The organism is Novosphingobium sp. AAP1, from assembly GCF_001295765.1.
In the GTDB taxonomy this organism is placed as follows: domain Bacteria; phylum Pseudomonadota; class Alphaproteobacteria; order Sphingomonadales; family Sphingomonadaceae; genus Novosphingobium; species Novosphingobium capsulatum.
Genome location: NZ_LJHO01000005.1, coordinates 55744 through 112760, shown reverse-complemented (window position 1 = coordinate 112760; position 57017 = coordinate 55744). Strand labels below are relative to the sequence as shown.

Here is a 57017-nt window from a genome sequence, read left to right as displayed (position 1 = left end):
CCAGCTCTTGCGCCGCCCCAGCCGCTCAAGCCCGGGCAATGCCAACCGGTCCACTAGCGGTGACCACAGGAACTTGAACGAATAGGTCAGCCCGATCCACGACAGCACGCCGATCGTCGCCAGATCGATCTTCACCTCACCCAGCCAGGCGTTGAGCGTGCCGATCAGCAGCGCAAAAGGCAGGCCCGAGGAAAACCCGAAACCCAGCATCGTGGCCGACTTGCGCGTTTGCAATGCCAGCTTGAACAGCTGCCAGCCCTTTGGTTTTTGTGGCGCTGGGGCCGATGCCATTGTGGTCTCCTGGTTGCTCGATCGGCACCCTAGGCGCGGGGAATGCCCTTCGACAAGCTCAGGGCGTACGGAATTCCTTGCCCGCCCGTTCGGGCTGAGCCTGTCGAAGCCCCATGCCTGAACTTCAAAGCCCCCCGCTTTGACGCAAAGCCGGCGATGGTCTATGGGCCGGCGATGACACTTCCCCCAAAAGGCAGGAGCGGCCGCCCGGGACGGCCCGCCGCTTCCAACAAGGCCGCAAGTACACGCCGTCCCGATGGCAAGCCCGCGCCGCGCGCAGACCGCGCCGCGCCCCGTGACGGCGCCAAGCCGGCCGGCAAGCCAGCCGCCCGGCCGGGCACCAAGATCGAAGGCAAGCTGAGCCCCAAGCCGGCCTCCCCCAAGCCCGCCGCGCGCCGCGACGATCGCCCCAGCGGCATGGCCCAGGCCCGCTCGCTCACCCAGCCCCGCGTCGGCGAGCGTCCCAAGGGGGACCGTCCGTTCAAGATCGCCAATCGCACCCCCACTGGCAAGCCGGCGGCGCGCCCCGCGCCCACCCCTGCCCAGCCGCGCGAAGATGGCCGCGAGGGCGAACGCATTGCCAAGCTGCTCGCGCGCGCCGGCGTTGCCTCGCGCCGCGAAGTGGAGCGCCTGATCACCGAAGGGCGCGTGCGCCTCAACGATGAACTGGTCACCACGCCCGCCACGATCCTCAAGAACCTCAAGGGCGTGAGTGTCGATGGCCGGCTGATCGCAGCCGCCGCCCCCACCCGCGTTTTCCGCTTTCACAAGCCGGCCGGCCTGATCACGGCCGAGCGCGACCCGTCCGGGCGGCCCACGATCTACAACGCGCTGCGCAACGCGCTGCCCCCCGAAACCCCGCGCGTGATGCCGGTGGGCCGGCTCGACCTCAATACCGAAGGCCTGCTGCTGCTGACCAACGATGGCGAATTGAAGCGCGCGCTGGAACTGCCTGCGACCGGCATCCCGCGCACCTACCGCGCCCGCACCTTTGGCGATATCTCGCAAGACCGCCTGGAAGAGCTGATCGAGGGCATCGAGATCGAAGGCGTGCGCTATGGCCAGATCGACGCCAACATGGAGCGGCGCACCGGCCGCAACCAGTGGATCGAAATGACCCTGACCGAAGGCAAGAACCGCGAAGTGCGCCGCGTGCTCGAGCATCTGGGCCTTCAGGTCTCGCGCCTGCTGCGCATCGCCTATGGCCCGTTCGAGCTGGCCGACCTGCCGCGCGGCGGAGCCGAGGAAGTGCCGCAGGTTCTGGTCGAGCGCTTCCGCAAGACGCTCAAGACCAGCCCTGCCCCGACCAACTTCGCCCAGCCCAAATCGGAAAATTGAACGAATGCGTATCATTGCTGGGCAATGGCGCGGGCGCAAGCTGAACGCACCCGCCGGAGACACCACCCGCCCCACGTCTGACCGCACGCGCGAAACGCTGTTTTCGATGCTGGCCAGCCGGCTGGGCGATTTTGAAGGCCTCAAAGTGGCCGATCTGTTCGCCGGATCGGGCGCCCTGGGGCTGGAAGCGCTGTCACGCGGGGCGGCCCACTGCCTGTTCGTGGAACAGGACGCCGCGGCGATCCGCGCGATCCGCGCCAACCTCGCCGCCTTTCGCGTGCAGGGCCAGGCCGACGTGCGCGCTTCGTCCGTGCTGTCGCTCGGCCCGGTCAAGGAGCCGCTCGACCTGATCCTGCTCGATCCGCCCTATGGCACCGGTGCCGGCGCCGTGGCGGTGGACAAGCTGGTGCGGCTGGGCTGGATCGGCGAAGGCACCTGGGTTTCCCTCGAAACCCACGCCGACGAAGTGCCGCAGATCAAGGCCTGCGAAGTGGAAAGCGAACGCAAGGTGGGCAAGGCCCGCCTGACACTGCTGCGCCTGAAAACCAAGGACTGACGGTCAGCGCTTTGCGCCCTTCGACAAGCTAAGGGCGAACGGGTCACGTTGTTGAAATCCGTTCGGGCTGAGCCTGTCGAAGCCCTTTATCGCGCCGGCTTGGGCGCAAACACCACACCGGCCAGCGTCACCGCCCCGGCCACCGTCAGGAACAGGCCAACGCTGGCCGTGCCGCCGCGCTGGGCCAGCGCCTGGGCGGCAAAGGGCGCCAGCGCCCCGCCGATGATCCCGCCAACGTTGAACGCGATCGAAATCCCGGTGTAGCGCACTGGCACGGCATAGAGCGTGGGCAACCAGGCGCCGAGCGGGCCATAGACCAGCCCCATCACGAACAGCGCGAGTGCCAGCGTGGCGAATACCAGCGGCAGATGGCCCGAGCCCAGCCCCACCCCGAAAACCAGGCCGACCAGCGCGGTCAACCCGGCGCCGACGCGCAGCACGGCTGCCGGCCCGCGCTTGTCCGCCCACCAGCCGGCGAGCGCGATGCCCGCCGCCAGGAAGAAATTGGCCGCCAGCTGCACCGCCAGAAATTCCTGCTTGGCATAGCCCAGCTTGGTCGTGGCGAACGACAGGGCAAAGGTGGTGGCCAGATAGAAGATGGCAAAGCAGGCGACCACGCCGGCAATCCCGGCCAGCACCGCGCCGGGATGATCGGCCATCAGGCGGCCCACCGGCACCTTGGGCGGCGGCGCGGCTTCCTGCGCGGCGCGAAACGCGGCGGTTTCCCCGATCTTGAGCCGCACCCACAGGCCCAGGAGCACGAGCACCGCGCTGGCCAGGAACGGCACGCGCCAGCCCCAGCTGGCAAAGGCGGCTTCGGGCAAGGTCATGCCCAGGATCAGGAACAGCCCGTTGGCAAAGAGGAAGCCCAGCGGCGCCCCCAATTGCGGCGCGGCACCAAAGCGTGCCTCCCATCCCTTTGGCGCGTTTTCCACCGCCAGCAGCGAAGCGCCGCCCCATTCCCCGCCCAGGCCAAAGCCCTGGCCAAAGCGCAGCAGGCACAAGAGCGCCGGCGCCACTGGCCCGGCCATGGCATAGGTAGGCAGGAACGCGATGAGCATCGTCGAGCCGCCCATCAGCATCAGGCTGGCCACCAGCGTGGACTTGCGCCCGACCCGATCGCCGAAATGGCCGAACGCGATGGCCCCAACCGGCCGGGCAAAAAATGCCAGGCCAAAGGTCATGAACGAGAGCAGCACTTGCGCTTCGGGTGCCTGCGCCGGAAAGAACAATTGCCCGATGACCAGCGCCGCCGCCGTCGCGTAGATATAGAAATCATAGAATTCCACCGCCGTGCCAACCAGGCTGGCGGCAAGGATGCGGGCGTTCTGGCGAAGCGGATGGGAGGGCGCGGTCATGATCTGCGCGACGTTCCCGCCGGCCCCTTCCTTGTCAAGCGCGCAATCGATTTGGCGGCCTGACACGCGGCGCTGACGCGAAAAGGGGCGCCGGTTTCCCGGCGCCCCCTCCCCGTTGCCAAGGCAACAGATTTGCGACCCTTCAGGGCTTGTTTGGTTCAGACACCGCCACGGTTGCGGCAGCTATCCGTCACCGTGCGCGAGCACACGGGATACTTCTTGGGCGTGGCGTCAGCGTTGGACGCATACTGGCTGCTGCTGCTGGCCGTCGCTGCGCTGTCCATGCCGGTATCGCCGCTCGGGGCCGGGGCAGGCGCTGCGGCGGTGTTGGCCGCCATGCCGCCCGACATGCCACTGCTGTTCGAGTCAGCGGTGGGAGCCGGCGGGGTGCTGCCCGCTGCCGAAGCGGATGCCGAAGCCGACGCCCGGCCCTGAACCTGGGCCACAATCGACGGCCAGATCTGGGCGCGCTGGTCAGGCGTCATGGCATAGACTTGGCCGCGCTGGGTGTCATTCATCGCCCACCAGCCCTTCTGCTGGTCCGCATTCAGCGACCAGAAGTATTCCTGCTGGGCAGACGGCCATGCATCATACTTGGCCTTGAGATCGGCCGGCCAGCCGTCGTACTGGCCCTTCTGTTCCGTCGTCATCGAGAACGGACCAGCCGGGGTTGCGGCAGCCGGCGGGCTGGCTGCTGCCTGAGCATGGAGAGCAACGGGCAGCGAAGCGGTCGAGAGCGCCAGAGCGCTGATGAAAATCATCTTTCGCATGGAGATCTTCTCCTGTTCCAAAGATCCGAATTGCCCAAGTTACGCCCGATCCTGTCATTTCGTTTCCGCGCATTCGGCCAGACGTGATATTGTGTCGATCAGACGCTCGACTTGCCCCGTGTGTGCGGCAAGCGGTGATTTTTGTTGATGTATGACAGATGAATGGGCTGCTTTGGCCGAGGCGTTGGGCGGTAGCGAATGGGCAAATCCGCCTTGCGCCTGCGCACCCGGTTCCCTACTTGTTCCACCGTGACGAGCTTTGCCCCCCCTTCTCCCCACTCTCCCTCCGGCCCCCTTGCAGGCAACGAGCCCGATTGGCTGTCAGGCCTGAACCCGCCGCAGCGCGAGGCGGTGTTGACCACCGATGGCCCGGTGCTGATGCTGGCGGGTGCCGGCACCGGCAAGACCGCCGCGCTCACCGCGCGCCTGGCCAATCTGCTGCGCCAGCGCCTGGCTTATCCGTCGCAGATCCTGTGCGTGACTTTTACCAACAAAGCCGCGCGCGAGATGCGCGAGCGCGTGGGGCACCTGATCGGGCCGGCAGTGGAAGGGATGCCGTGGCTCGGCACGTTCCATTCGATCGCGGCCAAGATGCTGCGCCGCCATGCCGAACTCGTCGGGCTGACCAGCTCTTTCACGATCATCGACACCGATGACCAGTTGCGCCTGCTCAAGCAGCTGATCCAGGCCGAAGGCGTGGATGACAAGCGCTGGCCGGCCAAGCAGCTCGCCGGGCTGATCGATCGCTGGAAGAACCGTGGGCTGGGACCGGATGATCTCGATGCCGGGGAAAACGAAGCCTATGCCAATGGCCGTGGCGCGCATTTCTACAGGCTCTATCAAGACCGGCTGCGCACCATCAACGCCTGCGATTTCGGCGATCTGCTGCTGCATATCCTGGTGATCTTCCGCCAGCACCGCGATGTGCTGGAAAGCTGGCAGGACCGCTTCCGCTATATCATGGTGGACGAATACCAGGACACCAACGCGGTGCAGTACCTGTGGCTTCGGCTCTTGGCGCAAGTGCGCAAGAATATCTGCGTGGTGGGCGACGATGACCAGTCGATCTATTCCTGGCGCGGCGCGGAAGTGGCGAACATCCTGCGCTTTGAAAAGGATTTTCCCGGCGCCAAGGTGATCCGGCTGGAGCAGAACTATCGCTCCACCCCGCATATCCTGGGCGCGGCATCGGGCCTGATCGCCGAAAACGCGCAACGGCTGGGCAAGCAGCTGTGGACCGAGCGCGACGGCGGCGACAAGCTGCGCGTGATCGGCGTGTGGGACGCGCCCGAGGAAGCGCGCCGCGTGGGCGAGGAGATCGAGCGGCTCGAGCGCGAGGGCTGCCCGCTCGATCGCGTGGCGATCCTGGTGCGCGCGCAGTTCCAGACGCGCGAGTTCGAAGACCGCTTCATCCAGATCGGCCTCGCCTATCGCATCGTTGGCGGCTTCCGCTTTTACGAGCGCGCCGAAATCCGCGATGCGCTGGCCTATCTGCGCCTGGTGGGGCAGCCATCAGACGATCTGGCGTTCGAGCGGATCTATAATACGCCCAAGCGCGGCCTGGGCGACAAGACGCTGGAAAAGCTGTTCCGCTTTGCCCGCGCCAACCAGGTGCCGCTGCTGCGCGCCGCCTATGACATTACCGATACCGACGAACTGCCGGCCCGCGCGCGCAACACGCTGGCGGCGCTGGTGCGCGATTTCCTGCGCTGGCGCGAACAGGTCGCCACGCTGTCGCCGGCCGAACTGGCGCGCACGATCCTGGATGAAAGCGGTTATACCGCCGCGCTTCAGGCCGAAAAGACCGCCGAGGCCAATGGCCGGCTGGAAAACCTGTCGGAACTCGTCCGCGCCATGGAAGAGTATGAGACGCTGGGCGATTTCCTGGAACACGTAAGCCTGGTGATGGACAACGAGGCCCAGGCCAACGAGGACAAGGTCACGATCATGACCATCCACGCCGCCAAGGGCCTGGAGTTTGACCAGGTGTTCCTGCCGGGCTGGGAAGAAGGGGTGTTCCCCTCGCAGCGCGCGCTCGACGAAGGCGGCCTTGCCAGCCTGGAGGAAGAGCGCCGCTTGGCCTATGTGGCGATCACCCGCGCGCGGCGGCGCTGCACCATCCTGAATGCCGCCAACCGCCGCATCTATGGCCAGTGGACCAGCGCCATCCCCTCGCGCTTTATCGAGGAACTGCCCGAGGACCATATCGAGCAGGAAACCACCCTGTCGGGCGGGGCATCGATGTGGCGGGCCAACTGGAGCGAGGCGAGCGATCCCTTTGCCGACGTGGCGCGCAATCACCCCGCCAAGGCCAGCACGCGCGGCCCCGGCTGGCAGCGCGCCGCGGCGCAGATGTTCGATCCCAAGCCCCGCAAGATTGCCGAAAACACGCGCAGCGCCGCCAGCTTTGCCAGCAAGCCACGCGCCGATCTGGCGGTGGGCGCGCGGGTGTTTCACGACAAATTCGGGTATGGCACCATTTCCAGCCAGGAAGGCAACAAGCTGGAAATTCAGTTCGACAGCGCCGGTGAAAAGCGCGTGCTCGACAGCTTCGTGAAACCAGCCTGAGATCGGGCCACAGGGGGATAGAGATGCGGGCATGGCAGCGTGGCGCGGCGTGGGTGGCGGCCTTGGCCGGGGCGAGCGGCCTTGCGGCAACGGTTGCCTGGGCCTGCGCGGATAGCTCGTGCTCGCCGGTCTGGCGGCTCGATTCGCCAGACTATGCCTGCGAAGGCCGCGCGATGCTCAATCCCGGCAACGATACGCGGATCAACCTGCTGCTGCTGATCCGCAGCCTCGCCCCGGCGAGCGAGGCGGGTCTGGCCTATGCCAAGCCGGAATGGGATGACCAGCAGCTTGGCCACGTGTTCTTCAGCTGGCGGGGCCTGCGCGAAACACTGTGGCCGCAAGCGCCCGAGCCGGAGCCGGCCGCCAGCGACACGACCGCCGCCCAACGCGCCCCGCCCAAGACGGCGCAGGATGCCTTTGCGGCGGCCATGGCGGCCGACGATATACCGCAGGGCTATCGTGACACCTTGATGGCAATGCGCGCCAAGGTCGGCTGCACCGACCCCTTGCCCGCAACGGCGTTTCCCGATGTTCTGGCCGGCAAGTACCTGGAGTATCTGGCTGCCGCCGACGATTTCTATCGCGGGAATTATCCAAGCGCGCGCAGCCGCTTTGCTGCCCTGGAAACCAGCGCCTCCCCTTGGCTGCGTGAAACCGCCAGCTACATGAAGATCCGTGTCGCGCTGCGCAGCGCGGTGGCCGGCGCGATCGACAAGTACGGCGATTTTGCCGGCCTGGACAAAGTCGACAAGGCGCAGGCCCAGGCGGCGGGCGCGGCGATTGACGCCTATCTCAAGGCCTATCCGCAAGGGCGCTATGCCGCATCGGCACAAGGCTTGCGCCGCCGGGTGCTGTGGCTGACCGGGCAGGACGCCGCACTCGCCGCCCGCTATGAAGCCATGCTGCGGGCTACGCCGGGCAGCAGCGAGGCGGCCGCCGATCTTGCCGAGGAAATCGACAACGCCCTGTTGCAGCGTGACGAGGGCGTCCAGGCGATCATGGCCGCGAAAAAGACGCCGCTGCTCATGGCGATCGCCGATCTCAAGGCGATGCGGCCCAGCGATCCGGCCAAGCCGATGCCGCTTGCCGCCACCACCCTCGCGGCGCAGGCACCAGCCTTTGCCGGGGACGGCGATCTCTATGGCCTGCTCGATGCCACGCGCAGCTATTATGACGGCGAGGCGCCGCGCACGATCCTGGCGCGGCTGCCCGATGCCGCGCGCGCGCCCTCCTATACCCCGCTGGCGTTCAGCCGCCAGGTCTTGCGCGGCATGGCCCTGGCCAAGGCGCACGACGCCAACGAGGCTGGCTTCTGGCGGGAGTTGCTGGGTGGCGCCAAGGGGCTGTGGCAGGGCCAGCTGGCACAGCTCGGCCTGGCGCTGCGCTGGCAGCGCGACGGGCGGATCGACCAGGCCCTGGCCAGCGCCTCTCCGGTATCGGACACTACGCTGCGCCAGTTGATGCTGCAAACCATGGCGGCGCCGTCCATGCTGCGCGCCACTGCCACCGATGCCACGCGGCCCGATGAAGAGCGCAACGTTGCCCGCTTCACCCTGCTCTACAAGGGCTTGACGCGCGGCGCCTATGGCGATGTGGACCGCGATCTGGCGCTAGTGCCATCGGCGCCCAAGGCAGACCTGACCTCGTGGTATGGCAGCGGCCTCGGCACACCGCCGGCGCAGCGGTTCACCATGGGGCAATGGAGCAATGGCTGGCCCTGCCCACCGCTGGCGCAGACCGTCGCCACGCTGGCGCGCACGCCGGCGAACGCGGCAGCGCGGGTGTGCCTGGGCGAATTCTATCGCCTCAATGGCTTTGACGGCTTTGCGCTTTATGCCCCGTCGGATCAGGTGGACCAGCTTGGCCGTGGCCGCGATCTGTTCCCCGGCACGCCGCTGTGGCGCGATGCGATCTACACCGCGATCATTGCCGACAAGGCCGCCGCGCCAGACCTGCGCGCCTACGCGCTCTATCGCGCGGTAATGTGCTATTCGCCATCGGGCTATAACGGCTGCGCCGGGCCAGCCACCAGTTATGACGCGATGCAGGCGCAGGAAGTACCCAAGGCGCAGCGCAAGGCCTGGTACGATGAACTCAAGGCCCGCTATCCACAAAGCCGCTGGGCCAAGTCCCTGCGCTATTACTGGTGAAGCGCCAGGCCATCATCCTGGCCGGCTTGGCCCTGCTATCGGCTTGCAACCGGCAGCAGCCCGCCCCGGCGGCCACCGACGCCACCCAGGCAGCCAAGGCGCAAGGCCCGGCGGTCGATCCCCATGGCTTTGACGCGTTCTATGTCTGGCCGGGTGTGCGGCCCGCCGCAGACCTGACCGCGCACACGCTCTACCTGCTCGATGGCGAAGTGCGCCGCCGGCCCGGCCCGGCGCGGTTCACCCGGCTGCGCGCCGGCTTGCCACGCCTGCCCGATGCCCAGCTGTGGCTGGTGGTGCGGATCGATCGGCTCGACCTTTCACCACGCACCTGGGCGGTGATCGTGGCCGACATGGAGCGCTGGCAGGCCGCCGGCAACCATCTCGCGGGCCTGCAGATCGATTTCGATGCGGCCACGCAGGGGCTCGATCGCTATGGCGCGTTCCTGGCCGATGCGCGCAGCCACCTGCCCCGCCCCTGGCGCCTGTCGATCACTGGCCTGATGGATTGGAGTGCCAATGGCGACCCTGCCGCGCTGGCACGGCTCAAGCCGGTGATCGATGAAGTGGTGGTGCAAACCTATCAGGGACGCACCACGATCCCCGGCTATGATGCCTATTTCCGCAAGATGGCGCATTTCCCGCTGCCGTTCCGCGTGGCCCTGGCCGAGGGCGGCGCCTGGACGCCGCCCCCTGACCTGGCCCGAGAGCCGCAGTTCAAGGGCTATGTCGTGTTTCTGATGCCCAAGCAGATCAGGCGGTGATCACGCGTCCATCGCGTGGCGGCCCGGCCGCACGGTGGCGCGATGGCCCACCCGGCCGGCCGCGTTGCGCTGGTCGATCGTGTCCATCATCACCCATTCGTTGGTTACTGCCTGCGGCGTGACAGTCAGCGCCATGTAGCCGCGCTGCGCCGTATCGCACCACGCCAGTTCGGGATTGGCCGCTACCAGGCCCGCTGCCACTGTTTGCGGCGCCACGCCGACATCGTGTTCGAAGCCGGGCGAGGTTACCGAATGCCCGGCAAATTCCACTGCCGTGGCCTGGCCATCCTGGCGCAGGTTATAGGCCCAGGCGTTGTGGCTATCGCCCGAGATCACCACGGTGTTGCCGCCCATCGCCTGCACGCTGCGCAGGAAGCGGGCACGCGCCGCCGGATAGCCGCCCCAGTTGTCGTAATTGAACGGCAGGCCCAGCTTGGCCGCCATGATCCCGCTGCCGACATAGCGGGCGGCCTGTTCCGACTGGCCGCGCACCCAATCCTGCGCCGTGGCCGGCATCACCGTTTCGCCCATGATCGTGCCAAAGCCCACGATCTGCCAGGGCCGCCCGCTCTTGACCGAGGCCTGCATCGCGCTGGCCAGCCAGGCTTCCTGCTCGCTGCCCATCATCGTGGCGGCCGGGTCCTGCCAGGCGCCATCGCGGAATGCCTTGAGCGCGGCGATGGGATCGGCCGCCTGGAACAGCGGCGCCACATCGGGCTGCTGGGTGCGGCCGAGCAGGCGGGTTTCGGTGCGGAACAGCGTGGCCAGGCCGCCGATGTCATAGGCCTTCCACGGCGCCTCGCTCACCGGCATCCATTCGCGATAGACCTGCATCGCGGCGTCCTTGCGCACGTTCCAATCGCCTTCGGTGGCGGGGTCGTGGTGCTGCGCGCCGCCGGCCCAGCTGTCATTGGCGCTTTCGTGATCGTCCCACTGCGCGATCATCGGAAAGCGGGCGTGCAGCGCCTGAAGATCGGGATCGGCGCGATAGCTGGCATAGCGCAGGCGATAATCGGCCACATGCACCGTGTTGGCATCGGGCAGCACGGTGCGTCCGGCCAGGCTATCCTTGGGCAGCGGATAGTGGCCGGGCGCGTATTCATAGAAATAGTCGCCCAGGTGAATGGTGCAATCGAACGCATCGTTGCGCGCGGCGTGGGCATAGGCATTGAACCAGCCGAACGGCATGTTGGAACAGGAAAACACTGCAGCGCGCCACGGCTGCTGGCCATCGGCCGGCAGCGTGCGGGTACGGCCGACTGGCGATTTGCTGCCATCGGGCGCGATGAAACGATAGTAATAGGTCCGTGCCGGGGTGAGGCCAGTGGCGACGATCTTGACGGTGTGATCCCGCCACGGGCCGGTCTGCATCGTGCCGGCGGCCATCGCGCGGGCAAATTCGGGAGTCTCGGAAAGCTCTACCGCCACATCCGCCACGCCGCCGTCGGTGGGCACATAGCGTGTCCACAGCAGGATCTCGTGCGCGCCGGGCTCGCCACTGGCGACGCCATGGGTAAACCCGCGCGCGCCCAACAGGTCGGCGGCGCGCACCCAATCGGGCAGGAGCAAGGCGCCCGTGCCGAACATGGCGGTCTTGATGATCTGGCGGCGGTGAAACTGCATGGCGTTGGTCCTGGCAGGAAGGGGTTGTGCCCCTTCATCCCGGATTACGTGACAGCTTGATGAAATGCCGCGATATTTCGCTTCTTTGCCCCAAAGGCCCAGGCCGCTGGGGCCAGTACGCGCCGGATCAAGCCGGCGCGACCTGGCTCAAAGCGCGGAAACGTGCAGGAAGTTGGGGATCGGGCCGTTCCATTCGCCCGGCGGGCTGGGCGGCTCGCTGCGGTATTCGCGGCGACGATCGCCCTGGCGGCCGGAATCGCTACGGCCAGCGTCAGCCCGGTAATCGTCGCGGCGATAGTCGTCGCGGCGATAGTCGTCGCGGCGATTATCATCACGACGGGGGGCATCACGACGGGGCTCTTCCCGGGCGCTTTCGGTGTGCGCCGGGGTGTCCTCTGCCGCCGGGGCAGCGTCCTTCTTGCGGCGGGTGGGCTTTTCGGAAGCGGCCTTTTCCGCCTTGGGCGCGCGCTGCGGCTTTTCGGCCTTGTCGCGGCTCTTGCGCGCCGGGCGCTCGTCCGCTTCTGCGGCGGCACCGATATCCAGCGTCATCACCGGAATCGCGCCACCAGTCAGTTTTTCGACATTGTCGATCGCTTCGGCGTCTTCCGGGCTGACCAGCGTGAACGCACGGCCAGTGGCGCCGCCACGGCCGGTGCGGCCGATGCGGTGCACGTAATCGTCCGGGTGCCACGGCGTGTCGAAGTTGAACACATGGCTCACCCCCTTCACGTCAAGCCCGCGTGCGGCGACATCAGACGCCACGAGGATGTTGATCACGCCGTCCTTGAACTTCTGCAGTTCGGCGTTGCGCGCCGACTGATCCATGTCCCCATGGATTTCTCCCGCGGAAAAGCCATGGCTCTTTAGGCTCTTGGCCAGTTCGCGCACGGTCGTCTTGCGGTTGCAGAAGACGATCGCGGTGCTCACGTTGTCGGTGCGCAGCAGGTGGCGCAGCGCCTCGCGCTTGGCACGGCTGGCCACCTTCACCTTGTGCTGCACGATGTTGATGTTCGTGCTGGCCGGGCGCGCCACTTCGATCGACTTGGGATTCGACAGGAAGCGATCCGCCAGCTTCTTGATCGGCGGCGGCATCGTGGCCGAAAACAGCAAGGTCTGGCGCTGCGACGGCAGCTTGGAACAGATCGATTCGATATCGGGGATGAAGCCCATGTCGAGCATGCGATCGGCTTCGTCGATCACCAGCAGTTCGCAGCCGGTGAGCAGGATCTTGCCGCGCTCGAACAGGTCCATCAGGCGGCCAGGGGTGGCGATCAGCACGTCGACACCGTCTTGCAGGGCCTTGACCTGATCGCCCATCTGCACCCCGCCGATCAGCAGGGCCATCTTGAGATCGTGGTTCTTGCCGTACTTTTCAAAGTTTTCGGCAACCTGCGCAGCCAGTTCGCGCGTCGGCTCGAGAATCAGCGAGCGCGGCATCAGGGCGCGGCGCCGGCCGTGGGCCAGAATGTCGATCATCGGCAGCACGAAGCCGGCCGTCTTGCCGGTGCCGGTCTGGGCGATGCCGATGATGTCGCGCATCATCAAGACCGAGGGGATGGCCTGGGCCTGGATCGGAGTCGGCTCGTCATAGCCGGCGTCGATGACCGACTTAAGCAATTCATCAGAGAGGCCGAGATCGGCGAACTTCATGCAGGTTATGTTCCGAAAGCAGGATGGCCCGCCAGCCTGGCAACGAGACACCGTGCGTGTGCCGCCACCCTGGATGCAAGGCCACCGGTACGGGCCACTTGCGACCCGACACTCAATGCGGGCCCGCTATGCCGAAACCTGCCGGAAAGTCAAGGAAAGCCGCATGTGCCTGCGCACTCAGCGGCCCACCTCGCGCAGGCGGGTGATCATGCAACTGGCCCCGGCACGCGAATGGATCACGTCACGCCCGGTGCAGAGCATCCCATCACTGCTTCTTTCGGCATAGAAACCGACATAGAAATCGCGGGCATTGCAGGTTTTTTCCAGGCTGGCGACAACCTGGCGACGGTCTCTGAGCAGCAGGACGATCTGGCTGTCCGACGAAGACGGCGCGATCGCCGCGATCCCGCCCAGCGCCACGCACCCCCCGCCATGGCGCCCACGCAGCACCATCATGGGCTGGGGCATGGGCGGTGGCGGCGGCATGTCGCGGCCCATGATGCCGGGGGTAATGCGGATGATCAGGCGCTGCTCGATGCGCACCTGGCGCCAGGTTTCATCGGCCAGGCCATCGGCCAGCGCGCCGGGATCATCCAGCAGGTCTGGCGCAGCCTGGCTCATCGGGCCCGATGCGGCATCGCGCAGCGGCTGGGGCAGGCTGGCGGCGGGCATGGCCTGGCTGACCGGCGCAGAAGCGACTGCACCAGCCGGCGCCGTGCTCACGGCGTCAGGCCCGATGGCAACGCTCGCAAGCGCCGCCATGGCCAACAAGGGATGGACCAGACCAGGCATCAGCAAATCGGCAAAAACCAACGATCCCTCATGTCCGTGACCTTAGCGCCCCCCTTGGCACCTGGCCCGAACCGACAAGCCTCCAAGAGGCAGGCACTGTGCCTTGCAGCCAGCGCTTGAACAACGCCTTAACCCGGCCACGATGAAAAAGGAATTGCTGCGCGGCGCGCAGCGGCGTAGCCGGAGGCCATGGTCGAAACGCTTGCACCCCGCGCGGAAACCGCGCCTTTCCTGGAAGCCGCCGCTGCCCTGTTGGGCGCGAAGGGCTTTACCACCGATCCCGATGCGATCTCTCCCTGGCTGACCGACTGGCGCCAGCGCTTTACCGGTCGTGCCCTGGGCATGGCCTCGCCCGCCACGACCGACGAAGTAGCCGGCCTGGTGCGCCTGTGCGCGGCGCACAATGTGCCGATCGTGCCGCAGGGCGGCAACAGTGGCATGTCTGGCGGCGCCACGCCGGATGAGACCGGCCACGCCGTGGTGCTCTCGCTGCGCCGCATGAATGCGATCCGCAGCGTCGATACCGCCACGCGCAGCGCCACGTGCGAGGCCGGCGTCATCCTGCAAGTGCTGCACGAGGCGGCCGAAGCCAAGGGCCTGCGCTTCCCGCTGTCGCTGGGCGGCAAGGGTTCGGCCACGGTCGGCGGGTTGATCTCCACCAACGCCGGCGGCACGCAGGTGCTGCGCCATGGCTCGATGCGCGCGCTGGTGCTGGGGCTCGAGGCGGTGATGCCCGATGGCACCGTGTTCAACCAGCTGGTGCCGCTCAAGAAGGACAACCGCGGTTTCGATCTCAAGCAGTTGCTGATCGGATCGGAAGGCACGCTGGGCGTGGTCACCGCCGCCACGCTCAAGCTGGAGCCCGCCGTGGCGGCGCGCGAAGTGCTGTGGGCCGGCACGCAAAGCCTGCCCAAGGCGCGTGAACTGTTGCTGCTGGCCGAACGTCTGGCCGGCCAGGCGCTGGAAGGCTTCGAAGTGATGCCCCAGCACAGCCTTGACGCGGTGCGCGACTATCTGCCCGGCGCGCGCCAGCCGCTGGCCGAAGACCACGCCTGGCACGTGCTGATCGAAATGGTCGCCGATGCCGATGGTGCCGAACGCCTGCCCGACCTGGCCCAGCGCGTGCTGGAAGAAGCGTTTGAGGCCGGGCTGATCGACGATGCCACCATGGCTGCCAACGAAACCCAGGCCGAGGCATTCTGGAACCTGCGCGAATCCATTGCGCCGGCCGAACGCGCGCTGGGCCCGGCGGTCCAGCACGATATCAGCGTGCCGGTGGAAAAGATGCCCGCCTTCGTCGAGGAAGCGGTGCCCCAGTTCGAGGCGCAGTGGCCCGGCACCCGCGCCGTCGGATTTGGCCACCTCGGCGATGGCAATATCCATTTCCACGTGATCGCCCCGCAAGGGGTCGACCGCGCCAGCTGGGAAGCGGGCGACGGCAAGGCGATCAGCCGCCAGGTCCACGACATGGTCACGGCCTGGGGTGGCTCGATCTCGGCCGAGCACGGCATCGGCCAGTTGAAGCGCGATGAACTGGCGCGGCTGGGCGATCCGGTGGCGCTGTCCATCCTGCGCCATGTAAAGCAGGCGCTCGATCCCCAGGGGCTGATGAACCCCGGCAAGCTGATCTGACACCCGCGCCGGGGGGCGGCCGATTCCAGCCCGATAGCGAATCGGGAACGTTTTGGCCGATAACCCCCCAGTCCGGCGCGGCCTTGCGCTTGTCACTGCCGGGTTGAGGCCTTATGCCCGGCGCGCGCCCGTGCTGGCCACGGGCCCGTTATTGTTTTCGGAGAGAGTTCATGGCCAGCGCGCCGCAAGCCAACCTGCCCCTGTTCTACCAGGACCTCATGCCCCTCAACACGCGCGACCACGCCACGTGGCGCGCGCGCGGCGCCCAGTCGGCCCCCTGGCTGATCGGCCAGCACGCCATCCCGTTGACCGTGGAAGAGTTCCCGCAGGCGGCCCGTCACTTCCCCATCATCTTCGCCTCGGGTGACAATCCCGTGCCGCTGGCGCTGATGGGCCTGAACGAAGGCGTCAACGTCTTCGTCAACGAAGAAGGCAAGATCGACCAGCCGGTCTATCTGCCGGCCTATGCCCGCCGCTATCCCTTCATGCTCGCCAAGCTGATGCCCGACAGCGACGATCTGTCGCTGTGCTTCGATCCGTCGAGCGGCCTGGTTGGCGAATTCGAAGATGGCGAACCGCTGTTCGACGGCGACCAGCCGAGCGAAGCCACCAAGCAGGCCCTGCAGTTCTGCGAGCAGTTCGAACAGGCCGGCCAGCGCACCCAGGCGTTCATCGATGAGCTCAAGAAGCACAACCTGCTGATGGAAGGCGAAGTCGCCATTCAGCAGACCGGTGTGGACCAGCCGTTCATCTATCGCGGCTTCCAGATGGTGAATCAGGAAAAGCTGCGCGAAATCCGTGGCGACGTGCTGCGCGGCTGGGCCCAGAGCGGCCTGCTGCCGCTGCTCTATGCGCACATCTTCTCGCTCGACCTGATGAGCACGATCTTCGGCATCCAGGCCGAGCAGGGCAAGGCCCCGGCTCCGGTGGCAGTGCCCGCACTCTGATCCAGCAGGGTGGTCGGTACGCCGGCCGCCCTGCTCCGGGTTAAAGCGCCGAATCAGACAAGCCCCTGCCGGCAACGGCGGGGGCTTTTTCGTGGATTGCCCGCAAGTCTGTCTTCATCCTGACGCGCGCCGGTGTCACAAATTGTGAGGAATCACCCGAGCTTGGCCGCATGCTTAACGCCAAGTGTATTTGCCGTTCAGGAAAGGGCTGCGCAGCAAACAAAGATTCACGGTAAATGCAATAAATTTCTGCATCACCCCCTTGCATGGCCGGAAAGTGTTGCCTATCTTCATCACATCAGGTCGGCGCTCCCCTCATGGCCCGATCTGATTGGTGCACTTGGTGCACCTCCTCCCTGAACCTTGGCCACCTGGAGCTTGTCTCCAGGTGGTTTTTTCTTGGGGAGTTTGGGCGGGTCGCTACTCCGCCGCGCGGGGCCAGCGTTGCGCCGCCTGGCCCATGGCCGCAACATCGGCCGCCAACGCCCGCACCATGCCGGTCATCGTTTCCACCACGTCGGCCAGCCCCTCGCCCGGCTCTGCCAATGCGGCATCGAGATAGGCGCTGCGATCGATTTCCACCTGCATGGCATGAATGCCCGCCTCGCGCCGGGCCTGGCGCTCCAGGCCATAGCCGCCGGCATAGGGCCGGTTGTGCGCGGCGCGCGCACCGCAGCTGGCCAGATGGGCAAAGGCGGTGCCCATCACCCCGCCTGCACAGGCCGCGCCAAAGCGATCGCCCAGCACATAGGTGGGTGGCGCCTCCGCCGAATCGCGACGAGGCAGCGGCGGCATCGAGTGCAGGTCGATCAACAGCGCCGCCCCCCAGCGCGCAGCCAGATCAGCCAGCGCGTCGGCCAGGGCCTGGTGATAGGGCAGATGGATTTGCGCGATGCGCGCCTGGATTTCGGCCGCCGGGGTGCGCTGACGCCAGATTTCGCCCAACCCGACCAGCCGGCGGGGGACCAGCCCCAGCCCGCTATGCGCCCGGCGCGCCGCCATCGGCCCGCGCGGCAGCGGCGGAAAATCCGCCATGGCCGGATCGGGCACGATCATCTCGCGATCAAGATCATCCGGCGCGCGGTTGAGATCGATCATCGCGCGCGGCGCTCGCGCCACCAGCAGCGCCGCCCCGGTGTGCCGCGCCACGGCCTGTGCCACCAGATCGACCAGGCGATCCTCCAGCCGCCGCGCCGCCTGCGCCGGCTGGCGCATCGCCGCCAACACCCCGGCGGGATAGGACCGCCCGGCATGGGGCACAGCCAGGATCACCGGAATCGGCGCAGGGTTGGCCCGCTGCAGCACGAACGCCGGGCCACCCTCCCCCGGAATCGTGCCGCCTTCGCTGTGGATTACCGGGGAAACCGGGTCGGTGCCGCCTGGCCTTGCCCCAAGGTGGCACGAATCGGTTGCGGGACGATCGTTTGCATCCATCATCATTGGCTGCAATGCTTTGCCAGTTCTGTCAAAAGCGCATCTGGGCAAAACTGCTGCCACAGCCAGCATCGATCACGCCGATGATGCTGGCCGAAGATTGTTAACCCGCCGGGCGCTATAGCAGCCCCCCGGCCGGATGCCCGCGCCGGTCACGGCGTGGCGCACGGGCCGGGTGCATCTGGAAAACGACATGGAAAATCAGAAGGGTAACATGATCCGCATTCTGCTGGCAGAAGACGAAGAGGCCATGCGCACCTACCTTGCCCGCGCCTTGGAAAACGCCGGCTACAGCGTGGTCGCCGTCGATCGCGGCACCGCCGCGGTTCCCCTGCTCGAAAGCCAGACATTCGACCTGCTGCTCTCGGACATCGTCATGCCCGAAATGGACGGGATCGAACTCGCCCAGCGCTGCAGCGAAATCAGCCCGGGCACCAAGGTGATGTTCATCACCGGCTTTGCCGCGGTTACCCTCAAGGCCAACCGCGAGGCACCGCAGGCGCGCGTGCTGTCCAAGCCTTTCCACCTGCGCGACCTGGTGATGGAAGTGGACCGCATCTTTGCCGACGCGGCATAAAAAATCCGGATTTGCCCCCTTGCCAAGCCCCGGCGGCGCGGTTAGTGGGGCGCTCCCGACGCCGAGAGGCTGACGGACATTCGATGGTGCGGGCGTATAGCTCAGTGGTAGAGCACTATGTTGACATCGTAGGGGTCGCAAGTTCAATCCTTGCTACGCCCACCATCGGAAACCCTTGAAAAGCCCCGCTTCGGCGGGGTTTTTTCATGGCCGCCGCCGCCATCTTTTGCGCGTCTCGTCCAGAAAATCTCACCATCGGGAAACACGCTGCAAGCCGATGCACGCTAGCTCTTGCGCAAGGGGCCTGGCGCCCCATGTGAAATGGGAGAGCGAGAATGATCGATTGGCTCGGGATCATGGCACTGGCCGCCACCACGGCGCAGCCGCTGCCGGCAAGTACGCAGGTGGTCCATCGCGGCAACAGCTATGATGTGACCTATCGCGCGCAGACCCAGGCGCGGCACAAGTCCGTGGGCATGAACGCCCCCACCCGCCAAGGCAGCGAGCGATGCGAGCGGACGGTCACCGTGGTGGCAGAGCGGCGGATCGCCCTGCCTGGTGCCGACGCCGCTCTCACCCACCGCCTGCCCGGCGCGCGCACCTGGCGCGATTCGATCCCGGGCCATTGCCGAAAGGATGCAAACGCGCAGGCGGCGGTGGCGCAACGGTCCGCCCAGATTGCGCAGTTCCTGGCCGAAGCGATGGAGCGCGATCGCCCCGATGCCCTCGCCGCGATCGAGGCCGCCCACGCCCTTGCCGCGCGGTGAGGTGGGCCATCGCGGCCCTGGCCACCTGCCTTGGCAATGTGCCCTTTGCCATGGCCCAGGATGGCGAGGCGCCAATCGATGTTGAAGTGGAGGCCGCCAGCGACTGGATGGCGCGCGGCCTAAGCCAGAGTGGCGGCCGGGCCGCACTGCATCTGGCAGGCAACTGGGCCCCGGACGAGCGGGTTGCCATCGCCGCGGCGGTCACCACCCTGCGCGGCAGCGCGCGCCATGGTGGCAGCACGCTGGGCTTGGTCGTCGCCCCGCGCCTTGCCGGTACGGTGGCGGGCTGGCAGTGGAGTGCGGGCCTGGCTGGCCATGGTTTCAATGGCCGGGGGCGGCTGGCCTATGGCGAAGTGCGCGGCGCCCTGGCCGGCACGCTGGGCCCGGTGCAACTCGCCATCGGCGCAGACTATGCCCCGCCGCAAACAGCGATCGGCGGCGACAATCTCTATCTACACGCCATGCTCCAGGGCGCGGTGCCCGGCTCGGCCCTGACGCTGCATGCCGGCGGCGGCTATTCCCTTGGCCGGGCCCGGCCGGGGGAAAGCGCCTGGCGCCTGCGCCCGCAGGGCGACTATGCCGACCTGCAGGCCGGCATTTCCCATGTTTCGCGCCGGCTCACGCTGGGGCTGCGCGCCAGTAGCACGATCGGCCAGCGGGCCGCGCCGCTGCCCCAGATGGCAAGTGGACTGCCGGCAAGGCGCGAGGGAACGCGCCTTGTTGCCTATCTGCGGCTGAACGCCCTGCCCTAGGCCTAGCGGGTTGGCTCAATCCGTGGCGATGAAGTGATCGGCCAGAGTCTTGGCCGTAAACCCATGGCTGTAGCTTTGCGGATCGAGCGGCAGCATCGTGGCGTTCCAGCGGTTCCAGTCCTGCGTCAGTGCGGCAAAGACATCGGGATGGCGCGCTTTCAGATTGGCGCGTTCCATGGGATCGGCCTCGACATCGAACAGGAACGTATTGTCGCCGATTTTCAGGTATTTCCATTGGCCACGCCGCGCCGCCTGCTGATCGTGCAGCTTGTAGCGCCAATAGAGCGTGCGTGCCGGCAGGCTACCACCGGCAATCGCGCTGCGGATGTCAATGCCATCAGGGGCAAAGGCAGGATCGGGCGCGCCGCCCGCCGCAGCGACGAACGTGGGTAGCCAGTCCATCGAGATGATCTGTGCCGCGCTGGTGCTGCCCGGCTGGCTCAGGCCGGGCCAACGCACGATCGCAGGGATGCGCAGGCCCCCTTCGAGCAGTTCGGTCTTGCGCCCGGTGAACGGCCAGGTATCGGCAAAGCGTTCGCCGCCATTGTCGCTGGTGAACACCACCACGGTGTTGTCGGCCTGCCCTGAATCCGCCAGTGCCTTGAGAATCCGGCCGACCTGAAGATCCAGGCGCTGCACCATCGCGGCATAGGTTTTCTGGCTGCCGCCATCGAAGTGCATCAGCGCCTCGGGGTCTTTGGACTGGGCCAGCCGCTTTGATTCGCTGTCGTCGTCCGGGGTTTCCCAAGGCCAGTGCGGCGCGGTGAAATGCAGGCTGAGCAGCCAGGGCTTGCCGATGCCGGCATTGCGCCGCACCGCCGCCACGGCATGATCACCCAAGAGATCGGTCAGGTATCCGGCCTGCTGCACCGGCGTTGCCCCGTCCCACAAATCCGGCCGCCCGCCCGAGGTGGCGTGGGTGTAATAGTCCACCGCGCCGCTGCGGATGCCCCAGAATTCGTCATAGCCGCTCAATCGCGGATCGTAGTCGGGCAGGCTGCCCAGATGCCACTTGCCGATCAGCCCGGTGGCATAGCCGACCTTGCGCAGCAGCGAAGGCAGCGTGGGTTGGCTGGGTGGCAGGCCGATCGCGCGCTGTGCCAGCGGCTCTTCCAGCCCCACCGGCAGGCGATATTGATAGCGCCCGGTAATCAGCGCCACGCGCGTAGCGGTGCACACCGCGCTGTTGGCATAGGCCTGGGTAAAGCGCACGCCCTGCTGCGCCAGTGCATCGATCGCGGGCGTGGCATAATCGCGCCGGCCATAGCACGAGACATCGGCATAGCCCATGTCATCAGCCATGATATACAGGAAATTCAGCTTCTTGCCCGTATCGGGCACAGCCAGCGCTGGCGATGCCAGTGCCGCGCCTCCGGCAGCAAGGCCGGCCAGGGCTGCGCGGCGGGAAAGGCGGGATGCGGGCATGACAGGCTCCTTGCGGCACGACGGAAATGACACGGCAGAGGTCAGCCGGACGCCAGCCATTGTCTACAAATTTAATTGAACACCCCGTATAGCCATGCTTGGCTCTGCAATTGCGCCACATGCGAGCCAACTGCGCTTGATCGCGGAGTGCCGCACAGGCCACGTGCCCGGCATGAATGATGTTTCCACCGATGCGACCCTGGCGTGCCGGCGTCTGTACTGGTCCGCACTGCAGGATCGGTGGGACCGCCGCACCCGGCAGGCCGCGGCGTGGCTGGCGGACGAGGCCGGCGTGGTGGATATCGGTTGCGGGCTGATGCCGCTGCGCGACCATCTGCCGGCCGGCACCCGCTATGTACCGGTGGACATTGTCGATCGCGGGCCCGGCACGGTCCTGACCGATCTCAACGCCGATCCGCTGCCCCGCTTTGCCGAACGCGCCGCCGCGATGCTCGGCGTGGTCGAATATGTCACCGATCTGCCGCGCCTGTTTGCCCAGTTGCGCCAGTTCGACCGCGTCGTTCTGTCGTACAACCACGCGTCGGTGCAGGATGTGCTGTGGGCCATGCGCCTGCGCCGCAAGGAGGTGATCTGGCTGCATCGCCATGGGCCGGCGCGCTTTGCCCGCCTGCTGGAAGACGCCGGCTGGCACATCGCGCGCCGCCACCGCGTGCGCGTGGGCGAGGCGATGTACGATCTGCGCAACAGCCCTTGAATGGCCGCCACGTTGCCGCACTGCGGCGCAAAACATAAGCTCGGTTCAAGAATCGCCGGAGCCGCGCTTGCGCCGCGTTCCGCACCTGCTAAGGGGGCAGTAAGTTCAACTCCCCAGGCAAGGCAACAGGACGGCTATGGCGAAGATCAAGGTGAAGAACCCGATCGTCGAGATCGACGGCGACGAGATGACCCGCATCATCTGGGAATGGATCCGCGAACGCCTGATCCTTCCCTACCTCGACCTGGACCTCAAGTATTTCGATCTTTCGGTCGAAAAGCGTGACGAAACCGGCGATCAGATCACGATCGATTCAGCCAACGCCATCAAGCAGTACGGCGTGGGCGTGAAGTGCGCCACGATCACCCCGGACGAAGCCCGCGTCGAAGAATTCGGCCTCAAGAAGATGTGGAAGTCGCCCAACGGCACGATCCGCAACATCCTGGGCGGCGTGGTGTTCCGCGAGCCCATCGTGATCCAGAACGTGCCCCGCCTCGTGCCGGGCTGGACCGACCCGATCGTGGTTGGCCGTCACGCCTTTGGTGACCAGTACAAGGCCACCGACACCCTGATCCCCGGCCCGGGCAAGCTGCGCCTGGTGTTTGACGGCGTGAACGGCGAATCGATCGATCTCGAAGTGTTCGATTTCCCGTCGGCCGGCGTCGCCATGGCGATGTACAACCTTGACGATTCGATCCGCGACTTTGCCCGCGCCAGCTTCAACTATGGTTTGAACCTGGGCTGGCCGGTCTATCTGTCGACCAAGAACACCATCCTCAAGGCCTATGACGGCCGCTTCAAGGACCTGTTCCAGGAAGTGTTCGACAGCGAAGGCTTCAAGGAAAAGTTCGCTGCCGCCGGCATCGAATACCAGCACCGCCTGATCGACGACATGGTCGCTTCCGCGCTCAAGTGGTCGGGCAAGTTCGTGTGGGCCTGCAAGAACTATGACGGTGACGTGCAGTCCGACACCGTGGCGCAGGGCTTCGGCTCGCTCGGCCTGATGACCTCGGTGCTGATGACGCCCGACGGCAAGACCGTGGAAGCCGAAGCGGCCCACGGCACCGTCACGCGCCACTATCGCCAGCACCAGCAGGGCAAGGCGACCAGCACCAACCCGATCGCCTCGATCTTCGCGTGGACGCGCGGCCTGATGTATCGTGGCAAGTTCGACGAAACCCCCGATGTGGTGCGTTTTGCCGAAACGCTGGAGCGCGTGTGCATCGAAACCGTGGAAAGCGGCAAGATGACCAAGGACCTCGCGATCCTCATCGGCCCCGACCAGCCCTGGATGACCACGGAAAAGTTCTTCGAAGCGATCGTGGAAAACCTGGAAAAGGAAATGGCTGCCTGGGCCTGAACCCGCGCCATTTCGCATGAAAAAGAAAGGCTCCGGCGTCTGCCGGGGCCTTTTCTTTTGGGGGGGTAACCGGCTAGCAGGACATGACGCGGTCTTGCGGGGCACAACAGGCGCAAGCAGCCGTGGGCAAGGGGGCCTTGGGCAAAGTGAGTAGCATGACGCAATTGGCACCCATGGTGGGGATCGCGCTGGCCGTGGTGGCCGTGCTCGCCACGCTTGTGGTGCTGCTGATCGTGCGCCGCCGCCGCGCCGCCGCCCTGGCCGCGCAAGAGGCCGAACTTGTCGAAGAAGCCCCGCCCCCACCGCAGCGCCGCCGCAACTTTGGCCCCGGCGCCGGCACCGCCGCCGATCAGGCTGATATGCCAGACGATGGCCCGAGCCTGCCCGCGTTCGTCACCGCTGCCCAGGCAGCCAGTGCCGACGCGCAACCGACCGCGCCATTCGTGGCCGAACCGGCTGCCCCGCGCCAGTCGCGCGGGTTGCCGGCCGCCATCGCCGGCGCTCTGGCCCAGGCCGTGGTGTTTCGCCAATCCTTCCCGCCCGCGCCCACCGGGGCGCACAGCTTCTATGGCGGCGTGCCGTTTACCCCGGGGCCTCTGGAGTGGCCGCGCTCTGCCCACACCGGCCTGCCGCTGCATTTCCTGTTGCAGGTGGATTGTGCGCAAGTGCCACCCCGCGCACGCCTGGGCGTGTTGCCCGGCAGCGGCGCGCTGCTGTTCTTTGCCGATCTCTCTGCCGCGCCGGGCGGCGCCGCCACAACCGAAGGCCGCGTGATCTGGATCGATGATGCCGGCGCAGCCGAATGGACCGAGGCAGAGCCCCCCGCTGATCTGCCGCCGGCCTATGCCGATGCGGCCGCTCAGGCCTGGCCATGGGCCATCGACGCGGCCGACGCGCCACAGGTACTGCCGCGCTGGCCGTTCGCGCCCGCTGTGATCGAACTGACCACGGCGGCACACGATCCGGCCGCGCCGCCGCTGACCTGGCCCGAAAGCGCGGCTACCGCCGATGCCCTGCTTGCCGCGCAGGGCAGCCCGGTGGCGGTTTTTGCCCTCTCGCCCAACGATTTCAACCTGGGCGACGATGGCCTGATGGATCGGCCCTGGCCCGGTTTCCCGCACGATTGGCTGTCGATCCAGACGCTGGTGGCGATGCTGCTGCGCGAAGCCGGGCGGACCAGCGTGGCTGCCGCCCGCGCGCTCTGGCCCGATCTGGCGGACGAGGATCGGCGCACGCTGCTCGCCCAGATCGAAAGCGAATGTGGCGAATGGCATGCTCTGGCGCGCAACAAGGCGGCCTTTGCCGACGTCACCGCGCCGGTGCGCGACGCGTTCTGGCAATGGTTTTCCAGCTATGCCCCCCTCGCCCGCCTGGTGGCGCCGCGTGGCTGCGTGGCCGCGGTGGAAACCACGCTGCACGCCCTGCCCGGCAGCGCGGCGGCGTTTCCCGATGAACTCGTGGCGCGGCTGGCCTATCGCCACGCGCTGGCGGTGCGCACCGCTGCGCGCGTGCACGCCCGCGTGCCCGATCGCCTGCTCGCCGCGCCGTGCGAAACCGAGGCCGATCAATCCGACCGCATCCGCCGCCAATTGCTGCTGCTGGAACTCTCGGCCGACGAAGCACTGGGCCACCACCTGGGTGACCACGTCCTGCAGTTCTGGATCACGCCCGAAGACCTTGCCGCGCGACAGTTTGCCGCCGTCGAGGTGACCGCGCCCGCCGTCTGAGCCGATTCCCACCCGGAACGGTGGCGCTTTTGCTGGTCAGCCACACAAACTTACCGTCGCCAGGGGTGGCCAAGCCGGACTCCACCCCCTAGCCTGCGCGGCATGGCAGGCCAGCTTCTTCCCACGTCCGCACTTTCCGATGCCCTGGTGATCCTAGGGGCGGCGGGTATCGTCATTCCCGCCTTTGCGCGCTTTCGCATCACGCCGATCATTGGCTTCATCCTGGTTGGCCTGCTGGTGGGCCCCTATGGCCTGGGCTCGCTGGCGCAGCAGCTGCCCTGGCTGCACTACATCACGATATCCAATCCCCACGCGATAGAGCCGTTTGCCGAGTTCGGCATCATCCTGCTGCTGTTCGAGATTGGCCTGGAACTGTCGTTCAATCGCCTGTGGTCGATGCGGCGGCTGGTGTTCGGGCTGGGCGCGATGGAACTGATCGGCTCGGCGCTGCTCGTGGGCCTGGGCCTTATGCTGCTGGGCCAGCCGGTCGCCGGGGCGCTGGGCCTGGGTCTGGCGCTGGCGCTCTCGTCTACCGCGCTGGTACTGCCGATCTCGGGCACGCAGGGGCCGGTTGGCCGCGCCGCGCTGTCAATGTTGCTGTTCGAAGATATCGCGCTGGTGCCGATCATCTTCCTGCTCGGCGCCATGGCCCCGGTGGCAGCGGCCAACGCGCCCAGCCTGGTCGAAACCTTGTGGAAGGGTGGCGCTGTGATCGTCGCGCTGCTGGTGTTCGGACGGTTCGGCCTGCCCCCGCTGTTTGCCCAGGCCGCCAAGACCAAGAGCCCCGAACTGTTCCTGGCCGCCAGCCTGCTGGTGGTGATCGTGGCGGCTCTCGCCACCGGCGCGGCCGGCCTGTCGCCCATCATGGGCGCATTGCTCGCCGGCCTGCTGATCGCCGAAACCGAGTATCATGGCGAGGTTGAGGCAATCACCAAGCCGTTCAAGGGCCTGGCGCTGGGCGTGTTCCTGATCACCGTGGGCATGGGGATCGACCTGCGCGTGCTGGTGGCCAATTTCGGCCCGCTGGCGCTGGGCGTGCTGGGCGTGGTCGTGGCCAAGGCCGTGGTGACCGGTCTGCTGCTGCTGTTCTGGGGCAAGGAACGGTCGACTGCGATCGAGACCGGCATTCTCATGTCCAGCCCATCGGAAACCACGCTGATCGTTTTGGGCACGGCGGCGCAGGCCCAGTTGATCCAGCCGGCCACCGCGCAGTTCTGGCAGATCGTGACCGCCATCGGCCTTACCATCACGCCGCTGCTGGCCAAAGTGGGCCAGGTGGGCGCGGGCCGCGTGCGCAATCGCGCCCGGGCGGACGAGGTCGCTGTGGAAGAACCTGAAGGCCGCCGCACCGTGATCCTGGGCTTTGGCCGCGTCGGCCGCCTGATCGGCGAGATGCTCGCCGAACATGGCCGCCCCTACCTCGCGCTCGATGCCGAACCGGCCGTGGTCCGCGCCGCGCGCGCCGCCGGGCTGCCGGTGCTGTTCGGCAATATCGACAGCGCTGCGGTGATCGACCGGCTCAATCTGGCTGACGCCAGCGCGGTGATCGTGACCATGGACGAGCCGGTGCTGGCGCTGCGCATCGTGCGCAAGCTGCGCACCCTGGCGCCAGAGGTGCCGATCATCGTGCGCGCGCGCGATCCCGGCCACGCGGCGCAGCTCTATCGTGCCGGAGCCAGCCACGCCGTGCCCGAAACGCTGGAAAGCTCACTGCAACTGTCAGAAGCGGTGCTGGTCGACCTGGGTGTGCCAATGGGCCCAGTGATCGCCTCGATTCACGAAAAGCGCGATCAGTTTCGCCAGCAGATCATGGCCGAGGGCGAACTCGCCGCGCCGCCGCGCCTCAAGGCGAGCCGTTTGCGCGAGCGGTAACGGAAGGAAGGATAAGGCCCCTCCACCAGCCTGCGGCTGGTCCCCCTCCCCACCCTGTGGGGAGGTGGCAGCCCGAAGGGTTGACAGAGGGGCTGGTGAACAACCAACCCCTCCAACACCAGAAAATTACCCGGCGAGCACGGCCTTGGCCGCAGCCAGCGCATCGGCCGCCTTGCTGCCATCGGGGCCTCCGCCCTGCGCCATGTCCGGCCGGCCACCGCCGCCCTTGCCGCCCAGCGCTTCCACGCCGGCGCGGACCAGATCGACGGCGCTGACCTTGCCAGCCAGATCCTCGGTTACCGCCGCTGCGATCGAGGCGCGGCCATCGTTGACCGCGACGATCACCGCCACGCCCGAACCGATGCGCTGCTTGGCCTGGTCGAGCAACCCGCGCAGCTCCTTGGGATCGAGCCCGTCGAGCACCTGGCCCGAGAACGTCACGCCGCCCACGCTTTCGTCGGCTGCCTCGGCCTTGGCGCCGCCACCACCCAGGGCCAGCGCCTTCTTGGCTTCGGCCAGTTCGCGCTCCAGCTTGCGCCGTTCCTCGATCAGCGCGGCCACGCGCGCTTCCACGTCATCAGGCGTGGTGCGCAGCAGGCTGGCAGTGTGCTTGAGCGCGTCTTCGCGGCCAATCAGCCACTGCCGCGCGCCTTCGCCGGTCAGCGCCTCGATCCGGCGCACGCCCGAAGACACCGCGCTTTCGCCCACGATGCGGAACACGCCGATATCGCCCAGCGCGCGCACATGCGTGCCGCCGCACAGTTCCACCGAATAGACCTTGTCCGTGGTGCGGCCCATCGACAGCACGCGCACTTCGTCGCCGTACTTTTCGCCGAACAGCGCCATGGCACCGGCAGCGATGGCGTCGTCGGGCGTCATCAGACGGGTGCTGACCGTTTCGTTGGCGCGGATTTCGGCGTTCACCTCGGTTTCAATCGCGGCGATATCGTCCGCGCTCAGCGCCGTGGGATGCGAAAAGTCGAACCGCAGGCGGTCGGGCGCCACCAGCGAGCCCTTTTGCGTGACATGCGCGCCCAAACGGTTGCGCAGCGCCTGGTGCAGCAGGTGCGTGGCCGAATGGTTGGCGCGCGTAGCATCGCGGCGCACCACGTCGACCGCCAGTTGCACGGCATCGCCGACGTGGATCGTGCCGGCATCGACCACGGCCTGGTGGGCGTGCAGGCGGCCAAGCGGCTTGGCCGTATCGGTCACCGTCAGCATGAGGCCATCGGCGCCGGCGATCGTGCCGGCATCGCCCATCTGGCCGCCGCTTTCGCCATAGAACGGCGTCTGGTTGGTCAGCACGGTCACCGTGTCGCCGGCCTGGGCTTCGGTAACTTCAACGCCGTCCTTGACCAGGGCCACGACAACGCCCTCACCGCTCGTGGCGGTGTAGCCGGTGAACTCGGTCGCGCCTTCGCGCTCGGCGATGTCGAACCACACTTCGCTCGATGCCGCCTCGCCCGAACCCTTCCACGCAGCGCGCGCGGCGGCCTTCTGCTGGGCCATGGCCGCGTCAAAGCCTTCGCGATCGACGCTCACGCCACGGGCGCGCAGCGCGTCTTCGGTGAGGTCATAGGGGAAGCCGAACGTGTCATAGAGGCGGAACGCGGTTTCGCCAGGCAGTTTGTCGCCTTCGCCCAGCCCAGCCGACGCTTCATCGAGCAGGCGCAGGCCGTTCGACAGCGTCTGGCGGAAACGGGTTTCCTCGCGCTGCAGCACTTCCTCGATCAGCGGCTGGGCACGGCCCAGTTCGGGATAGGCCTGGCCCATTTCGGTCACCAGCGAACCCACCAGGCGGTGCATCAGCGGATCCTTGGCGCCCAGCAGGTGGGCGTGGCGCATGGCGCGGCGCATGATCCGGCGCAGCACATAGCCGCGTCCTTCGTTCGACGGCAGCACGCCATCGGCCAGCAGGAAGCTGGACGAGCGCAGGTGATCGGCGATCACGCGGTGGCTGGCAGTGTGTTCGCCGGTGGCCTTGACGCCGGTCAGGCTTTCCGAGGCGGCGATCAGCGCGCGGAACGTGTCGGTATCATAGTTGTCGTGCTCGCCCTGGAGCACGGCGGCAATGCGCTCCAGCCCCATGCCGGTATCGATCGAGGGCTTGGGCAGCTCGCCGACGATCTCGCCGGCGGCCTGCTCGAACTGCATGAACACGAGGTTCCAGATTTCGATGAAACGATCGCCGTCCTCGTCCGGGCTGCCCGGAGGGCCACCGGCGATATGCGCGCCATGATCGTAGAAGATTTCCGAGCACGGGCCGCATGGGCCATCATCGCCCATCGCCCAGAAGTTGTCCTTGGTGGCGATGCGGATGATCTTGTCGTCGGGCAGTCCGGCAATCTTGCGCCACAGCGCGGCGGCGTCTTCATCGGTGTGATAGACGGTAACCAGCAGCTTTTCGGCAGGAATGCCCCAAACCTTGGTCAGCAGAGTCCAGGCGTTGGTGATCGCCTGTTCCTTGAAGTAATCGCCGAACGAGAAATTGCCCAGCATTTCGAAGAACGTGTGGTGCCGCGCGGTATAGCCCACGTTATCCAGATCGTTGTGCTTGCCCCCGGCGCGCACGCACTTCTGCGAAGACGTGGCGCGCGGAATGCTGCGCGTTTCCAGGCCCGTGAAGACGTTCTTGAACGGGACCATGCCCGCATTGGTGAACATCAGCGTCGGGTCGTTGTAAGGAACGAGCGGCGCGGATGGCACCACTTCGTGGCCTTGCGAGCCGAAGTATTCCAGGAAGGACCGGCGGATTTCGTTCGTCGAAGTCATGCCCCGCCGATTAGGCGAGGCGTGGCTTGGGAACAAGCGGGATTCATCGCTAACCGTGATCGCATTACGCTTTCGTGGCGGTAACGATCCAGGCGGCAGCGGAGAACATGACTTTGCCATCGCGGGTGTGGGCGGCGATCACCGCGCGCAGCCGCTGCTCGATCCCGGCGCGGTCAGCCTCCGCTGCCTGGCGCAAGGCCGAGGCGGCCGGCCCGATGCGGCGGAACAGGGCCAGGGCCTGCTCGGCGGCGTCAGGCCCCTCGCCTGCCAGATAGGCGAAATCGTGGGGCGTGAAGGCCAGGTCTGTCCACCCCGCCAGCATGGCCCGCACATGATCGGGATCGGCAAAGGCAAACGGGCCTGGAGAAAAGGGGTTGGGCGCATGCGGATCAGCAGGCTGCGCCGGCGGCGGCACCAGGCCCGCCATGGCGCTGGCCCAGGCGTTTTCAGCCGGGGCGCGAAAGCACGAGAACACCAGCCGCGCCCCCGGCGCCGCCACGGCGGCCAGATGGGCAAAGGCGGCGGGCGGATCGGCAAAGAACATCACGCCATGGCGCGAGACGAGCAGATCGGGCGTGAAAGCAGGATCCTGCCATTGGCTGGCATCGGCGATGGCAAAGCGCACATTGGCGCGGCCGGCCCCACGCTGCTGCGCGGCAGCGATGAGATCAGCCGACAGGTCGATCCCGCATACCGCGCCCTTGGGTCTGGCAGCGGCCAGCGACAAGGCCAGTTCGCCCGCACCGCAACCGATGTCGAGCACCCGATGGCCGGGCATGGCAGCGATCGTTGCCAGCAAGGCCGGCGTCAGTTGCGCAAAGGTGCGATCGGTGCGCTGCCATTCTTCTGCCCAGGCGCGGCCGACGCCGCCCTGCCAATCCATCGCCTGTGTCATGCTGCCGGTATAAACGATCGCCGCGAGCTTGGCGACAGCGGCGCTTGCGTCACGCCCTGATCCTGGCGTTGTCGCCGGGATGAAAGACTTTGCCTGGCCAAAACGCCAGCGGCGCGCCATTCACCTGGAACGACGCGCCGGGAGCAAGGAACGGCAGGGCGTGGCGCGGCAGCCTGCCGCCATCGCGCCCTGCGGATCAGGTCAACGCCTGATCAGATATCGTCGTCAGCGTCAGGGCCGGCCATCAGGCCTTCGGCCACCTGCTCGGTCCGGCCACGGATCGCCGCTTCCAGGCGATCGCGCAGTTCGGTGTTTTCGCGCAGGAAGTTCTTGGCGTTTTCGCGGCCCTGGCCGATGCGCACCGAGTCATAGCTGAACCATGCGCCCGACTTTTCGACCAGGCCGGCCTTGACCCCGAGATCGAGGATTTCGCCGATCTTGGAGATGCCTTCGCCATACATGATGTCGAATTCGACCTGCTTGAACGGTGGGGCGACCTTGTTCTTGACGACCTTCACGCGGGTAGTGTTGCCGGTGATTTCGTCGCGATCCTTGATCTGGCCGGTACGGCGAATGTCGAGACGGCAAGAGGCATAGAACTTGAGCGCGTTGCCGCCGGTGGTGGTTTCCGGGTTGCCGTACATCACGCCGATCTTCATGCGCACCTGGTTGATGAAGATCACCATGCAGCGCGAACGGCTGATCGAACCGGTCAGCTTGCGCAGCGCCTGGCTCATCAGGCGGGCCTGGAGGCCGACGTGGCTGTCGCCCATTTCGCCTTCGATTTCGGCGCGGGGCACCAGCGCGGCGACCGAGTCCACCACGAGGATGTCGATCGCGTTGGAGCGCACCAGCGTATCGACGATTTCCAGCGCCTGCTCGCCCGTGTCGGGCTGCGAGACGATCAGTTCATCGATGTTGACGCCCAGCTTCTTGGCATAGACCGGATCGAGCGCGTGTTCGGCGTCAACGAAGGCGGCCGTGCCGCCGGTCTTCTGGGCCTCGGCAATGGCGTGCAGCGCCAGGGTGGTCTTGCCCGAGCTTTCCGGGCCATAGATTTCGATAATGCGGCCGCGTGGCAGGCCGCCAATGCCCAGCGCGATGTCCAGCCCGAGCGAGCCGGTGGAAATCGCTTCCACCTGCATCGTCTCCTTGGAACCCAGCTTCATCACCGAGCCCTTGCCGAATGCGCGGTCGATCTGGGCCAGTGCGGCGTCTAGCGCCTTCTGACGATCCATGTCCTTTTCTTTGCCTTCCTGAATGAGCTTGAGCTGCGCCGCCATGGCTGCTTCCCCTTGCCTAGAGATGGCTGACACGAACCGTCAACACGCAGAACAATGTACTTATTCTGTTCCAATGGAACAAGAGGGGAACGAAAAATTCTCTCCAGAGCGGAGACAATTCCCGCTGCGCACTGGAAACATGGGGATTTCAGGGACTTTTTCAAGCTCTCCGGCACCGCAAGCCACGCTCGGCATGGCATTTCTTCGGTGTGGGAAAATGCTGCCATCGTGGCGGAATTGGCGACTCAGCTGGCCTATCGACCGCCCCTCCGTCAGGCCTGCGGCCTGCCACCTCCCCACGATGTGGGGAGGATCTTGAAGGCCCTCCCCACATCGTGGGGAGGGGAAACGCCCGCGCAGCGGGTGGTGGAGGGCCCTCACTCCCCGCGCAGCACCTGTTCCACCGCCGCCACGATCTGCGCCACCGAAAACGGCTTGGCCAGGAAATGCATGTTGGGGATGTCGATCTCGCGGCGGAGCTGTTCTTCGGCATAGCCTGACATGAACAGCACCGGCAGATCGGGCTTAACCCGGCGGATCTCGCGCGCCATGGCCGGCCCGTCCATCGAGGGCATGACCACGTCGGACACTACCAGGTCGATATCGCCGCCAACCGCCATGATGCGCGACAGCGCCTCCAGGCCGTCCTCGCCGTCGGCCGCCGTGGTGACCTCGTAGCCCTGACGGACCAGCGCCCGCTCGGCCACGGCGCGCACGGTGTCCTCGTCCTCTACCAGGAGCACGCGTCCGCCGCCGGTCCATTGCGTGCGGCGCGTCTCGCCCTTGGGCTTGGCCGCTTCCACGGCCTCGGCCGGATCGGGCACATGCACCGGCAGGTAGATGGTAAAGCGCGTGCCCTTGCCCACCTCGCTATCGGCAAAGATGAAGCCCCCCGATTGCTTGACGATGCCATAGACAGTGGAAAGGCCAAGGCCGGTGCCCTTGCCCTTTTCCTTGGTGGTGAAGAACGGTTCGAAGATCTTGCCGATCTGCGAGGGCTTGATGCCGTGCCCGGTGTCTTCCACCACCAGCGCGGTATAGTCTGCCACGGGCAGGATTTCGCTTTTCATCGCCCGCACGTCATTGGCGCTCACCCGCCGCGTGGCGATGCGCAGCGTGCCGCCGGTCTTGGTATCGGCGCCGTTGGCGGTCATCGCATCGCGGGCATTGACGGCAAGGTTGAGCAACACCTGCTCCAGCTGCACCGGATCGGCGCGGACCAGGCCCAGATCGCGATCGTGGGTCACGTCGAGCTGGATCTTCTCGCCCAACAGGCGCTTGAGCAGGGTGGAAACCTCGGCCACCACATCGGGCAGTTGCAGCACTTCGGGGCGCAGCGTCTGCTGGCGCGAAAAGGCCAGCAATTGCCGGGTGAGCGAGGCCGCGCGGTTGGAATTGGCCTTGATCTGCTGGATATCGTCGTAATCGCTGTCGCCCGGCGTGTGGCGCATCAGGATCAGATCGCAATAGCCGATGATCGCGGTAAGCACATTGTTGAAATCGTGCGCCACGCCGCCGGCGAGCTGGCCCACCGCCTGCATCTTTGTGGCCTGGGCAATCTCGCGCTTGAGGCGGGCTTCCTCGGTCGAATCCTTGAGGCTGAGCAGCACGGCCCCCTCGCCCATGCCGCGCACGCCGGCGAGGCTGAGCGAAACCGGCTCTTCGGGCGAGGCGCGCAGGCGCACCGCCACGTCGCCCGCCGTGGGCGCGCCCTGGGTATAGCGGCGGACGGCATCGGCCAGCGCGCCCTTGTCTTCGCGGATCACCAGGTCGGAGGGATAGGGCGGCGGCACGGTATCGTCATGGCCGGCCGCGCGCAGGAACGCACGATTGGCAAAGAGGAAGCGGCCATCGCGATCGGTCATCGCCAGGCCCAGCGGCAGGCGCGAGAGCAGCGCCTCGATCTGCGGCAGCCCGGCGCGCGCGTCACCCAATGCGCCGTCGTTGTCGATGATCAGGAACAGCGAGGGCACCCGCGCCGGATCGGTGCTGGCCACGCCATCGGGATCGGCGATCGGTACGTGGACAAAGCGCACCGGCGTGCCGCGCGCGCCTTCGCGGGCATAGAAAATGCGTTCGGCATCATCGGCACGGAACCACGAGACAAAATCGCTGCCGCCCACCTGCGCGCCCTCCCCGCCAGCGCGGGTGGCAAAGGCGCGGTTGGCGGCGCGCACCAGGCCATCGGGCATGACCACGGCCGCCTGGATGCCTTCGCGGGCCAAGGCACGGCCGAGCTTTCCGGCCACGTGCCCGGCCATGTCAGCCACCAGGTCTGCCTGTTCGAGGGGAATGAACCGGCACACCAGGTGATCCTGCCCACGCCCGGCGCGCAACAGTTCTGCCCGCCAGCGCCCTTTGGGCGAGGTGACTTCGCCAATCTGAGCCCGGCCATCGCGCCAGGCGGCGCGCACCGCGCCATCGAGCGCTTCGACAGCAGGGGCATCAAGTGGCAGGCGCGGCGGCGCGACATGGCCAAACCACTCCGCAAAGCGGCTGTTGGCGCAGGCCAGGCGGCCGGCACGATCGAGGATCGCCAGCGCTTCATCGGGCCGCTCGATCGCGGCAAAGGTCACCGACCAATCGGGCGCGGCCGGTGCAGTCTCTCCACGTGCGGGAACGAAGCGCAGCAGCAGGCGCGCCACCAGGGCCAGCGTGGCAATGCCCAGCAGGTAGGCTGCGGCCAGCACAGCATCACCCGCCAGCAGCCACAGCAGCGCAGCCCCGGCCAGTGCGGCGGCAGCCACCCAGGCGGCATCGCGCCGCCATGCCGGGCCCTTGCCAGCGGCGTGCGGCGCCCCGGACAGATCCCCGGACAAATTGTTGCCCCCGTCGATATCGCCCGCTGCGGCCGGCACGCTTGCTCCCTTCACCATGACAGGCAGCATGGGCCGCCCGCCCCCTTTATTGCTCCACCCGCATCGCCAGGCGCGTGCGCCGCTTGTGCACCGTCCACCAGCGCCAGGCAAATGCAGCGATGACATAGCCGAGCGCGGCGGCCACCACCGAGATCACGAACAATCCGAAAATCAACGCCGGGGCCGCATCCGACAGCAGCCAGCCGGTCCATTCCGCCACACTGGCGCCGCGTTCGAACAGGGCCATGAACGTGGCGACATCGGCATGAAAGCCGAACCAGTTGCCTAGCGCCAGCGAGGCAGCGATGAACAGCGGCGTTGTCGCCGGATTGGACAGGAACGTCATCCCCGCCGCGATCGGGACATTGCCCCGGAATGGCAGGCACATCGCCGCAGCGCCAGCGATCTGCACCCCGGGGATCATCGCAAAGATGCCGACGAGCAGCCCGATCGCCACGCCGCGCGGCACCGAGCGGCGGGTAAAGCGCCACAACTCGGCCCGCGCTGCCAGCCGCCCGGTCAGGCGGTTGCGCTCCATCTGCTCGCGCGTGGGCATCGAAGCGCGAACCATCGTGGCAATCTTCTGGCGCATTGAAACGGCGATTCCCAAGGAGTGGTGGAACGATGGCATTGGACAAAGGCAGGCTGGCCGACCAGCCCGAAATGCCACCATGCACCACGTCAGCTTGCCAAGCGATGAAGCCGAACGTGCACTTGGCCTGGCCCGATCAGGGGGCGTGACCGACCGCTACGCTCAACTGTGTTCGCGCATGATGCGCGCCTTGTCGCGCTGCCAGTCGCGGTCCTTGATCGTGGCGCGCTTGTCGGCCGCGTTCTTGCCCTTGGCCAGGGCGAGTTCCACCTTGGCCCGGCCGCGTCCGTTGAAATAGATCGACAGCGGCACCAGCGTCATGCCCTTGCGCTCCACCGCGCCGTGGAACTTGGCGATCTCGCGTTCCTTGAGCAGCAGCTTGCGCGGGCGCTTGGGCTCGTGGTTGAAGCGGTTGCCGTGGCTGAATTCGGGCACGTTGGAATTGACCAGCCACACCTCGCCGTTCTTCACCTCGGCATAGGATTCGGCGATCGATCCCTCGCCAAAGCGGAGCGATTTCACTTCGGTGCCGGTGAGCGCGATTCCCGCCTCGTACACGTCTTCGACGAAATACTCGAACCGCGCGCGGCGGTTTTCGGCGACGATCTTCTTTTTGTCGAATGCGAGGGGTGTGGGTCTTGCCATGATGCCTGCCCATGTAGGGTGGTATTGCCGGCATGGAAAGCGCCCGAGCATGCGGAATTTGCAAGTGGCTCTCCGATAATCGGCACACCGCGGTGGGAACCGCTCTTGCCAGTTTCACGTTGGCGCCACACACTCGCTTCATAGTGCAGTGCACAAGCCGGCATCATCCCTCACTGGGTGCACGACAGGCCGGGTGCAGGACGGGAATGACCATGGCTGATGCCACGCGCGAAAGATGTGTTCTGGTGCTTCAGGGCGGCGGAGCGCTGGGCGCCTACCAGGCCGGCGTGTTCGAGGCGCTGGCCAGCAATGGCTATAGCCCGGATTGGGTGGCCGGCATTTCGATCGGTGCGGTCAACGCCGCGCTGATTGCCGGCAACCCGCCCGAACGCCGGGTGCGCAACCTGCGCGCGTTCTGGGAGCAGGCCAGCTCGCGCATTCCGTTCAAATCGCCGTTCGCCGATGGCTGGGGACGCCGCCTGTTCAACGAATGGGCCGCAGCATCGGTGGCGCTGACCGGCATTCCCGGTTTTTTCACCCCTCGCACCACCCCATCGTGGCTGGCCCTGCCCGGATCGCCGGAATCGATCAGCCTTTACGATACCAGCCCCTTGCGCAAAACGCTGCTGGAACTGGTGGATTTCGATCTGATCAACAGTGGCAAGGTGCGTTTCAGCGTGGGCGCGGTCAACGTGCTCAACGGCAACTTCGCCTATTTCGACAACCGCGACCGCCTGATCGAGCCCGAGCACATCATGGCCAGCGGCGCGCTGCCCCCCGGCTTTCCGCCGGTGATGATCGATGGCGATCCCTATTGGGACGGGGGCCTGGTTTCCAACACCCCGTTGCAATTCGTGCTGGACGAGCGCGCGCGCGAGGCTGACCGCCACGATCCGGCCCGCGCCCAGGCGGCACGCGATCCCGTGCTGGTGTTTCAGGTCGATCTGTTTTCCGCCCACGGCATGATGCCGCGCAGCCTGGCCGAGACAGCGCAGCGCGAGAAGGACATCCGCTTTTCCAGCCGCACCCGGCTCAACACCGACATGCAGAAGCGGATCGAAGCCCTTGAGGCAGCCGCCGCACGCCTTGCTGAACGGCTGCCGCCCGAATTTGCCGACGATGCCGACCTCGCCACGTTGACCGCCCACGCCCAGGACGGGCCGGTAACGATCCTGCACCTGATCAACCGCAGCGAGGATTATGAAACGCAGAACAAGGACTATGAGTTTTCGCGCATGACCGCGACCGGCCACTGGGAAAACGGCCGGCGCGATGTCGAGCGCTCGTTTGCCAGCCCGCGCTGGAAAAACCGCAAGCGGCCACAGCGCGGCATCGTCACGCTCGATCTGGCCTGATCCACCCGATTTTTACGCTTCCTGCTTGGGGACCGACCACGGCCCATGGCCAAACACCCTGGAGAGTGAAACCATGAATCTCGACAACAAGATCGCCATCGTCACCGGTGCTGCCAGCGGGATCGGCCTGGCCATTGCCAAGCGCTATGCCGCTGCCGGTGGCCGCGTGGCGATTGCCGATCTCAAGCTCGACGCGGCGCAGGCTGCGGCCGATGGCATCAATGCCGATCACCCCGGCGCCGCCATGGCCGTGGAAATGGACGTGACCAGCGAAGACCAAGTCAACGCCGGCGTGGCCAAGGTGGTGGACGCCTGGGGCGGCGTGGACATTCTGGTGTCGAACGCCGGCATCCAGATCGTCAACCCGGTGGAAAACTTCGCCTTTGCCGACTGGAAAAAGATGCTGGCGATCCATCTCGATGGGGCATTCCTCACCAGCAAGGCCGTGTTGCCGCACATGTATGCCAAGGGCAGCGGCGCGATCCTGTTCATGGGCTCGGTCCATTCCAAGGAAGCCTCGCCGCTCAAGAGCGCCTATGTCACGGCCAAGCACGGCCTTGAGGGCCTGGCGCGCACCATTGCCAAGGAAGGCGGCAAGAAGGGCGTGCGCACCAACCTGATCTGTCCCGGTTTCGTCCGCACGCCTTTGGTGGACAAGCAGATTCCCGAGCAGGCCAAGGAACTGGGCATCAGCGAGGACGAGGTGATCAAGAAGGTCATGCTCGGCCAGACGGTGGATGGCGAATTTACCACGGTGGACGATATCGCCGAAGTGGCGCTGTTCTTTGCCGCATTCCCCACCAACGCGCTCACCGGCCAGTCGCTGGTAGCCAGCCACGGCTGGTTCATGAACTAGGGCACGCGGTATTTGGAACAGGGCGGGCTGCGAACGGCCGCTTTCTGTGCTTCCGGTCCTCACGTGCCAAAAGCACGCTGCGGGCCGGTTCTCGAAATCACCCATTCTCGCTCCCCCCTGTTCCAAATCCCACGCACCCTAGGCAATCGCGCGTGACCCGCCGCCCCGTTTGCCTTGCGATCTGCCCCCCTCCCTGTTAGGCGCGCCCCGTCTTTTTGGTTGTCGCGTCTTTCAGTTTGAGGAGTGCCCCGCCCATGTCCGAGATCAAGCGTGTCGTCCTGGCCTATTCGGGCGGGCTCGATACCTCCGTCATCCTCAAGTGGCTGCAGGTGGAATACGGCTGCGAAGTCGTGACCTTCACCGCCGATCTCGGCCAGGGCGAGGAACTCGAACCGGCCCGCGCCAAGGCCGAACTGATGGGCGTGAAGCCCGAGCACATCTATATCGACGACCTGCGCGAGGAATTCGTGCGCGATTTCGTCTTCCCGATGATGCGCGCCAATGCCCGCTATGAAGGCGATTACCTGCTCGGCACCTCGATTGCGCGGCCGCTGATTTCCAAGCGCCTGATCGAGATCGCCCGCGAAACCGGTGCTGATGCCGTGGCCCATGGCGCCACCGGCAAGGGCAACGACCAGGTGCGGTTCGAGCTTTCGGCCTATGCGCTGGAGCCGGGCATCAAGGTGATCGCGCCGTGGCGCGAATGGGATCTGACCAGCCGCACCGCGCTGATCGCCTGGGCTGAAAAGCACCAGATCCCGGTGCCCAAGGACAAGCGCGGCGAAAGCCCGTTCTCGACCGACGCCAACCTGCTGCACACCTCGTCGGAAGGCAAGGTGCTGGAAGACCCGTGGCAGGAAGTGCCCGACTACGTCTATTCGCGCACGGTCAACCCGGAAGACGCGCCCGACGTGCCGGAATACATCACCATCGATTTCACCAAGGGCGATGGCGTGGCGCTCAATGGCGAGGCGATGAGCCCCGCCAGCCTGCTCACCGCGCTCAACGAACTGGGCCGCAAGCACGGCATCGGCCGCCTCGATCTGGTGGAAAACCGCTTCGTCGGCATGAAGAGCCGCGGCATGTATGAAACCCCGGGCGGCACGATCTATGCGGTGGCGCATCGCGGCATCGAATCGATCACGCTCGATCGCGGCGCGGCGCATCTCAAGGATGAGCTGATGCCCAAGTATGCCGAGCTGATCTACAACGGCTTCTGGTTCTCGCCCGAGCGCGAGATGCTCCAGGCCGCGATCGACCACAGCCAGGCCAAGGTCAACGGCACCGTGCGGCTCAAGCTCTACAAGGGCCTGGCCTCGGTCGTCGGCCGCCAGTCGCCCGACAGCCTCTATTCCGAACGCCACGTGACGTTCGAAGACGATGCTGGCGCCTATGACCAGAAGGACGCGGCCGGCTTCATCAAGCTCAACGCGCTGCGCCTGCGCCTGCTCGCGCAGCAGGGCCGCTAAAGCCAGAACCCAGGCAGGCGCCGGGCCATCGCGCCCCGCGCCTGCCACCTGGCCTAGCCGATCAGGCCAGGCCCGCCAGCCATTCCCCGATCATCGCCCGCCCCGCCCGCACCGCGCCGGGGCCATGGGCATCGTGGGCATGCCGCAATGTGGCCCGGGTATGGCCGGCGGCCGCCACGTCTTCGGGCGATTGCGCCAGCCACGCGTCGAAGCGCGGGTCTTCGCCCATCTCGGCATGGAATTGCAGCGCCAGCAGATTGCGCCCCCGGCGAAACGCCTGGTGCGGATAGACATGGCTTGAGGCCAGGAGTTCAGCATGCGGCGGCAGGGTGAACGTGTCGCCATGCCAGTGCAGCACCGGCACGCCGGCAACATGGCGCAGCGGGCTGTCGGCCACATGCACCTGCACGGGATGAAATCCCACCTCGCGCGCATGGCCACGATAGACATCGGCCCCCAACGCCGCCGCGATCATCTGCGCGCCAAAGCATACGCCCAGCGTCGGCCGGTCTGCTGCCAGGCGCAGCGCCAAGCGGCGCATCTGGCAGCGGATCCAGGGATGCTCGATCTGGTCATAGATGCCCATCGGCCCGCCCATCATGATCAGCAGATCAGGCTCGCACAGGTCGAGCGACGGAAACGCCGGATCGCACACATCGATGCGGTCAACATCGTAACCGGCATCCTCGATCGGCTGGCGATAGCCGGCCACCCCTTCGTAGGGCACGTGGCGGATGATGAGCGCGGACTTCATGGGGCCTTATCGTGATCAATCGGTTGCAGGCCGGCAAGCAGGCCCATGCGGTTTTCTACAGCCGCGTGGCTGAACAGAAGTCAGCATTCAAAGGCCCAGCCGGCGAAAGAATTCTTCCGCCGTGCTGGGCCGCTCGCCATCCGGCCGCGCCAGCCCCAGCGTGCCCCACGAAGGGTGGGGCAGCGGTGCATTGGCGCGGAGGGGGGCCGGACGGCGGGAAATCGGGCGGGCGTTCAAACGGGACATCGTCGCATTCTCCTTTTCACAGGGCCGAACACGAACCTGGCCACATGGCCTCGCTTTCGTGCGCTTTAGCTGTTGGTGACGCGGAGCAAGCTGGCAGGATCAAAAGCCGCGACCGGACAAGGCCGATGCAATTTCTCTACCATTTCAGTTGATAAAGGTCATTCGAGAAAAGCTGAAGGCCGCCAAAGATTTCCTTGAGCGCCCAAGAAGAAGGCCCGCCGTGCGCCGCTGTGGCGCCCGACGGGCCAGCCTTTCCTCCCCAGGAAAAGCGAAGTCGTGGTCTTCCTCGTGTCAGCGCGGGCTCAACGGCCCATGGCGCTGCCGAGGCGATGATAGAGATGCGAGAACTTCACCGATTCGGGCTTGTCCTCGATAGCCTTGAGGTAGTGCAGCACAGCCTCGCGGATCAGCTTGAAGTCCTCAGTCGAGAGGACTGCACGGGCACGGGCAGGTTCAGCCATTGTCCTTCTCCTTGGATTATATTCGCGGCTCGGCTCAAGCCGCGAACTGGTTCATCGTGTTGTGCGTGCCACCGGCCTTGAGCGCGGCGTCGCGGGCAAAGTATTCCTTGTGATCGTCGCCGATGTCCGAACCCGCCATGGCCTGGTGCTTGACGCAGGCAATACCCTGGCGGATTTCCTGGCGCTGCACGCCCTTGACGTAGCCCAGCATGCCCGCCTCGCCGAAGTATTCCTTGGCCAGGTTGTCGGTGCTGAGCGCGGCCGTGTGATAGGTCGGCAGCGTGATCAGGTGGTGGAAGATGCCGGCTTCGCGGGCGGCATCGCGCTGGAAGGTGCGGATGCGCTCGTCGGCCTCTGCCGCCAATTCGGTTTCGTCATAGTCCACGCTCATCAGCCGCGCCCGGTCAAAGCCGCTCACGTCCTTGCCTTCCGCGGCCCAGGCATCGAACACCTGCTGGCGGAAATTGAGCGTCCAGTTGAAGCTGGGCGAGTTGTTATAGACCAGCTTGGCATTGGGGATCACCTCGCGGATGCGCGACACCATCCCGCCGATCTGGCCGATGTGCGGCTTTTCGGTTTCGATCCACAGCAGGTCTGCGCCGTTCTGCAGGCTGGTGATGCAATCCAGCACGCAGCGATCCTCGCCGGTTCCAGGGCGGAACTGATAGAGGTTCGAGGGCAGGCGCTTGGGCTTCATCAGTTGCCCGTCGCGGGTGATCAGCACGTCGCCATGGCCGATCTTGGCCGCATCGACCGGCTCGCAGTCGAGGAAGGCGTTGTACTGGTCGCCAATGTCGCCAGCCTCGCGGGTGAAGGCGATCTGCTTGGTCAGGCCAGCGCCGAGCGAGTCGGTACGGGCGACGATCACGCCATCGTCCACGCCCAGTTCGAGGAAGGCATAGCGCACCGCGCGGATCTTCGCGATGAAGTCCTCGTGCGGCACGGTAACCTTGCCGTCCTGGTGGCCGCACTGCTTTTCATCGGAAACCTGGTTTTCGATCTGGATGCAGCAGGCGCCCGCCTCGATGAACTTCTTGGCCAGCAGATAGGTTGCCTCGGCATTGCCGAACCCGGCGTCGATATCGGCAACGATCGGCACGATGTGCGTTTCGTAGGTGTCGATGTCGTGCTGGATCTTGGCGGCCTTGACCTGATCACCGGCATTGCGCGCGGCATCCAGATCGCGGAACAGCTGGTTCAACTCGCGCGCATCGGCCTGGCGCAGGAAAGTGTAGAGTTCCTCGATCAACGCGGCAACGCTGGTCTTTTCGTGCATCGACTGGTCGGGCAGCGGCCCGAACTCGCTGCGCAGCGCCGCAACCATCCAACCCGACAGGTAGAGGTAACGGCCCTTGGTGGTGCCGAAATGCTTCTTGATGGAAATCATCTTCTGCTGGCCGATGAAGCCGTGCCAGCACCCCAGCGACTGGGTGTAGTTGGCCGGATCGGCATCATAGGCAGCCATGTCGCGGCGCATGATGCCGGCGGTGTAGCGCGCGATGTCAAGCCCGGTGCGGAAGCGGTTCTGCAGGCGCATGCGCGCCACGCTTTCGGCGGCAATGCCATCCCAGTGGGTGTTCGGCGTGATCGTGCGATCCGCCTCGATGATCGATTGCTGGTACGTCATGGCATGTGCCCCTTCCGCTATACGATGGTGTTTCGTTGCACCCGGAATAGGTCGGCATGATGCACTGCGGAATGCGCTGCGGGGTCTTGTTGTCAAACTTTACATGTTTTGCTTGTAAAGTTGTACAGGCATGACAAGAATGCAGGCATGGCCCGCCCTGCAGCTCCTTCCCGCCCGCTTTACCTTGGCCCCCGCATCAAGCGCCTGCGCCGCGAACTGGGGCTGACACAACAGGCCCTGGCCGAGGACATGGGCGTTTCGCCCAGCTACATCGCGCTGATCGAGCGCAACCAGCGCCCGCTGACCGCCGACCTGCTGCTGCGCCTGGCCGCGACCTATCGGCTCGACATGGCCGACCTCGCCGCGCAGGACCGCGACGATCACGCCCGCCGCCTGGCCGAGGCGCTGCGCGATCCGCTGTTTGCCGAGATCGACCTGCCCGCGCTGGAAGTGGCAGACCTTGCCAGCAGCTTTCCCGGCATGACCGAGGCGATGCTGCGCCTGCACGGCGCCTATGCCCGCGCCGGCCAGGCCCTGGCCGAAGGACGCGAGGCGGCTGGCGCCACGCCCTCGGCCGATCCGGTGTGTGAGGCGCGGCGCTTTCTGGCCGCGCGTGGGCACTGGTTTGCCGGCATCGAAACCCGCGCGGAGGCACTGAGCGCCGAGATCGAGACGGCCGGCGGCGGCGCCGAATGGCTGCGCCGCAATGGCCTGCGCGTGCGTGCCATGCCGGCCAGCGTGATGATGGGCGCCCTGGCGCGCTATGACCGGCACAACGAACAGTTGCTGCTCGACGAATGCCTGGGGCCACAGCGCCGCGCCTGGCAGATCGCGCTGCACATCGCCTATACCAGCCTGCGCCCCGATATTGCCGCGATCGTGCGCGGGGAAAGCTTTGCCAGCGCCACGGCAGCGCAACTGGTCCGCCGCGCCCTGGCCGAACTGGGCGCGGCGGCCGTGCTCATGCCCTATGACCGCTTTGCCCGCGCCGCCCAGGCGCAGGGCTATGACGTGCAGGGCCTAGCCGATCTGTTCGGCGTGGAATGGCAGCAGGCCGCGTTGCGCCTGGCCACGCTGACCAAGCCGGGCCAGGAAGGTGTGCCATTCTTCCTGGTGGAACTCGATAGCGCCGGCAACGTGGTCCGGCGCATCGATGGCGCGGGCTTTTCCTTTGCCGCGCAGGGTGGCGGCTGCCCGCTGTGGAGCCTGCACCAGGCCTTTGCCCGCCCCGGCGAGGTGCTGACCCAGTGGCTGGAAATGCCCCATGGCGATCGCTTCTTCTCGATCGCGCGCACGATCGATATCTCCACCGGCCCAGGCCTGCCGCCAGTGCGCCGCGCCATGGCGCTGGTCTGCCCGGCCCAGGCCGCCCCGCGCCTGGCGGCGGCACGGGGCGTCGATCCGCAAACCGCCGCGGCAACGCCGGTGGGCGTAACCTGCCGCCTATGCCAGCGCGCGGAATGCCCGGCCCGCGCCCAGCCCCCGCTGGGCCGCGAAATCCTGCCCGACGATTATCGCCGCGCGGCCGTGCCCTTCGTTTTCAGCGAAAGCTGAGCAGCAAACCAACAATAGCCCCATCCTCTTCAGAGGAGGGGTTGGGGGTGGTGGAATGCTGAACCGACGCGCGTGGCATCCACCACCCCCCAGCCCCCTCCTCTGAAGAGGAGGGGGAGCATGTAGCTTCCCGCCATCCCCAATCGTTTGACCCCCTGCCCCCCGGCCGCTATCGGCCCGGCACGTTTCACGATTCCCAAGGCGCCTGTTCTTGTCCACGATCATTCCCCTCGCCGATGTCGATCCGCAACTGGTTGAAGAGCTGCTCGATGCCGCGTTCGAGCCGGAGCGTCGCCAGCGCACTGCCTATCGCCTGCGCGAGGGGATCGATTGCCTGCCCGGCCTGTCGTTTGCCGCGCTGGACGATGAAGACATGCTGGCCGGCACGATCCAGTGCTGGCCCGTGGCGCTGACCACGCCCGAGGGGCGCCGCGTGCCGATGATCATGGTTGGCCCGGTGGCCGTCATGCCCGGCCAGCAGGGGCGCGGCTATGGCAAAGCGCTGGTCACGGCCAGCCTGACCGCGATCGATCCACGGGCGCCACTGCCGCAGGTGATGATCGGCGATCCGGAATACTACGAACGCTTTTTCGGCTTCAGCAACGCGCACACCGCTGGCTGGCAGTTGCCCGGGCCGTTTGATCAGCATCGCCTGCTGTGCCGCACGGCCAACCCTGCCGTCCTTCCGGGCGAAGGCATGCTGGGGCCTTGGCGGGGCTGATCAAGTCTGGCAGGGCTCAGCCTGTGCCTTACGAACCTCCCCCCGAACTGGCCGGCCTTTCGCTCAGCGAGATCGCCGCGCTCGCGCAAAGCCGCCGCCTGCCCCCGCTCGATCAGTGGAACCCTGCGCATAGCGGGGAGAGCCACATGCGCATCACCGCCGATGGCAGCTGGCTGCATGAAGGCAGCCCGATCACCCGCCCGGCGATGGTCCGCGCCTTTGCCTCGCTGCTGCTGCGCGACGAGGACGGCCAGCACTGGCTGGTCACCCCGCACGAGCGCCTGGCCATCGCAGTGGATGATGCTGCGTTGGTGGCGATCGACATGGAAGTGCGCCACGATCCAGCCACTGGCGAGGCCGTGCTGGCATTCCGCCTCAACACCGATGACGTGGTGCTGTGCGGTCCCGATCACCCCCTGCGCGTGGCCGGCACGGCAGAGCTGCCGGCATTCTACCTCGCGGTGCGCCACGGGATCGCGGCGCGCCTCAACCGCAGCACCTATGGCCAGCTGATCGCCCACGCGCTGGAGGTTTCGCCCGCCGCAGACCAGCCGCACGGCCTGATGGTAGAAAGCCGGGGCGCACGTTTTCCGCTGGTTCCGGCGCCATGAACGCGGCGCTGTTCGACCGTCTGTCCGCGCTGCACCGCGCCGGGCATGAAGGGCCGGCACCCGATCTGATCGCCGATTGGCGCGTGGTGCCCGATGGCCTGCGCCCGGCCGCCGTGCTGATCGCCGTAACCGACCGTGTCGATCATCCCGATGGCCCGGGCGTGCTGTTAATCCATCGCCCCAGCCACATGCGTGCCCATCCCGGCCAGGCCGCCTTTCCCGGCGGCAAGATCGAACCAGGCGAAACCCCGGTAGAGGCGGCCTTGCGCGAAGCGAACGAGGAACTGGGCATCGATCCGGCCATGGTGCGCGTGATCGGCCCGACCGATCGCTATCGCACCGGCACGGGGTATGACATTACCCCGGTTCTCGCCGTGGTGCCGCCCGACCTGCCGCTGCAACCCAACCCGGCCGAGGTGGCTGGCTGGTTCGAACCGCCGCTGTCCCTGCTGCTCGACCGGCGCGGCCACGACTGGATCGAGGCGGAATGGAACGGCCGGCGCGGCCGCACGATCGAAATCCTGTGGCAGGGGCACCGCATCTGGGGCGTGACCGCGGCGATCATCGCCAATCTTGCCAAGCGCATGCAATGGCCCGACGCATGAACACCACCATCCTGCCCCCTGCCCCGTGGACCACGCGCGAAGACCTGGCCGGCCTGGTTGCGGCGCTCGATCCCGATGGCGCGGGCCTGTGCCGCTATGTCGGCGGCGCCGTGCGCGACACGCTGTTGGGCCTTGACGTCAAAGACATCGACATGGCCACCCCGCACCTGCCCGAACAGACGCAGGCGCTGCTGAAAGCCGCCGGCATCCGCCAGGTGCCCACTGGCCTCGCCCATGGCACGATCACCGCGGTGCTGCCCGGCGGCCCGGTGGAGATCACCACCCTGCGGCGCGACGTGTCGACCGATGGGCGCCACGCCACTGTCGCCTTTTCCCGCGAATGGCAGGAAGACGCGGCGCGGCGCGATTTCACGATCAATGCGCTCTACGCCGATCCGCGCACGCTGGAGGTGAGCGACTATTTCGGCGGGCTGGATGATCTGGCCAGCCGCACGCTGCGCTTCATCGGCGCGGCCGACGAGCGCATCCGCGAGGATTACCTGCGCATCCTGCGCTACTTCCGCTTTCAGGCGCGGTTCGGCTCGCTGCCGGCCGATCCTGCGGCAGAGGCGGCCTGCGCGGCGCTGGCGCCGGGGATGAAGGGCCTGTCGCGCGAACGCGTGGCCAGCGAATTGCTCGGCCTGCTCGCACTGCCCGATCCCGCCGCCACGGTGGCGCGCATGGCGCAGATGGGCGTGCTGGCGCAAGTCTTGCCCGAGGCCGACCCGGCCGCCCTGCCCGCCTTGATCGCCGCAGAGGCAAAAGCCGGCCAAGCCCCCGATGCCCTGCGCCGCATGGCCGCGCTGCTGCCCGCCGATCCGCCCGTGGTGGAACAGGTCGCCGCGCGGCTGCGCCTCTCGATCGCGCAGCGCAAGCGCCTGGTTGCCGCCGCTGCGCGCAGTCCGCTCGATGCGCTGCGCCCGCCCCGCGCCATGGCCTATGAACTGGGCCGGGACGAGGCGATCGACCGCCTGCTGCTGGCCGGACGCGATATTACCGACCTGTCTGGCTGGACCGTGCCACGCCTGCCACTCAAGGGCGGGCAGATCGTGGCACGCGGCGTCGGCGCCGGGCCAGACGTTGCCCGCACCCTGCGCGCGGTAGAGGCGCGCTGGGTGGCCGAAGGCTTTCCCGACGAAGCCCGCGTGATGCAACTGCTCGACGCGGAACTGGCCAAAAACTGACCACTTTCTCCCCCTCCTCTTCAGAAGAGGGGGTCGGGGGGTGGTGCGAGGCCTGGCGCAAGGTTTCCACCACCCCCAACCCCCTCCTCTAAAGAGGATGGGGCTTTTTCCCATTCTATTTCAACTTCAGCGGCAGCCCGGCGCAGACCAGCACGGCCTCGTCACACACCGCCGCCATGCGCTGGTTCGCCCAGCCCGCCTCGTCGCGAAAGCGCCGGGCCAGGGCATTGTCGGGCACGATGCCCTGGCCCACTTCGTTGCTGACCAGGATGACCAGGCCCGCCGCCCCGGCCACGGTCTGGTCCAGATCGTCGAGCGCGGCGGCCATGTCGCGCTCTGCCAGCATCAGGTTGCTGAGCCACAGGGTTAGGCAATCGACCAGCAGCACGCGATCGGGCGCGGCATGGGTGGCGATCGCGTGCGGCAGGTCGAGCGGCGCATCGACGGTTTGCCAGCGAGCATCGCGCTCTGCCTGGTGGCGGGCGATGCGCGCGGTCATTTCCGCGTCAAAGGCCTGGGCCGTGGCGATGTAGCGCGGCGCCAGGCCGCTATCCTCGGCACGCTGCTGGGCATAGCGGCTCTTGCCCGACCGCGCCCCGCCGATCACGAACAGACTAGGCATCGCCAGCCTCGCGCGCCAGGGCCAAGAGGCCGTCGATATCGAGATGCTGTTCCAACCGGGCGGCAATCGCATCGAGTGCGGCGTCGACCACCGCAGAATGGTTTGCCCCATCGGATACTCCCCCGATCCAGCCGAGCAGCGCACCACGCAGCGCCGGCCCGCCCAGCGCGCCATGGACATAGCTGCCCATGACCTGCCCGCCCGCGTCGATCGCGCCATCAGGCCTGTCACCATCGAGCAGTGCAAAGGGCCGCGCGCAATCGGGACCATCGGTTTGGCCCATGTGCATCTCGAAACCGGCAAACGCCTGGCCCAGCGCCTGCCCCGCCACCTGGCGCAGCGCCTTGTGCGCGGTGAGCACGGTGGTCACGTCGAGCAGGCCCAGCCCGGCCATTTCGCCCGCTGGCCCCTCGATGCCATGGGGATCGGCCACGGTCTTGCCCAGCATCTGGTATCCGCCGCAAATGCCCAGGACGCGCCCGCCACGGCGATGATGCGCCAAAATGTCGATATCCCAGCCTTGCGCACGCAATGCAGCGAGATCGGCCAGCGTGGCCTTCGATCCGGGCAGCACTATCAGCGCGCAATCGGCCGGGATCGGCTGGCCCGGCGGCACCATCACCAGTTCCACCCCGCTTTCGCCTTTCAGCGGATCGAGATCATCGAAATTGGCAATGCGCGGCAGGATCGGGCAGGCAATGCGCAGTGCGCCCGCGCGCAGCGGGGCATGACGTTCCAGCACCACGGCGTCTTCGCTCGGCAGGCGCGCACTTTCCGCCAGCCACGGCACCACGCCAAAGCCGCGCCAGCCGCAAAGCGCGGCAATCTGCTGATAGCCATCGGCAAAGAGCGCGGGATCACCCCGGAACTTGTTGACGATAAAGCCCCGGATCATCGCCGCGTCTTCCGGATCGAGCACGGCCCGCGTACCCACCAGCGCGGCGATCACCCCGCCCCGGTCGATATCGCCGACCAGCACCACCGGCACCTGCGCCGCGCGGGCAAAGCCCATGTTGGCAATATCACCGGCGCGCAGGTTGATTTCCGCAGGCGAGCCCGCCCCTTCCACCACCACCACATCGGCCTGCGCACGCAACCGCTGCCAACTGGCCATGACATCGGGCAGCAGCGCCGCGCGGCCCATGCGGAAATTGCCACCGCCCAGCGTGCCGCGCACCCGGCCATGCACCACCAGTTGCGAGGTGTGATCCGCCTGCGGTTTGAGCAGCACCGGGTTCATGTCGGTATGCGGCGCGGCACGGCAGGCCAGGGCCTGCAGCGCCTGCGCCCGGCCGATTTCCCCGCCATCGCTGGTGACAGCGGCGTTGTTCGACATGTTCTGCGGCTTGAACGGCAAGACGCGCAGGTCCCGGTTGGCAAGCGCGCGGCACAGCCCGGCCACCAGCACCGATTTGCCCACGTCAGACCCGGTGCCCTGCACCATCAATGCGCCCATCTTCATCCCTTCCACACCAGCACCACGCCCAGCGCCACCGCGATCAACAGCGCGCAGGCCCGCCGATAGAGCCGCAGCGCCCGCGCCACATCATGCGCATCGGCCGCCGCGCGCCCCTGCCCGATCCACTCCTTGGCCACGGCCACGCCATCATAGGCGAGCGGCCCGGCCAGCCGCAGGCCCAGCGAGCCCGCCATCGCCGCCTCGGTCCACCCCGCATTGGGCGAGGCATGCCGGCAGTGATCGCGCCACAGCACCGCCCAGCCGCCACCGCCCGCCAGGCACAGCAAGACCGCGCCCAGCCGCGCCGGCAGCAGGTTCAGCGCATCGTCCAGCCGCGCCGCCGCCCAGCCGAACGGGCCCCACGGCGCCTCGCGATGGCCGATCAGGCTGTCGGCGGTGTTGATCGCCTTGTAGGCCCACAGCCCCGGCAGGCCGGCCAAGACCAGCCAGAACAGCGGCGCCGCCACCCCATCGCAAAAGCTTTCCGCCAGGCTTTCGATCGCGGCGCGGGCCACCCCGGCGCGGTCGAGCGTGGCCGTATCGCGGCCCACGATCATCGCCACGGCGCGCCGCGCGCCCGCAAGATCATCGCGCGCCAGGGCCAGCGCCACCGGCCGCACGTGATCGTGCAGGCTGCGCAGGGCAAGGCCTGGCCAGGCCAGCAGGCCGATCACGATCCACGCCCAGCCGCCGGCAAGCCAGGTTGCCAGGGCCTGGAGCACGCCAGCGAGGCCAATCGCCACGGCCAGCAATATCAGCACTGTAACCACGCCCATGGCGCGGCGACGCCCCGCGCTCCACTGCGGGCGATTGCCAAGGCGCGCGCACCAGCCGATCACGCGGGCAAAGCCGCCTACCGGATGGCCCACGCGCGCATAGAGCGCCGCTGGCCAGCCGAGCGCGAGATCGAGCGCCAGCGCGAGTGCCAGGGCAGCGAGCGTTTCACCCATGGCGGGGCAAGGCCTGCACCAGTCGCGCCAGACCCGCTGCATCGCCTGGCAGGCCCAGCCGCAACCAATCCGGCTGATCGGCAAACGGCCGCGTCAGGATATGCTGCTGCGCCAGATGGGCGAACAGGCCGGCCCCGTTCACGCCGCGCACCAGGCGAAACAGCGGGCAGGCCCCGCCAACGGTATAGCCCTTGGCCCGCAGCGCCGCGTCCAGGCTTGCCGCCCGCTTCGGCAAGGCATTACGCTCGGCGGCGATCCAGGCAGTATCACGATAGGCCGCCTGGCCCACTGCCAGCGCCGCCGCGCACAGGGGCCAGGCCCCCAGCCGCGCCCGCAACGCCGCCAACAGCGCGCGCGGCCCCAGCACAAAGCCCAGGCGCAGGCCCGCCAGGCCAAAGAACTTGCCGAACGAGCGGAAGATCACCAGCCGCTGCGCGTCGGCAATGTCGCCGGCCAGGCTGGCTTGCGGGTGCGCGTCGGCAAAGGCTTCATCCAGCAAGAGCCAGCCATGATCCCCGCGCCGGTGCAACAATTCGCGCAGCATCGGCGGCGTCAACAGGCGGCCATCGGGGTTGTTGGGATTGGCCAGGACCAGGCTGGCGCCATCGGCGCTTTCCGGGTCGGCCACCGCCACGCTGGCGCGCAGCATCTCGGCATGGGTGCGATAGCCCGGCACGGCATGGCAGCCCGTGCCACCGATCAGATCGCCTATCAGCCGCAGCCCGATCTCGGTGCCAGGCACGGCGCAGACATGGGCGGCCGCGCAGCCAAAGTGCACCGCCGCGGCCTGCTCCAGGCCGCGCAGCGCGCTTTCATCGGGCAGGGCCTGCCAATCCACCGACGCCGCCACCGCCCCGGCGTGAGGCCAGGGGCATGGGTTGATCCCGGTGGACAGGTCCAGCCAAGGCCCATCACCAAACTGCGCGCGCGCCGCCGCCAGCCCGCCGCCATGCCAGGTGAAGCGGTTCAGCCCCACAACCGCCCCGCAATGCATAAGGCCAGTAATAGAACGGTTTCGTTCCATTCGATGCCGGCGCCATGGCCATCGCCGGAAATACCGCCGATCCGCACCTTGAGCCACCAGCCCCACAGCGCCATGCCCGGCACCGCGATCAGCAAGGCCGGATACCACCAGGCGGCCAGCGCCAGCGCGCCGGCCCACAGCACCAGATCGCGGCGGCGCACCACACCGGCAAAACGCGCCCCCAGCCCGGCGTGCAAGGGCGGCAGCCAGCGCGCCCAGGCAAGCGGGCCAAGGCGTGCGGCGAAAGGCACCCAGACGATGCCCGCCATCATGCCCTGCGCCACCAGCGCATGGAGCAGCACCAGCTTGGCCATGAGTTGCATCACCACCGCCACCACGCCAAAGCTGCCGACGTGCGGATCGGCCAGCACCGCCAGCAACCGCGCGCGATCGCGATGGGCAGCGCCGCTGGCATCGGCCAGATCGGCCAGGCCATCGAGATGCAGCGCGCCCGTCACGGCCACCCATGCCATCAGGCCGGCCATCGCCCCAATCCACGGATCGAGCCACCCACCAGCCCAGGCCGCCCCGGCCACGCAGCCACCCACGATCACGCCCACGGCGGGAAACCACCGTATCGAGGCGGCAAAATCGCCAGCGTCGGCAGCCACGCGCGGCGTGGGCAGGCGGGTGAGGAACTGCGTTGCCAGTAAAAAGCCTTTCATGTGGCCAGCCCCACGATCTGCGCTGAGGGTCGCGCCCCGGGCCAGACCCGCAGGCTGAGCAGCGCGGCATAGGGCAGGTCAAACGCCCAGGCCTGTTCCGACACAAACCCGCACAGCACGGTGAGCGCGGCACGCATCGCGCCACCGTGCGTCACCACCAGGGTGTCGCTGCCGGGCAGATCGGCCAGTGCCGCCGCTACCCGCGCGCGCAGCGCGGACCAGCGCTCTCCACCCGGCGGGGCGTGAGCATCGGGATCGACCCAGAACGCGGTCAGCGCCGCGCAGCTTACCTGCGCGGGGGCGAGACCATCCCAAGCGCCGAAATCCAGCTCGCGCCAGCGCCGGTCCAGCTGCACCGGCAGGGCGCGCGGGGCGGCAATGGCCTGGGCAGCAGCAGCACAGCGGCGCAGGTCCGATGCCACGATGCCGGCAAAATCCACGCTTTGCGCCCGCTGCGTACAGGCAGCCAGGCCAGCAGCCGTGGGCGCCATGTCGTCGTGGCCCAGCAAGAGCCCAGGCGTGGCCGGCGCGCCGTGGCGCAACAGATGCAGCAGGAAGCCGCTCACGCCTGCCCTTCCGCGCCCGCTGCCGCGCCCGATGCCACGCCGGCCTGGGCAAAGGTTGCCATCTGGTCGTGCGCGGCAAGCGCGGCGCGGATCACCCCTACGGCCACCGCAGCGCCGCTGCCCTCGCCCAGCCGCATGCCCAGGTTGAGCAGCGGCACCAGCCCCAGCCGCGCCAGCAGGCGCACATGCCCCGGTTCGGCCGAACAGTGCCCGGCCAGGCAATGATCGACGATGCCCGGTGCCACCACCGCCAGTGGCGCCAGGGCAGCACAGGTGATGAAGCCGTCGAGCACCACCGGAACGCGCAAGGCCCGCGCGCGCAACACCGCGCCAGCCATCGCCGCAATCTCTCGCCCGCCCAGCCGGCGCAGGGTTTCGAACGGGGTGTGCGGCGCATCGGCATGGAAGGCCAGCGCTTGAGCGATCACCGCAACCTTGCGCGCCACGCCGGCGGCATCGAGCCCGGTGCCCGGCCCGGCCCACTCCGCCGCGCTGCCCCCCAGGCTGAGGGCGCAGAGCGCGGCAGCGGCCGTGGTATTGCCGATGCCCATTTCACCTAGCGTCAGGATATCAAGATCGGGCGTAACCACTGCGGCACCTGCGTTGAGGGCCGCCAGGCATTCCGCCTCGGTCATCGCCGGGGCGGCAGTGAAATCGGCGGTGGGACGATCAAGATCGAGCGGCACCACCATCAACTCAAGGCCGGCAACGCCCGCCAGCGCATTGATCGCCGCGCCCCCGGCGGCAAAGTTGGCCACCATGGCGGCGGTCACGCTGGTGGGAAAGGCGCTGACGCCATGCACCATAAAGCCATGGTTGCCGGCAAAGATCGCGGTGCGCCCGCGCGCGATCACCGGGCGTTCGCGCCCCTGCCAGCCGGCCATGAACACGGCGATGTCTTCCAGCCGGCCCAGCGATCCGGGCGGCTTTGTCAGATCATCCTGCCGCGCCCGCGCTGCGGCGGCCGCCGCAGCATCGGGCAGGGCCAGATCGGCAAGCGCCGCATCGAACGCGGCCGGAGAAGCAAACGCGCTCATGCCGCGACGAACCCGGCCGGCGGGGTGCGGCTAATGAAATGGCCTTTCACCCCTTGCGGCCATTCCTTGAACGGCACGCGCCCATGCTCGCTTTGCGCATAGGCGGCGGCATAATCGAGGATTGCCGTGGCGGCCGCTTCGTCCGCGTCAAAACGGCCGAGAACATAGCCCACCTTGCCCGGCGCGCGCAGGTGCACGGTGCAGTGGTCCTTGCAGGCAAACAGGCAGGCCATTTCCTGCACGGCAATCCCGGCATAGCGGGCATCGCCCTGCTGCACCGTGCGCAGCGCCGCCAAAAGCCGCGCACCACCGCGCTGGCCCTGGTCATCCTCGCGCAGGTCAGCGCTCAACCGGCAGGTGTTGCAGGCCACCACGGCGGGGCCATCGTCAACGGGGGTAAGCATGGGGGAAATCCTTGTGATGCAAACGGAACATGTCAGAACTCGATACCCGCCTGGGCTTTCACCCCGGCGCGGAACGGATGCTTGATCTGGGCCATTTCGGTGACGAGATCGGCCGCCGCGATCAGTTCGTCGCGCGCGTTGCGGCCCGTCACGATCACGTGCTTCATCGCCGGGCGCGCGGTCAGCACGGCCAGCACCTCGTCGAGCGGCAGATAGTCGTAGCGCAGCACGATATTGAGTTCGTCGGCCAGGACCATGGCATAGGCCGGATCGGCGATCATGCGCTTGACCTCGTCCCAGGCGGCGCGGGCCACGGCCACATCGCGCGCGCGGTCCTGCGTGTCCCAGGTAAAGCCTTCGCCCATCGGCTTGAACTCGACGTGGGCGGGAAAGGCATCGAACACGGCCTTTTCGCCGGTGGTCATTGCGCCCTTGACGAACTGCACCACGCCCACGCGCTGGCCATGGCCGATGGCGCGCACCACCATGCCCATGGCCGCAGTGGTCTTGCCCTTGCCCTTGCCGGTATGGACGATCAGCAGGCCCTTTTCCTGCGTCTTGGTGGCCATGATCTTGTCGCGCGCGGCCTGTTTCTTGCGCATCTTGTCGGCGTGGCGCGCGTCTTCATCACCAGCTTGCATCGCCCGTTTCCTTTTTCAGCAGATAGATGTCCATGATCCAGCCATGCTGCGCGCGCAGCGCGGCACGGCGGGCGAGAATGCGCGGGGCCACCGCGGCCAGCGGGCCATGCTCGAGTGCCTGATGCGCCATGCCCAGATACGCGCCCCACCAGATGGTGATGCCCGCTGGCTCCAGCGTGGCAAACGCGCCGCCCGCATCGAGCATCACGACAAGATGATCAGCCCCCGCCGGCCAGCCATGGGCGCGCAGCAGGCGGCCGGTGGTGATCATGACCGGCCCGGCCAGCGGATTGAGCGGGATGGCATGGGCGGCGGTCAGCGCCGCGATGCTGGTGATCCCCGGCACGACCTGCACCGCCAGGGCCGCACCCTGCCCCATCAGCCGCGCCGCGATGCGCAGGCTGCTGTCATAGAGCGCCGGATCACCCCACACCAATAGCGCGGCGCGGCCGCCCTGCGGCAGGGCCTGGGCCAGGGTGGCCTGCCACACCCGCGCGATGGCGTGATGCCAGGCATCCACCGCCGCCGCATAATCGCCCGCGCCATCGCGTAGCGGCATGGCGAATTCGACGATCGGTACGGCCCGCGCCAGCACCGTCGCGCAGATCGTGCGGCGCAGGTCGATCAGCCCAGCCTTGTCCGCGCCCTTGTCGGGCAGCAGGATCACGTCGGCGCCATTGATCGCGCGCACCGCCGCCAGGGTAAGGTGATCGGGGTTGCCCGTGCCGATCCCGATAAGATCGAGCTGGATCACGCGGCCCCCGCAATCATGTGGAAGAACGTGCCCGTGACCTGCCCGCGCCGTGATCCGCTTTCCGCCACGGCCGCGCCGTTGGCATCGGCCACCTGCGCCAGCGGTGCATCGCCTTGAGCCAGGATGGTGCAATAGTGGAATTCGTGGCCGCGCAGCGCAGTGCCCGCCGCCATGCTGCCCACCGGCGCCAGCAGCCGGGCCGCGCGATAGCCCAGGTGCAGGCGCCGCTGCGCATGGCTGGTTTCCAGGTCCAGCAGCCCTGCCATGGCGTGGCGCGCACCGGCCTTGTCGACCAGGCCCTGGCCCAGCACCATGTAACCACCGCACTCCCCATGCACCGGGCGGGTCTGCGCGTGGCGGCGCAGGCCAGCCAGGAATGTCCCTGCCGCCGCGATCGCCCCGGCATGCAGTTCGGGATAGCCGCCGGGCAGCCAGACGATGTCCGCATCGGCGTGCGGCGGTTCATCGGCCAGCGGCGAGAACGGCATGATCTGCGCGCCGGCCGCGCGCCAGCCATGCAGCAGGTGGGGATAGAGAAACGAGAATGCCGCGTCGCGGGCCACGGCAAGCCGCTGCGCCGGTGGCGGCGGCAGCGCGGCTGATGCGGTGGCCGGGGCGCCCATTGTGCGCGCCGCTGCAACCAGCGCTGCCAGATCGACATGCTCGCGCACGAAGGCGGCCAGATCATCCAGGCGGGCGGGCAGATCGGGATGCTCCACCGCCTGGACCAGGCCCAGGTGCCGCTCTGGCAAGGCAAGGTCTGCGCGGCGCGGCAGGGCGCCCAGCACAGGCATGCCGATCGCCGCCATGCCGGCGCGCAGCAAGCTTTCATGGCGCGGGCTTGCCACCTTGTTGAGGATGACGCCGGCCACCGGCAGCGCGGCATCGAACCGCGCAAAGCCCAGCGCCGTCGCTGCCGCCGATTGCGCCTGGCCCGAGGCATCGAGCACCAGCACCACCGGCCAGCCCAGCCGGCGCGCCACATCAGCACTGGCGCCGTTACCGGTGGCGCCCGCGCTGGCGACGCCATCGAACAGGCCCATCGATCCTTCAGCCAGGGCCAGATCGGCGCCACCAGCCTGGCTTGCCAGAGCATCGATCAGGCCGGGCACCATGGCCCAGCTATCGAGGTTGAACGATGCGCGCCCGCAGGCGGCCTGGTGAAACGCCGGATCGATATAGTCCGGCCCGTTCTTGAATGGCTGCACCGCCAGCCCCTGGCCATGCAACGCGCGCAGCAGGCCCAGCATCAGCGTGGTCTTGCCCGCGCCCGAACTGGGCGCCGCGATCATCAGACCCGGCCCGCTCATGCGGGCGCCCCGTCGCTTTCGCCGCCATGCTG

General features: G+C 67.2%; 52 protein-coding genes and 1 tRNA gene (2 of these 53 only partly in view). 23 read left to right on the top strand and 30 right to left on the bottom strand.

The genetic code is table 11. The features are described 5' to 3' along the window. A protein-coding gene (locus IP65_RS12355; RefSeq protein ID WP_022675265.1) for an MFS transporter crosses the window boundary here: on the bottom strand, positions 1-291 show its start. 1422 nt of this gene lie to the left of the window's left edge; only the first 291 of its 1713 coding nucleotides appear in the window; it begins with the start codon at positions 289-291; its stop codon lies off the left edge, out of view. A 174-nt stretch (positions 292-465) separates the two neighbouring features. Here IP65_RS12355 and IP65_RS12350 point away from each other — a divergent pair, with 174 nt between their 5' ends. Together IP65_RS12350 and rsmD are read left to right on the top strand one after the other, a co-directional pair. After that, positions 466-1629, top strand: coding sequence for a pseudouridine synthase (locus tag IP65_RS12350; protein ID WP_156306582.1), 1164 nt, complete (start codon positions 466-468; stop codon positions 1627-1629). Between the two features lie 4 nt (positions 1630-1633). Further along, positions 1634-2185, top strand: a complete 552-nt coding sequence (gene rsmD, locus IP65_RS12345) for a 16S rRNA (guanine(966)-N(2))-methyltransferase RsmD (RefSeq protein WP_022674558.1) — start codon at positions 1634-1636, stop codon at positions 2183-2185. A gap of 86 nt (positions 2186-2271) precedes the next feature. Here the strand turns inward: rsmD and IP65_RS12340 are convergent, their stop codons facing one another. Further along, positions 2272-3543 carry an MFS transporter gene (locus IP65_RS12340; protein ID WP_171795062.1) on the bottom strand — a complete coding sequence of 424 codons (1272 nt, stop codon included), beginning with the start codon at positions 3541-3543 and terminating at the stop codon, positions 2272-2274. A 158-nt stretch (positions 3544-3701) separates the two neighbouring features. Further along, positions 3702-4313 carry a hypothetical protein gene (locus tag IP65_RS12335; RefSeq protein WP_022674556.1) on the bottom strand — a complete coding sequence of 204 codons (612 nt, stop codon included), beginning with the start codon at positions 4311-4313 and terminating at the stop codon, positions 3702-3704. A gap of 249 nt (positions 4314-4562) precedes the next feature. Between IP65_RS12335 and IP65_RS12330 the strand changes: the two genes are divergently transcribed. From IP65_RS12330 to IP65_RS12320, 3 genes are read left to right on the top strand one after another with little or no spacing between them, the layout of a single operon-like run. Then, complete coding sequence (locus tag IP65_RS12330; RefSeq protein ID WP_022674555.1) at positions 4563-6881, top strand: ATP-dependent helicase; 2319 nt, start codon at positions 4563-4565, stop codon at positions 6879-6881. 23 nt (positions 6882-6904) lie between these two features. After that, the gene (locus IP65_RS12325) at positions 6905-9031 is read left to right on the top strand and encodes a hypothetical protein (RefSeq protein WP_156306580.1); all 2127 of its coding nucleotides are present in this window, start codon (positions 6905-6907) and stop codon (positions 9029-9031) included. Then, positions 9028-9792 carry a DUF3142 domain-containing protein gene (locus IP65_RS12320; RefSeq protein WP_231627679.1) on the top strand — a complete coding sequence of 255 codons (765 nt, stop codon included), beginning with the start codon at positions 9028-9030 and terminating at the stop codon, positions 9790-9792. The genes IP65_RS12325 and IP65_RS12320 overlap by 4 nt, the downstream gene beginning before the upstream one ends. On the opposite strand, the gene IP65_RS12315 is transcribed toward IP65_RS12320, so the two are convergent. From IP65_RS12315 to IP65_RS12305, 3 genes are all read right to left on the bottom strand, one after another. After that, the gene (locus tag IP65_RS12315; RefSeq protein WP_022674553.1) at positions 9793-11415 is read right to left on the bottom strand and encodes an alkaline phosphatase; all 1623 of its coding nucleotides are present in this window, start codon (positions 11413-11415) and stop codon (positions 9793-9795) included. Between the two features lie 147 nt (positions 11416-11562). Beyond that, positions 11563-13065, bottom strand: a complete 1503-nt coding sequence (locus IP65_RS12310) for a DEAD/DEAH box helicase (protein WP_054131942.1) — start codon at positions 13063-13065, stop codon at positions 11563-11565. Between the two features lie 177 nt (positions 13066-13242). Next, on the bottom strand, positions 13243-13827 hold the full coding sequence (locus IP65_RS12305; protein WP_051146207.1) for a hypothetical protein: 585 nt from the start codon (positions 13825-13827) through the stop codon (positions 13243-13245). 219 nt (positions 13828-14046) lie between these two features. Here IP65_RS12305 and IP65_RS12300 point away from each other — a divergent pair, with 219 nt between their 5' ends. Next, positions 14047-15489, top strand: a complete 1443-nt coding sequence (locus IP65_RS12300) for an FAD-binding oxidoreductase (RefSeq protein ID WP_022674550.1) — start codon at positions 14047-14049, stop codon at positions 15487-15489. Between the two features lie 170 nt (positions 15490-15659). Next, on the top strand, positions 15660-16436 hold the full coding sequence (locus tag IP65_RS12295; RefSeq protein WP_022674549.1) for a SapC family protein: 777 nt from the start codon (positions 15660-15662) through the stop codon (positions 16434-16436). Between the two features lie 420 nt (positions 16437-16856). On the opposite strand, the gene IP65_RS12290 is transcribed toward IP65_RS12295, so the two are convergent. Further along, complete coding sequence (locus IP65_RS12290) at positions 16857-17876, bottom strand: N-formylglutamate amidohydrolase (RefSeq protein WP_231627678.1); 1020 nt, start codon at positions 17874-17876, stop codon at positions 16857-16859. A gap of 208 nt (positions 17877-18084) precedes the next feature. On the opposite strand from IP65_RS12290, the gene cpdR reads away from it, so the two are divergent. The 4 genes from cpdR to IP65_RS12270 all read left to right on the top strand — a co-directional run bounded on the left by cpdR (position 18085) and on the right by IP65_RS12270 (position 19966). Continuing rightward, positions 18085-18447: a cell cycle two-component system response regulator CpdR gene (gene cpdR, locus IP65_RS12285; protein ID WP_028657389.1), complete on the top strand. Its 363-nt coding sequence runs from the start codon at positions 18085-18087 to the stop codon at positions 18445-18447. 90 nt (positions 18448-18537) lie between these two features. Next, positions 18538-18612: transfer RNA gene (locus IP65_RS12280), tRNA-Val, on the top strand. 170 nt (positions 18613-18782) lie between these two features. After that, positions 18783-19214 (top strand): hypothetical protein, encoded by a 432-nt coding sequence (locus IP65_RS12275; protein WP_054131941.1) that lies wholly within the window; start codon positions 18783-18785, stop codon positions 19212-19214. Continuing rightward, positions 19211-19966 carry a hypothetical protein gene (locus IP65_RS12270; RefSeq protein WP_054131940.1) on the top strand — a complete coding sequence of 252 codons (756 nt, stop codon included), beginning with the start codon at positions 19211-19213 and terminating at the stop codon, positions 19964-19966. The genes IP65_RS12275 and IP65_RS12270 overlap by 4 nt, the downstream gene beginning before the upstream one ends. Before the next feature lie 15 nt (positions 19967-19981). Here IP65_RS12270 and IP65_RS12265 read toward each other — a convergent pair whose 3' ends face one another. Beyond that, positions 19982-21391 carry a sulfatase gene (locus IP65_RS12265; RefSeq protein ID WP_054131939.1) on the bottom strand — a complete coding sequence of 470 codons (1410 nt, stop codon included), beginning with the start codon at positions 21389-21391 and terminating at the stop codon, positions 19982-19984. Positions 21392-21563: 172 nt separating this feature from the next. On the opposite strand from IP65_RS12265, the gene IP65_RS12260 reads away from it, so the two are divergent. From IP65_RS12260 to IP65_RS12245, 4 genes are all read left to right on the top strand, one after another. Beyond that, a complete protein-coding gene (locus IP65_RS12260; protein WP_156306578.1) occupies positions 21564-22106 on the top strand; it encodes a hypothetical protein in 543 nt (180 codons plus the stop codon). 136 nt (positions 22107-22242) lie between these two features. After that, positions 22243-23466, top strand: coding sequence for an NADP-dependent isocitrate dehydrogenase (locus IP65_RS12255; protein WP_022675940.1), 1224 nt, complete (start codon positions 22243-22245; stop codon positions 23464-23466). A gap of 155 nt (positions 23467-23621) precedes the next feature. Next, complete coding sequence (locus IP65_RS12250) at positions 23622-25193, top strand: DUF1963 domain-containing protein (RefSeq protein ID WP_156306576.1); 1572 nt, start codon at positions 23622-23624, stop codon at positions 25191-25193. A 102-nt stretch (positions 25194-25295) separates the two neighbouring features. Beyond that, entirely contained in the window at positions 25296-27065 is a 1770-nt protein-coding gene (locus tag IP65_RS12245) for a cation:proton antiporter (RefSeq protein ID WP_054131936.1), read from the top strand. Positions 27066-27191: 126 nt separating this feature from the next. On the opposite strand, the gene alaS is transcribed toward IP65_RS12245, so the two are convergent. The 6 genes from alaS to smpB all read right to left on the bottom strand — a co-directional run bounded on the left by alaS (position 27192) and on the right by smpB (position 36110). Continuing rightward, entirely contained in the window at positions 27192-29837 is a 2646-nt protein-coding gene (gene alaS, locus IP65_RS12240) for an alanine--tRNA ligase (protein ID WP_054131935.1), read from the bottom strand. Positions 29838-29901: 64 nt separating this feature from the next. After that, positions 29902-30732: a class I SAM-dependent methyltransferase gene (locus IP65_RS12235; protein ID WP_054131994.1), complete on the bottom strand. Its 831-nt coding sequence runs from the start codon at positions 30730-30732 to the stop codon at positions 29902-29904. 212 nt (positions 30733-30944) lie between these two features. After that, entirely contained in the window at positions 30945-32015 is a 1071-nt protein-coding gene (gene recA, locus IP65_RS12230) for a recombinase RecA (RefSeq protein ID WP_022678432.1), read from the bottom strand. Between the two features lie 377 nt (positions 32016-32392). Further along, a complete protein-coding gene (locus tag IP65_RS12225) occupies positions 32393-34903 on the bottom strand; it encodes an ATP-binding protein (RefSeq protein ID WP_231627676.1) in 2511 nt (836 codons plus the stop codon). A 16-nt stretch (positions 34904-34919) separates the two neighbouring features. After that, positions 34920-35465 carry a DUF2062 domain-containing protein gene (locus IP65_RS12220; RefSeq protein ID WP_022678433.1) on the bottom strand — a complete coding sequence of 182 codons (546 nt, stop codon included), beginning with the start codon at positions 35463-35465 and terminating at the stop codon, positions 34920-34922. Positions 35466-35627: 162 nt separating this feature from the next. Further along, positions 35628-36110, bottom strand: a complete 483-nt coding sequence (smpB, locus tag IP65_RS12215; RefSeq protein WP_022678434.1) for an SsrA-binding protein SmpB — start codon at positions 36108-36110, stop codon at positions 35628-35630. Positions 36111-36322: 212 nt separating this feature from the next. Here smpB and IP65_RS12210 point away from each other — a divergent pair, with 212 nt between their 5' ends. The 3 genes from IP65_RS12210 (at position 36323) to IP65_RS12200 (ending at position 39790) form a co-directional block, all read left to right on the top strand. Then, positions 36323-37465 carry a patatin-like phospholipase family protein gene (locus IP65_RS12210; RefSeq protein ID WP_082209337.1) on the top strand — a complete coding sequence of 381 codons (1143 nt, stop codon included), beginning with the start codon at positions 36323-36325 and terminating at the stop codon, positions 37463-37465. A gap of 73 nt (positions 37466-37538) precedes the next feature. Further along, the gene (locus IP65_RS12205; protein WP_022678436.1) at positions 37539-38321 is read left to right on the top strand and encodes a 3-hydroxybutyrate dehydrogenase; all 783 of its coding nucleotides are present in this window, start codon (positions 37539-37541) and stop codon (positions 38319-38321) included. A 254-nt stretch (positions 38322-38575) separates the two neighbouring features. After that, positions 38576-39790: an argininosuccinate synthase gene (locus tag IP65_RS12200; RefSeq protein WP_054131934.1), complete on the top strand. Its 1215-nt coding sequence runs from the start codon at positions 38576-38578 to the stop codon at positions 39788-39790. 61 nt (positions 39791-39851) lie between these two features. Here IP65_RS12200 and IP65_RS12195 read toward each other — a convergent pair whose 3' ends face one another. The 4 genes from IP65_RS12195 to IP65_RS12190 all read right to left on the bottom strand — a co-directional run bounded on the left by IP65_RS12195 (position 39852) and on the right by IP65_RS12190 (position 42878). Then, positions 39852-40544, bottom strand: a complete 693-nt coding sequence (locus IP65_RS12195; RefSeq protein WP_022678437.1) for a glutamine amidotransferase — start codon at positions 40542-40544, stop codon at positions 39852-39854. Positions 40545-40631: 87 nt separating this feature from the next. Further along, complete coding sequence (locus IP65_RS21350; protein ID WP_156306574.1) at positions 40632-40790, bottom strand: hypothetical protein; 159 nt, start codon at positions 40788-40790, stop codon at positions 40632-40634. A 302-nt stretch (positions 40791-41092) separates the two neighbouring features. Next, on the bottom strand, positions 41093-41251 hold the full coding sequence (locus tag IP65_RS21720; protein ID WP_022678438.1) for a hypothetical protein: 159 nt from the start codon (positions 41249-41251) through the stop codon (positions 41093-41095). 34 nt (positions 41252-41285) lie between these two features. Further along, complete coding sequence (locus tag IP65_RS12190; RefSeq protein WP_022678439.1) at positions 41286-42878, bottom strand: isocitrate lyase; 1593 nt, start codon at positions 42876-42878, stop codon at positions 41286-41288. Between the two features lie 147 nt (positions 42879-43025). Here IP65_RS12190 and IP65_RS12185 point away from each other — a divergent pair, with 147 nt between their 5' ends. The 5 genes from IP65_RS12185 to IP65_RS12165 all read left to right on the top strand — a co-directional run bounded on the left by IP65_RS12185 (position 43026) and on the right by IP65_RS12165 (position 47553). Continuing rightward, a complete protein-coding gene (locus IP65_RS12185) occupies positions 43026-44432 on the top strand; it encodes a short-chain fatty acyl-CoA regulator family protein (protein ID WP_054131933.1) in 1407 nt (468 codons plus the stop codon). Positions 44433-44643: 211 nt separating this feature from the next. Next, positions 44644-45153, top strand: a complete 510-nt coding sequence (locus IP65_RS12180) for a GNAT family N-acetyltransferase (protein ID WP_054131932.1) — start codon at positions 44644-44646, stop codon at positions 45151-45153. Positions 45154-45176: 23 nt separating this feature from the next. Continuing rightward, the gene (locus IP65_RS12175) at positions 45177-45764 is read left to right on the top strand and encodes a DUF1285 domain-containing protein (RefSeq protein WP_054131931.1); all 588 of its coding nucleotides are present in this window, start codon (positions 45177-45179) and stop codon (positions 45762-45764) included. Next, positions 45761-46369 carry a CoA pyrophosphatase gene (locus IP65_RS12170; RefSeq protein WP_054131930.1) on the top strand — a complete coding sequence of 203 codons (609 nt, stop codon included), beginning with the start codon at positions 45761-45763 and terminating at the stop codon, positions 46367-46369. Before IP65_RS12175 ends, IP65_RS12170 begins: the two co-directional genes overlap by 4 nt. After that, complete coding sequence (locus tag IP65_RS12165; RefSeq protein WP_054131929.1) at positions 46366-47553, top strand: CCA tRNA nucleotidyltransferase; 1188 nt, start codon at positions 46366-46368, stop codon at positions 47551-47553. The genes IP65_RS12170 and IP65_RS12165 overlap by 4 nt, the downstream gene beginning before the upstream one ends. A 115-nt stretch (positions 47554-47668) precedes the next feature. Here the strand turns inward: IP65_RS12165 and cobU are convergent, their stop codons facing one another. The 12 genes in view from cobU to cobM are tightly spaced (at most 32 nt apart) and all read right to left on the bottom strand, a layout consistent with a single transcriptional unit that may run on beyond the window. Beyond that, positions 47669-48175, bottom strand: a complete 507-nt coding sequence (gene cobU, locus IP65_RS12160; RefSeq protein WP_054131928.1) for a bifunctional adenosylcobinamide kinase/adenosylcobinamide-phosphate guanylyltransferase — start codon at positions 48173-48175, stop codon at positions 47669-47671. After that, positions 48168-49631, bottom strand: a complete 1464-nt coding sequence (locus IP65_RS12155; RefSeq protein WP_054131992.1) for a cobyric acid synthase — start codon at positions 49629-49631, stop codon at positions 48168-48170. The genes cobU and IP65_RS12155 overlap by 8 nt, the downstream gene beginning before the upstream one ends. 2 nt (positions 49632-49633) lie before the next feature. After that, positions 49634-50584 (bottom strand): adenosylcobinamide-phosphate synthase CbiB, encoded by a 951-nt coding sequence (cbiB, locus tag IP65_RS12150; RefSeq protein ID WP_054131927.1) that lies wholly within the window; start codon positions 50582-50584, stop codon positions 49634-49636. Next, a complete protein-coding gene (locus tag IP65_RS12145; RefSeq protein ID WP_231627704.1) occupies positions 50577-51554 on the bottom strand; it encodes an aminotransferase class I/II-fold pyridoxal phosphate-dependent enzyme in 978 nt (325 codons plus the stop codon). The genes cbiB and IP65_RS12145 overlap by 8 nt, the downstream gene beginning before the upstream one ends. Continuing rightward, a complete protein-coding gene (locus IP65_RS12140) occupies positions 51551-52273 on the bottom strand; it encodes an adenosylcobinamide-GDP ribazoletransferase (RefSeq protein WP_054131925.1) in 723 nt (240 codons plus the stop codon). Before IP65_RS12140 ends, IP65_RS12145 begins: the two co-directional genes overlap by 4 nt. After that, on the bottom strand, positions 52270-52839 hold the full coding sequence (locus IP65_RS12135; RefSeq protein ID WP_054131924.1) for a histidine phosphatase family protein: 570 nt from the start codon (positions 52837-52839) through the stop codon (positions 52270-52272). The genes IP65_RS12140 and IP65_RS12135 overlap by 4 nt, the downstream gene beginning before the upstream one ends. Beyond that, positions 52836-53876 (bottom strand): nicotinate-nucleotide--dimethylbenzimidazole phosphoribosyltransferase, encoded by a 1041-nt coding sequence (cobT, locus tag IP65_RS12130; protein ID WP_054131923.1) that lies wholly within the window; start codon positions 53874-53876, stop codon positions 52836-52838. The genes IP65_RS12135 and cobT overlap by 4 nt, the downstream gene beginning before the upstream one ends. Next, positions 53873-54280, bottom strand: coding sequence for a DUF1636 domain-containing protein (locus tag IP65_RS12125; RefSeq protein ID WP_022677918.1), 408 nt, complete (start codon positions 54278-54280; stop codon positions 53873-53875). Before IP65_RS12125 ends, cobT begins: the two co-directional genes overlap by 4 nt. Before the next feature lie 32 nt (positions 54281-54312). After that, on the bottom strand, positions 54313-54921 hold the full coding sequence (cobO, locus tag IP65_RS12120) for a cob(I)yrinic acid a,c-diamide adenosyltransferase (RefSeq protein WP_054131922.1): 609 nt from the start codon (positions 54919-54921) through the stop codon (positions 54313-54315). Then, on the bottom strand, positions 54908-55675 hold the full coding sequence (cobF, locus tag IP65_RS12115) for a precorrin-6A synthase (deacetylating) (protein WP_054131921.1): 768 nt from the start codon (positions 55673-55675) through the stop codon (positions 54908-54910). The genes cobO and cobF overlap by 14 nt, the downstream gene beginning before the upstream one ends. Further along, a complete protein-coding gene (locus IP65_RS12110) occupies positions 55672-56985 on the bottom strand; it encodes a cobyrinate a,c-diamide synthase (protein ID WP_054131920.1) in 1314 nt (437 codons plus the stop codon). The genes cobF and IP65_RS12110 overlap by 4 nt, the downstream gene beginning before the upstream one ends. After that, positions 56982-57017 carry the end of a precorrin-4 C(11)-methyltransferase gene (gene cobM / locus IP65_RS12105; protein WP_054131919.1) on the bottom strand. 747 nt of this gene lie beyond the right edge of the window, so only the last 36 of its 783 coding nucleotides appear in the window; its start codon lies off the right edge, out of view — the gene reads right to left on this strand; its stop codon occupies positions 56982-56984. The genes IP65_RS12110 and cobM overlap by 4 nt, the downstream gene beginning before the upstream one ends.

Coding starts and splice junctions, on each gene's coding strand:
- IP65_RS12350 (WP_156306582.1), top strand. CDS start 466: ATGACACTTCCCCCAAAAGGCAGGAGCGGCCGCCCGGGACGGCCCGCC.
- rsmD (WP_022674558.1), top strand. CDS start 1,634: ATGCGTATCATTGCTGGGCAATGGCGCGGGCGCAAGCTGAACGCACCC.
- IP65_RS12340 (WP_171795062.1), bottom strand. CDS start 3,543: ATGACCGCGCCCTCCCATCCGCTTCGCCAGAACGCCCGCATCCTTGCC.
- IP65_RS12335 (WP_022674556.1), bottom strand. CDS start 4,313: ATGCGAAAGATGATTTTCATCAGCGCTCTGGCGCTCTCGACCGCTTCG.
- IP65_RS12325 (WP_156306580.1), top strand. CDS start 6,905: ATGCGGGCATGGCAGCGTGGCGCGGCGTGGGTGGCGGCCTTGGCCGGG.
- IP65_RS12315 (WP_022674553.1), bottom strand. CDS start 11,415: ATGCAGTTTCACCGCCGCCAGATCATCAAGACCGCCATGTTCGGCACG.
- IP65_RS12310 (WP_054131942.1), bottom strand. CDS start 13,065: ATGAAGTTCGCCGATCTCGGCCTCTCTGATGAATTGCTTAAGTCGGTC.
- IP65_RS12305 (WP_051146207.1), bottom strand. CDS start 13,827: ATGGCGGCGCTTGCGAGCGTTGCCATCGGGCCTGACGCCGTGAGCACG.
- IP65_RS12300 (WP_022674550.1), top strand. CDS start 14,047: ATGGTCGAAACGCTTGCACCCCGCGCGGAAACCGCGCCTTTCCTGGAA.
- IP65_RS12295 (WP_022674549.1), top strand. CDS start 15,660: ATGGCCAGCGCGCCGCAAGCCAACCTGCCCCTGTTCTACCAGGACCTC.
- IP65_RS12290 (WP_231627678.1), bottom strand. CDS start 17,876: ATGATGATGGATGCAAACGATCGTCCCGCAACCGATTCGTGCCACCTT.
- cpdR (WP_028657389.1), top strand. CDS start 18,085: ATGATCCGCATTCTGCTGGCAGAAGACGAAGAGGCCATGCGCACCTAC.
- IP65_RS12275 (WP_054131941.1), top strand. CDS start 18,783: ATGATCGATTGGCTCGGGATCATGGCACTGGCCGCCACCACGGCGCAG.
- IP65_RS12265 (WP_054131939.1), bottom strand. CDS start 21,391: ATGCCCGCATCCCGCCTTTCCCGCCGCGCAGCCCTGGCCGGCCTTGCT.
- IP65_RS12260 (WP_156306578.1), top strand. CDS start 21,564: ATGAATGATGTTTCCACCGATGCGACCCTGGCGTGCCGGCGTCTGTAC.
- IP65_RS12255 (WP_022675940.1), top strand. CDS start 22,243: ATGGCGAAGATCAAGGTGAAGAACCCGATCGTCGAGATCGACGGCGAC.
- IP65_RS12250 (WP_156306576.1), top strand. CDS start 23,622: ATGACGCAATTGGCACCCATGGTGGGGATCGCGCTGGCCGTGGTGGCC.
- IP65_RS12245 (WP_054131936.1), top strand. CDS start 25,296: ATGGCAGGCCAGCTTCTTCCCACGTCCGCACTTTCCGATGCCCTGGTG.
- alaS (WP_054131935.1), bottom strand. CDS start 29,837: ATGACTTCGACGAACGAAATCCGCCGGTCCTTCCTGGAATACTTCGGC.
- IP65_RS12235 (WP_054131994.1), bottom strand. CDS start 30,732: ATGACACAGGCGATGGATTGGCAGGGCGGCGTCGGCCGCGCCTGGGCA.
- recA (WP_022678432.1), bottom strand. CDS start 32,015: ATGGCGGCGCAGCTCAAGCTCATTCAGGAAGGCAAAGAAAAGGACATG.
- IP65_RS12225 (WP_231627676.1), bottom strand. CDS start 34,903: ATGCTGCCTGTCATGGTGAAGGGAGCAAGCGTGCCGGCCGCAGCGGGC.
- IP65_RS12220 (WP_022678433.1), bottom strand. CDS start 35,465: ATGCGCCAGAAGATTGCCACGATGGTTCGCGCTTCGATGCCCACGCGC.
- smpB (WP_022678434.1), bottom strand. CDS start 36,110: ATGGCAAGACCCACACCCCTCGCATTCGACAAAAAGAAGATCGTCGCC.
- IP65_RS12210 (WP_082209337.1), top strand. CDS start 36,323: ATGGCTGATGCCACGCGCGAAAGATGTGTTCTGGTGCTTCAGGGCGGC.
- IP65_RS12205 (WP_022678436.1), top strand. CDS start 37,539: ATGAATCTCGACAACAAGATCGCCATCGTCACCGGTGCTGCCAGCGGG.
- IP65_RS12200 (WP_054131934.1), top strand. CDS start 38,576: ATGTCCGAGATCAAGCGTGTCGTCCTGGCCTATTCGGGCGGGCTCGAT.
- IP65_RS12195 (WP_022678437.1), bottom strand. CDS start 40,544: ATGAAGTCCGCGCTCATCATCCGCCACGTGCCCTACGAAGGGGTGGCC.
- IP65_RS21350 (WP_156306574.1), bottom strand. CDS start 40,790: ATGTCCCGTTTGAACGCCCGCCCGATTTCCCGCCGTCCGGCCCCCCTC.
- IP65_RS21720 (WP_022678438.1), bottom strand. CDS start 41,251: ATGGCTGAACCTGCCCGTGCCCGTGCAGTCCTCTCGACTGAGGACTTC.
- IP65_RS12190 (WP_022678439.1), bottom strand. CDS start 42,878: ATGACGTACCAGCAATCGATCATCGAGGCGGATCGCACGATCACGCCG.
- IP65_RS12185 (WP_054131933.1), top strand. CDS start 43,026: ATGGCCCGCCCTGCAGCTCCTTCCCGCCCGCTTTACCTTGGCCCCCGC.
- IP65_RS12170 (WP_054131930.1), top strand. CDS start 45,761: ATGAACGCGGCGCTGTTCGACCGTCTGTCCGCGCTGCACCGCGCCGGG.
- IP65_RS12165 (WP_054131929.1), top strand. CDS start 46,366: ATGAACACCACCATCCTGCCCCCTGCCCCGTGGACCACGCGCGAAGAC.
- cobU (WP_054131928.1), bottom strand. CDS start 48,175: ATGCCTAGTCTGTTCGTGATCGGCGGGGCGCGGTCGGGCAAGAGCCGC.
- IP65_RS12155 (WP_054131992.1), bottom strand. CDS start 49,631: ATGGGCGCATTGATGGTGCAGGGCACCGGGTCTGACGTGGGCAAATCG.
- cbiB (WP_054131927.1), bottom strand. CDS start 50,584: ATGGGTGAAACGCTCGCTGCCCTGGCACTCGCGCTGGCGCTCGATCTC.
- IP65_RS12140 (WP_054131925.1), bottom strand. CDS start 52,273: ATGAAAGGCTTTTTACTGGCAACGCAGTTCCTCACCCGCCTGCCCACG.
- cobT (WP_054131923.1), bottom strand. CDS start 53,876: ATGAGCGCGTTTGCTTCTCCGGCCGCGTTCGATGCGGCGCTTGCCGAT.
- IP65_RS12125 (WP_022677918.1), bottom strand. CDS start 54,280: ATGCTTACCCCCGTTGACGATGGCCCCGCCGTGGTGGCCTGCAACACC.
- cobO (WP_054131922.1), bottom strand. CDS start 54,921: ATGCAAGCTGGTGATGAAGACGCGCGCCACGCCGACAAGATGCGCAAG.
- IP65_RS12110 (WP_054131920.1), bottom strand. CDS start 56,985: ATGAGCGGGCCGGGTCTGATGATCGCGGCGCCCAGTTCGGGCGCGGGC.